Genomic DNA, 57671 nt, shown 5'->3' with positions numbered 1-57671 from the left:
GAATATAACTTTGAAACATTGGAACAACGTCTCCGTGAATTGGCATTTTTAAATAAAGGGTTAACGATAACAGTTGAGGATAAACGAACAGATAGTGAGCCAAAATCATACTTCTATGAAGGTGGGATAAGCTCTTACGTTGAATTTATTAATAAAAATAAAGAGGTACTGCACGAGCCATTCTATGCTGAGGGAGAAGAAGAAGGGATTTCGGTTGAGGTTTCCATTCAATACAACGATGGATTCGCGAGCAATCTTTATTCCTTTGCTAATAATATCCATACGTATGAGGGCGGAACACATGAGGTTGGATTCCGTACTGGTTTAACTCGTGTGATTAATGACTATGCGAGAAAGAGCAATTTGATTAAAGAGAATGACGCAAACCTTTCTGGAGACGATGTCCGTGAAGGAATGACGGCAATTGTTTCTGTAAAACATCCAGATCCGCAATTTGAAGGGCAGACGAAGACGAAGCTAGGAAATAGTGAGGTACGTACCATTACAGATTCTTTATTTAGTGAGGCGTTCTCAAAATTCCTATATGAAAATCCGACTACTGCCAAAATAATCGTAGATAAGGGTTTAATGGCTTCCCGTGCGCGCCTGGCAGCGAAAAAGGCACGTGAATTGACACGAAGAAAAGGTGCATTAGATGTTTCTAGTTTGCCGGGAAAACTAGCAGATTGTTCATCGAGAGACGCATCTATTAGTGAGCTCTATATTGTGGAGGGAGATTCTGCGGGTGGTTCAGCAAAATCCGGCAGGGATCGACATTTCCAAGCGATACTTCCATTACGAGGTAAAATTTTAAACGTCGAGAAGGCTCGTCTTGATCGCATTTTATCCAACAATGAAGTAAGAGCTATGATTACGGCACTTGGTACAGGTATCTCAGAGGATTTCGATATTTCGAAAGCCAGGTACCATAAAGTAGTTATTATGACAGATGCAGATGTAGATGGTGCACATATACGAACATTATTATTAACGTTTTTCTATCGTTATATGCGTCCATTAATTGAACATGGATATATTTATATTGCACAGCCTCCACTTTATCAAATAAAGCAAGGGAAAGCACAATACTATGCTTACGATGAGAAGGAATTAGACCGCATTTTATCAGAAATTCCACAGGCGCCAAAGCCGGGTATTCAACGGTATAAAGGTCTTGGTGAGATGAATGCAGAGCAATTATGGGATACAACAATGGATCCAGAAAAACGTACTCTGCTCCAAGTTGAATTATCCGATGCTATTGATGCAGACCAAGTATTCGACATGCTTATGGGAGACAAAGTCGAACCAAGAAGGATCTTTATCGAAGAAAATGCCCAATACGTTAAGAATTTGGATATCTAAACGAAATGCAAAGCATTCTTATTCGGGTGCAACTAGTCAGGAAAAGACACAGATGATTGTTTAGATATCGAAAGGCTATGACCGCCAAGCAGCTATAAAAAGGCGTTCAATCGATAAATAGAGTAGTAATTTACGGAAGGTAATCACTATTGATCGTAAATAGTGATAGGAGGTAAAGAAGGAATGGCAGAGGAAAAACGTCCAAACGTACAGGAAATTAATATTAGTAAGGAAATGCGTACATCTTTTCTTGATTACGCAATGAGTGTTATCGTATCACGCGCATTACCAGATGTACGTGATGGCATGAAGCCAGTGCATCGCCGGATATTATACGCGATGAATGATTTAGGAATGCATTCGGATAAGGCGCATAAGAAATCAGCCCGTATCGTCGGTGAAGTTATCGGTAAGTATCATCCACACGGGGACTCAGCAGTTTATGAAACAATGGTGCGGATGGCACAGGATTTCAGCTATCGCTATATGCTTGTAGATGGTCATGGAAACTTCGGATCGGTTGATGGAGATTCTGCAGCTGCGATGCGTTATACCGAGGCTAGAATGTCAAAGATTTCAATGGAGCTATTGCGTGATATCAATAAAGATACTATTGATTATCAAGATAACTACGATGGTTCTGAAAGAGAGCCTGTCGTATTCCCAGCTCGTTTCCCTAGTTTGCTTGTAAATGGAACCTCAGGAATTGCCGTGGGAATGGCAACAAATATTCCACCACATAACCTGGGAGAAACAATTGACGCTGTACTTGCGGTTAGTAAGGATCCAGAAATTACTGTAGATGAACTGATGGAAGAGTATATTCACGGTCCTGACTTCCCTACTGCAGGTCAAATATTAGGGCGCAGCGGTATTCGCAAAGCCTATGAAACTGGAAAAGGATCTGTTACAATCCGGGCAAAAGTGAATATTGAAGAGAGCTCAAATGGGAAAGAAACGATTATTGTTACAGAGTTACCTTATCAGGTAAACAAAGCGAAATTAATTGAAAAAATCGCTGAACTAGTTCGTGATAAGCGGATTGAAGGAATTACGGATCTGCGTGATGAGTCGGATCGAAATGGTATGCGTGTTGTGATGGAGCTTCGCCGTGATGCGAATGCCAATGTTATTTTAAACAACTTGTATAAACATACGTCACTTCAAACAACATTTGGTATTAATATGCTTGCATTGGTTGATGGTCAACCGAAAGTATTAACAATTAAGCAATGCTTAGTGTATTATCTAGAGCATCAGAAAGAAATTATTACACGTCGTACTGCATTTGAATTAAGAAAAGCAGAAGCACGTGCCCATATTTTAGAAGGTCTACGTATTGCGTTAGACCATTTAGACGAAGTGATTTCCTTAATTCGTAATTCTAAAACAGCAGACATTGCTAGAACTGGGCTAATGGAACGCTTTAAGCTTTCAGAAAAACAAGCACAAGCGATTCTTGATATGCGCCTGCAACGTCTAACAGGTTTAGAACGTGAGAAAATTGAAGAAGAATACAATGAATTGCAAAAACTAATCAGTGAGTTGAAAGCAATTTTGGCGGATGAAGAAAAAGTACTGGAAATTATTCGTGAAGAGCTTCTTGAAATAAAAGAACGTTATAATGATGACCGCCGTACAGAGATTGTAGCTGGTGGTGCTGGATTCTTTGAGGACGAAGACTTAATTCCGGTAGAAAATATTGTTATCACGCTTACACATCAAGGGTATATCAAGCGTTTGCCAGCTTCAACCTACAGAACGCAAAAACGCGGTGGCCGCGGAATCCAGGGAATGGGAACGAATGAAGATGATTTTGTAGAACATCTTGTATCGACATCCACGCACGATACGATTCTTTTCTTTACGAATAAAGGAAAGGTATATCGGGCTAAAGGGTATGAGATTCCTGAGTTCAATCGAACAGCTAAAGGAATTCCAATTATCAATCTGCTTCAGGTTGAAAAGGGAGAATGGGTCAATGCAGTTATTTCTGTTAACAGCTATGAAGAAGATGCCTTCCTATTCTTTACAACAAAACATGGAATTGCTAAGCGTACATCTTTAGCTAAATTTGCGAATATCCGAAAAGGCGGTTTAATTGCAGTTGGTTTGCGCGAAGAGGATGAACTGATTTCTGTACGATTAACGGACGGCAACAAAGATATTATGATAGCAACAAAAGAAGGTTATCTTATTCGATTTGAAGAAACACAGATTCGAGAAATGGGACGAACTGCTGCGGGTGTGAAGGGTATTTCACTGCGCGGTGAGGACGAAGTTGTCTCCATGGAAATCGTTGAGCCAGGTTCAAAAATTCTCCATGTCACAAATAAAGGATTCGGTAAACAGACACCGGAAGCAGAATACCGCAGAATAAACCGCGGTGGTAAAGGGGTTTTCACATGTAAACTTGATGAGAAAACTGGTCATGTTGTAGCGGTGAAAGACGTAACGGGTGAAGAGGAGCTTATGCTGATTACAATAGCTGGCGTCTTAATTCGTATCCCTGTAGCGGAGATTTCCACAACTGGACGTAATACAAAAGGTGTTCATTTAATTCGTTTACAAGATGGAGAAGAAGTAGCAACGGTTGCTAAGGTTGATAAAGAAGAAGAGGAAGCGATTGAAGAGGCAGAGGTAGTACAAGATGCAGTCCCAGAAATAGAAAACACAGATACAGATATGAACGAAGAATAATTTGACAGCCTGTCTATAGATGACTCAGAAAGTAGCATACTCCCTGAGTCATCTTCTTTATCAGGGGCCAACTGTAGCATGTATAGGAGGCGTCTCCGACGGAATGTAGTTTCACTTTTTTATCTGAATAAATGGGGGAAAATAATATGCGAGTAGAGCCTTCACAATTAATTCCAGGCTGTGTATTACTGAAGGAAGTAAGGGGTAAAACGAATCGTCCAATTATCCCGGAACATACTGTATTAACAGAAAAACATATTGTTATACTGGAAAAGTTCCTTGTTGAATCAGTAGATGTTGCATCCACCCTTTCGAACGGAGAAACTTTTCAAGGAAGACCAGTTCAGAAGAAGGAAAAGCAGCAGGTAAAAAGGAAAAATACGTATGATCGTCAAAAGACACTTCCATTTGCTGAGCACTATATAGATGTAGCGACTGCATATAAACAACAGTTCCAAAAATGGCAAAATGGAATGCCAATTGATATTTCGATTGTCCGTAAATTAATAATGCCACTATTGGAACGTACAGAAACAATGGATACCGAAAAAATTTATCGGCTGCATACATATAGTACGAAAGAAGATTATATATACTTCCATAGTGTTGCAGTTTCCCTCCTCTCAGCATTTATTGGAAGGAAAATGGGGCTTTCAAAAGGAGAATGGCTTCAAAGTGGTATTGCTGGATTATTAAGTAATTGCGGAATGGCACGGTTGGATTTCTCTACCCTGACTAAGAAGGGCACCTTAACACCAGGCGAATGGAAGGAATTCAAAAACCATCCTACGTATTCGTATCGAATGATCGAGCATTTACCGACAATCACAGCAGGAGTAAAATTAGGGGTCCTCCAGCATCATGAACGTCTGGATGGCACTGGTTATCCACTAGGTATAACAAATGAAAAAATCCACCTGTTTGCTAAACTTATTGCGGTGAGTGATACTTATGTTGCGTTAACAAGCGAGCGCATGCATGCAAAAAGAAAAAATCTGTTTCAGGCAATAGAAGTGGTCGAAAAAGACAAATATATGAAACTTGATGCACAGGTGTTAAACATATTGATTGATAATTTTGCTCATTTTTCCATTGGATTGGATGTAATCCTTTCCAATGGAAAGCATGGCGAAATTGTTTTTATGGAAACAACTAAACCAACAAAGCCAATGATTCGAATTACAGAAGATGATACGGTTATTTCATTGGAGCAAATGCCTGAGCTGTATATTAAAGAAATAGTAGGGAGCTAGCTGAAGCTAAGCTCCCTATTTGCCTGTTATGTATGCATAATTTAACGTAAGTCATTTTGCATTTTCATCGCGAGCAGTTCGGACCCGATTTGCTGTGGAATTTTCTGTGCAGTAATTTGCAAGAAATGATGGATTAGTGGATAATCCATATCTGCTTTGGATACGAATAAATCCCCCCACCATTCAGACTCGTAGCGACAGAGCATACTAAGGTTGAAAAGCAGCAAATAATGAATCATTACCTCTGAAATAGGCAGTAAAGCATCCCGGTATGCTGGAAAATAAAGCTGATCGGTCTCCAGATGCTTAAAAAATGGCCCATTCGAATAATCAACGTAATCTTCAAGCTGAATATCAATCATTAACTTTCCAGACTTAATCGCTTTTATAGTTGGGAGATAGTTTTGTATCCGTGCTATAAATGCCTTTTCCGTTAAATGATAGTTATCTAACAGTTTCGTTGGGAAATGCAGATGAACAGAGTTTGCTGAGCCGACTGCAGCTAATTTTTCCTGTTTTTGCAAGGCAAAGAAATCGTTCATTTCCGGCAGCAAGCTAAACAAAACCTCCATGCGAATTTTTTCAAAAGGCATCCTTTTTATAGAATACAAATGCTCTGAAAAATAAGGGAACATGCCATGCTGCTGTACTTTTACTTCATCATCTGTAAATGTATAGAATTTTTTCTTCCGTTTCCTTGCAGTTACGCCGTGAGCCAGCTGAGTGGTTGATTCTGGATAATCAGGACGTTTTGTAAGGAGGTATGCTTTTAATAAATGCACCAGCCCGTAAAAATATAAAACAGGCTGAACAAGCTCATCAGCTTTTCTCCCATTTTCATAAAAACGCTGACTGTGATCGAGCAAATACATGAAGGTGCTATAGTTCTGGTAACTTTTTGATTCGGCATCGTCCATTCCCAAATAACATTGATACAGGAAGTTTTGGGCATTTTGCTGTGCGTTTAAAAACGTATAAAACTCATCGACTTTTATCATGAAAATGACCTCTTAACTATTATAAAATTTTGAATCGATTTTCTTTTCGTTTCTTATCAAACTTTGTTGAAAAACTAAAGGTATTAGAGTAATGTATATAAAAATAGGTATTTATATATAATTTCTATATAGTTTGAACGTTAGACAGGCACACCATACATAACTTCATTAAGGAGGAATAAAAAATGAGAGAAGATAAGTTTGCAAAAGAGGGTTTAACATTTGATGATGTATTATTAATTCCAGGGAAATCAGAGGTTTTGCCTAATGCCGTTAATCTTAGTACACAGCTTACATCCAATTTGAAGTTAAAATCCCCATTCATTAGTGCTGGTATGGATACTGTTACAGAAGCAGAAATGGCAATTGCAATGGCACGACAAGGGGGATTTGGTGTCATTCATAAAAACATGTCGATGGAGGAGCAGGCAGAGCAGGTAGATCGTGTTAAACGTTCTGAAAGTGGCGTTATTACAAACCCATTTTTCCTTACACCTGATCACCAAGTGTATGATGCAGAGCATTTAATGGGCAAATACCGCATCTCTGGTGTACCAATTGTGAACAACATCGAGGAACAAAAGCTTGTAGGAATTTTAACAAACCGTGATTTGCGCTTTATTCAAGATTATTCAATTGCTATTTCAGATGTAATGACAAGTGAAAACCTTGTTACTTCTCCAGTTGGGACAACATTAGAAGAGGCGGAAAAACTTCTCCAGAAATATAAAATTGAAAAGCTGCCACTTGTTGACGAAAACAATATTTTAAAAGGTTTAATCACGATTAAAGATATTGAAAAGGTAATTGAGTTCCCGAATTCCGCAAAGGATGCACAAGGTCGCTTACTCGTTGCTGCTGCAGTTGGGGTAACAGGAGACGCAATGCTGCGGATTGAAAAGCTTGTTGAAGCAGGGGTCGATGCTATCGTAATTGATACCGCACATGGCCATTCAAAGGGAGTTCTTGATCAATTAAAAGCTGTACGTGCTGCGTATCCTGATTTGGATATTATTGCAGGAAATGTTGCCACTGCTGAAGGAACAAAGGCGTTAATTGAAGCTGGAGCATCTGTTGTAAAAGTTGGAATTGGACCTGGATCAATTTGTACAACTCGAGTGGTAGCTGGTGTTGGTATGCCACAAATTACTGCAGTGCATGATTGTGCTACAGCAGCAGCCGAATACGGAGTTCCGGTTATCGCAGATGGAGGAATTAAGTATTCTGGTGATATTGTAAAAGCATTGGCTGCTGGCGCACATGCAGTTATGATTGGCAGTATGTTTGCAGGGACAACGGAAAGCCCTGGAGAAACAGAAATCTATCAAGGCAGAAAATATAAAGTATATCGTGGCATGGGTTCTGTTGGAGCAATGAAAGCAGGCTCCAAAGACCGTTACTTCCAAAGTGACTCAGATAACAAAAAGCTTGTTCCAGAAGGTATTGAAGGGCGAGTTGCTTATAAAGGTGCACTTGCAGATACGTTCCATCAGTTAATTGGCGGATTACGCTCTGGTATGGGATATTGCGGAACAGGAACAATTGATGCGTTACGCAATGATGCACAGTTTGTACGCATAACAGGTGCTGGACTGCGTGAGAGCCATCCCCATGATGTACAAATTACAAAAGAAGCACCAAACTATTCGGTTAATTAAAGCTTTTATAATACGATGAATAAAAAAATAGATGCTGGGTCCTCCAGCATCTATTTTTTTAGTTTTTTATGTGGTAAAATAACAGATAGCTTATTCGAAAGAAAGAATGGCAAAATTAAAAAGATATACCGCAGGGTTGGAGGTACAGAAAGTTGAAACACAGCATGAAAAAGATATTCCCATTAGTACTTGCGATGCTTGTACTGATACAACTATTTATAACAGAGCCACTTACTGCACATGCTGCAAAGTCATTGGATTTAGGTGCTGAATCGGCAATTCTTGTTGATGCAGAAACAGGAAAGGTTTTATACGCAAAGAATCCTGATGTTGCGCTTCCACCGGCAAGTATGACTAAAATGATGACAGAATACCTTGTATGGGAAGCTGTTGAAAATGGTCAAATTACTTGGGAGACGACAACTCAGATTAGTGATTATGCTTACAGTATTTCTGCAAACACATCGTTTTCAGGTGTTGGATTGAAACAACAGCAGGAATATACAGTTCAAGAATTATATGAAGCAATGGCGATTAATTCAGATAATGCGACAACGATTGCGTTAGCGGAATTGATTGCTGGTTCAGAAGGCGAATTTGTTAAGTTGATGAATCAAAAAGCGGATGAATTAGGCTTATCCGAAGCTGAATTTGTTAATGCTTCTGGGTTAGATAATGAAGACTTAGGAGATAATCATCCAGAAGGAACAGATCCTCATGGGACAAACCTGTTATCAGCAAGATCTGCGGCACAGCTCGCTTATCACCTTGTTAATGATTACCCAGAGGCATTGGATATTTCAAAAATTCCAGAAACTGAGTTTGATGGACAAACTATCCGGAACTGGAACTATATGCTTCCACATGAAGGAGACAATCTAGGGCAATTTTTCTATGAAGGTGTAGACGGGTTAAAAACAGGATTTACAGACTTAGCTGGACATAGCTTCACAGGTACTGCAATCAGAGACGGTAATCGTTTAATTACAGTTGTTATGAGAACGAGTAGTGATACAGAGCGCTTCGTAGAAACAGCTAAATTATTGGATCATGGCTATTCAAAATTCCATGCTGAAGAGCTTTTCCCTGCTGGTTATCAGTCTGAGGATCAGGCAACAATTCCTGTAGCAAAAGGAAAAGAAGATGAAGTGAATGTATCATTAAGTGAATCAGTACGTATACCAATTCAAGAAGATGAAGCAGAATTATATCATATTGAATATCATATCGATGAAGATAAATTAAATAAAGACGGTGAGCTAGTAGCACCAATTGAAAAAGGAGAAGTAGTCGGAACTGCAGAGCTTGTCTATGATGGTGAGGTTGATTACGGTTATATTTTTGATGATTCAACCAGCCAAATTGACATTGTAACAGATGATGCAGTAGAGAAATCAAACTGGTTCATGCTTACACTCGGAGCTATTGGTGACTTCTTTGCAAACGTATTTACATCCGCTGTTGATTGGATTAAAGGGCTTTTTTAGTTAAATTCAATGTAGTGCAGACTTAGCAAAACGGATAGCTAGAAGTAAGATATAGCTGTTTACAGAGTTTAAGCAGCTATCGCCGTCCGGAATCGTTTCGGACGGATGCTTTCCGCGGGCACGGCTTCAGCCTCAAAGGAAGAAAACCACTTCCTTTGATTCTTCAGACACGTGCTGTTCCCGCAGGAGTCACCGTCCTACACTCATCCGGCCTGGTGAGAGGAATGACATTATCAATTGATTCCAATAATAATAGACAGTGGGAAAGTATTAGCGAAGTATGCTTCCCGATTGGATTATGTTTAAATCATAGTTGCACATTAAGTCGCATTTTGCTTCTAACACAATGATTTTAACTTGCATTCTGAATTAAAATTGCTTATGATAGCAATAATTATAATGACAATTAACTAAAAATGTATTGATAGGAAATAGTAATAGCATGTCTTCCTTAAGAGAGCCGGTGGCTGGTGAGAACCGGTGTTAGAATGCTGTGAATCCATCCTTGAACAGGTTTACGGAAAGGATTATGAATCCAAAGTAAGTAAACCCGGTGAAAAGCCGTTATGAACGATAAGCCGGAAGATTTTATCTTCAACAAGGGTGGCAACGCGGGAAATATACTCTCGTCCCTATATTTAGGGACGGGAGTTTTTTGATTTCTAAAGGATTTATCAATTTATATAAAGGAGGAATAATCATGTTAGACATGAAGTATTTAAGAAATAATTTCGAAGAGGTGCAAAACAGACTTGCTCATCGTGGAGAAGACTTATCTGATTTGGCTAAGTTTGGGACTCTAGATGAGAAACGCCGTGGATTGATTGCAGAAACAGAGGCATTAAAAGCAAAGCGCAATGAAGCAACGAAGCAAATTTCTGTTTTAAAAAGAGAGAAGAAGGATGCAGATCCTGCGATCAAAGAAATGCGCGAGCTAGGTGATCAAATTGCTTTACTTGATAAAGATCTGAAGGGTATCGAGGAAGAGCTGCAGCATATTATGCTGTCCATCCCGAATATCCCGCATGAATCTGTTCCAGTTGGAGAAGATGAGGACGATAATGTAAAAGTTCGTGATTGGGGTACTGTTCCAGCATTTGATTATGATGTGCAGGCCCATTGGGATATTGCAACAAATCTTGACATTATCGACTTTGAACGTGCAGCTAAAGTAACAGGAAGCCGTTTTGTTTTTTATAAAGGCCTTGGTGCTAGACTGGAACGTGCACTATTAAATTTCATGATGGATCTCCATGCAGATGAACACGGTTATGTAGAGATGCTTCCGCCACAAATTGTAAATCGTGCGAGCATGACAGGAACTGGCCAGCTTCCAAAATTTGAAGAGGATGCATTCAAATTGGAGGAGTGGGACTATTTTATGATTCCAACTGCAGAGGTGCCGGTAACGAATTACCATCGTGATGAAATTTTAACGGCAGGTGATCTGCCGAAGAAATATGTTGCTTTCAGCACAAACTTCCGTTCTGAAGCAGGGTCTGCTGGCCGGGATACACGTGGATTGATTCGACAGCATCAATTTAATAAAGTGGAGCTTGTTAATTTTGTGAAGCCTGAAGATTCCTATGAAGCATTAGAAACATTGACAGGAAATGCAGAAAAGGTGCTGCAGCTATTAAACTTACCATACCGTGTAATGAGCATGTGTACAGCTGATTTAGGTTTTACAGCAGCTAAAAAGTACGATATTGAAGTATGGATTCCAAGCCAGAAAACGTATCGGGAGATTTCTTCCTGCTCTAACTTTGAAGACTTCCAAGCACGCCGTGCAGGTATTCGTTTCCGCAGAGAAGCAAATGGCAAACCGGAATATGTGCATACGTTAAACGGCTCTGGGCTCGCAATTGGTCGTACAGTAGCAGCTATTTTGGAAAATTGCCAGCAAGCAGATGGATCTGTTGTTATTCCAGAGGCATTACGTCCGTATATGGGTGGAAAAGAAGTAATAAAGTAATTTGAGCTGTGCGGAGGCAACTCATGCCTCCGTTCTATCTTAAATAGGCTAAAAAAATTTGACATTCATTTTTGAGCATGATATATTATTTCTTGGCATTACGGAGGTATACCCAAGTCCGGCTGAAGGGATCGGTCTTGAAAACCGACAGGCGGGTCAAACCGCGCGGGGGTTCGAATCCCTCTACCTCCTCCATTTGAAAATAAAGCGCATAATAATTGGAGATAAAGAAAACCGCTGTTTTGCAGCGGTTTTTTCATATTATTTTTCCTTATGAAGGAAAGATTGTAAGAAGTTTAATGGAAGATGAACCTTCTCCTCTTCATTTAATTGTAAAAAATGAATATCATCATTTTCTATTGCCTGGTTTTTGATACTGTTCACTTCATTATTTAGATTTTCCATTTTAGAATCAAGTTTATTTGCTGCATTTGCCGCTTCCGTTAATTCTGCAATTAGATGGTGTGGGATTTCTCCATTATATTTATAGTAAATTTTATGTTCTAAGCTTGCCCAGAAGTCCATGGCAATTGAGCGGATTTGAATTTCAACAAAAACCTGTTCGGTTCGATCTGACATAAATACAGGAATCGACAAAATAAGATGCAGACTTTTATACCCGTTTGGTTTAGGATGTTTGATATAATCTTTGACTTCAGCAACGGTAATATCCTGCTGATTTTGAATCATTTCACTTACCTTATATATATCAGAAATAAAGGAACATACGATACGAATACCTACGATGTCTTTAATATTTTCGCGAATGGCATCCATCGACATATCTAAATTTTTACGATACACCTTTTTGAGAATACTTTCAGGCGATTTTATCCGTGATTTGATATGTTCAATAGGATTATAAGAATGCATATGCTGAAATTCCTCTTTCAGGATATTTAACTTCGTATTCATCTCATCTAAGCCAAATTTATAGGTTATCATGAAGCGTGTAAGCTCATTACGTATTTGTTTTAATTGCTGTAATTGATTCATGCTTTGATTCCTTTCAACTTTATTGATAAGCTTATTATATCAAATGCAGACGCATTCAGATAATATCTTGACAAATGAGCAAGAAGAGCTTATAGTCATAACAATCAAATCAAAAAAGATGAAGATTAGGCCAGTAGTACAATGACTGTCGGAGAGAGAATGGGATTCATAGGCTGGAAAATCCCTGCGCAGCAGCGTGTATGAACCTACCTAGGAGTCGTTAGCAATAAACTAACCGCAGGGAAAAACTGTGTTATCAATTTAGAGGTGGGCATAAATTCCAAATTAGGTGGTACCGCGGAACTGATTCCGTCCTTTGTTAAGGATGAAGAATCGGTTTTTTTATTTTTTAGGAGGTTGAGTCATGGATAAAAGGATTGCATTTTTAGGAGCCGGTTCTCTTGCAGAGGCAATGTTAGCAGGTATTATTAAAGCAGAAGTTGTAGCAAGGGGAAATATAATTGTAACCAATAAAAGTAATGAAGAGCGTCTTGCATACATTGAAAATCGCTATCGGGTACGTTGCTTGTCTGATAAGGAAGCAGTTTTTACGAATGCTGATATTATTATTTTGGCGAGCAAGCCAAAGGATGCAGAGGAATCAATTACGTCGATAAAACCTTATTTGAATGAGGAACAATTAATTATTTCAACAATTGCGGGACTATCGACCGAAAAGATTGAGAAGCTTATTTCGATGGAGATTCCAGTTGTCCGTACAATGCCGAATACATCAGCACTTATTGGACATTCCGCTACAGCACTTTCTGCAGGGAAGTATGTCGAACCGGAGCACCTTTTGCAAACGGATCAATTATTTCAAACAATTGGTATGACGAAGCTTGTCGATGAAAAGGACATGCACACTATTACAGCTATTTCTGGCAGTGGACCAGCTTTTATTTATTATTTTGTAGAGGCAATGGAAAAGGCTGCAATGGAATTTGGCCTTGATGGGCAAATTGCAAAGGAGCTTATTGCCCAAACGGTTATTGGAGCCGGGAACATGCTGCAGCAATCTGGTGAAACACCAGCAGTACTGCGGAAAAATATTACTAGTCCAGGTGGGACGACAGAGGCTGGTATTGCCGACTTAGATCGGCATAAATTTGAGGAAACGATTATTTCATGTATTCAGCATGCTCGTGATCGATCAGTTGAATTAGGCAGAAAGTAAAGGAGTGAAAAGGATGGAGACACCGGCTTGTGCATATTGCAAGAAGCAGTGGAGCTATTGGATGACATTAAAGAATCTGTTGCGAATAAAGATGAGTTGTCCACATTGTGGAAAAGAAAATTATTATGATTCAACGAAGAGCAACAGTTTCCTGACATTAATGCTTGCACCAGCGTTAATCATTATTGGCTCATTTCTAAACGTGCCATTGGGTTGGCTATTTGGGATTTCAATCCTGCTCATTTTATTTCATTTTTTGTTTTACCCTTTTCGTACGAAGGTAAGAAAAGCAGATTAAAAAAGGATGCACCGTATTATTCGGGCATCCTTTTGCTTTTTATTATCTAGCTAATTCTCTCCGAGTATATCGGCGTGAATGCTGCAGTGATCGACCAACCTTTTCAAGGATTTGTTCGATTGGATTATCATCCTGCATTAAATCATAGTCAGAAATATTAATGCGCAAAACGGGACAGGCATTAAAATTATCAATCCAGTTTGTATAGCGCTTATACATTTCTTCCCAGTAGCTGACTGGCGTACTTTTTTCCATTTCTCGACCGCGTTCCTGGATTCTGCTAATTATTTCGTCAAACGAGCCTTCCAAGTAAATAAGTAAATCCGGGTGCGGAAAATATGGTGTCATTACCATTGCATCAAATAAATTGGTATAAGTTTCATAATCGGTTGGTGACATTGTACCTTTATCAAAATGCATTTTGGCAAAAATTCCGGTATCCTCATAAATGGAACGGTCCTGTACAAAGCCGCCGCCATATTCAAAAATTTTCTTTTGCTCTTTAAAACGTTCTGCAAGGAAATAAACCTGCAGATGGAAGCTCCATCGTTCAAAGTCATCATAAAATTTTTCCAAATATGGATTTGTGTCCACCTTTTCAAAAGATGTCTTAAAGTCTAATGCTTGTGCTAATGCTTTCGTCATGGTTGATTTACCAACTCCAACCGTTCCTGCGATTGTAATCACACTATCGTTTGGAATATGGTACTTTTCTCTTAAATTCATCGCTGGTTCCCCTTCATTTTGATTCCGCCCGTAACAGCTAAATGGTTTGTTACTTTTTCGATAATGCAATCTAAATCCTGTTGATGCTGCACAAAATCTGTTGTATCACCATTTATCCGGATAACGGGAATATTAGGATGTAATCGTTCAAAAGCATTCATATAATCCTCGTAATCACTTCTTAGCTGCTCAAGGTAAGAAGCCTTTATATTTTGCTCTATATCTCTGCCACGTTTTCTGATTCGTTCCAGAATTGTATCTAGACTAGCATTTAAATAGATGAGCATATTAGGTGTCGGCATATCCTCTGTCAAAATTTGGTAGATCTGCTCGTACTTCTCTAACTTACTCTCTTGTAACGTACGTCTTGCAAAAATCATGTTCTTGGATATATGATAATCAGCTATTACAGCTTTATTTTCCTTCAGATATTTTTTATCGATATCTTCCAATTGCTTGAATCGATTGCATAAAAAAAACATCTCAGTTTGGAAACTCCATTCTTCAATATCATCGTAAAACTTGCCGAGAAATGGATTTTCCTCGACAATTTCCTTTAATAAATGATAATTAAAATGACTGGATAGTTTCTTCGCGAGCGATGTTTTACCAATACCAATCGGTCCTTCAATTGCAATGAAAGGCACTTCTGCCATTATTATTTCCTCCAATCATTGCTTTATAAGACAGATATTATTTATTTTATCATAGAATAGGACTATCTACCATGTGAAATATATGTCGCTTTTCAATTTGACAAAAGTTTTGTATAATGTATTCTATCTTGTCTTAATTACCTTTTGGCTCCGTAGCTCAGGGGATAGAGCATCGGTTTCCTAAACCGTGTGTCGCAGGTTCGAATCCTGCCGGGGCCGCCACTTCCAAGCATAGCATTTCAAAGCAATCTCACTTCTGCATTCTGCCCAAATGAAAAAGTACAGTCTAAAATTAAAGTAAGTCAAAATTAAATCTAAAAAGAGAGGACAAATTATATGAGTCTAACAAAAAAGATTATGATTGCCCTCATATTAGGGGTTTTTGCCGGCGTTATTTTAACCTTCGTTCCAGATAAAGCATTTTCAATAATAGATACGTATTTGCTGAATCCAGTTGGTCAGATTTTCCTGAATTTAATTATGATGCTTGTAGTTCCGCTTGTATTTGTCTCCATTACATTAGGTACAGCAGGATTAGGGGAACCATCAAAATTAGGAAAAATCGGAATCTATACGGTTACCTTTTTTCTAATAACAACAGCATGTGCACTAATCATTGGTATTGGACTTGGATATATCCTCCAACCCGGAAAAGAGGGTGTATTTAATACGGATCAATCCTATGAAGCAACAGAAGCACCACCAATTATGGAAACGATTATTAATATTATTCCGGAGAATCCAATCGCATCAATGGCGACTGGGGATATGCTGCAAATTATAGCATTTGCTATTTTCATAGGGGTTGCATTAGCTTTCCTTGGGGAAAAGACAGCAGGAATTCATCGTTTATTTGAACAAGCAAATGAAATATTAAATTGGTTAGTTATGTTAGTTATGAAGACTGCACCGTACGGAGCATTTGCGTTAGTTGCTTCTGCGATTGGTGACGCAGGCTTAGATGCAATTGGCTCAATGGCAATGTATATGATAACCGTTGTACTCAGCTTGATTGTTCATGGAGCAGTTGTATACAGTCTAGCAATCTGGTGGCTTGGCAAAGCAAATCCGCTTAAATTTTATAAGGGCTTCTTCCCTGCAATGTCTGTTGGATTTAGTACGTCTAGCTCAAACGCAACACTACCAATTTCAATGAAAACTGCGCAAGAAAACCTTGGAGTGAAAAAAGAGATTAGCAGTTTTGTTCAACCATTAGGTGCGACAATCAATATGGATGGAACAGGGATCATGCAGGCAGTAGCTACCGTGTTCATTTCCCAAGTATACGCACTACCATTAAGTGCAACAGACCTGCTTCTAGTTATACTGACAGCTACATTAGCAAGTGTCGGGACAGCAGGTGTACCTGGTGTTGGTATGATTATGCTGGCTATGGTATTAGGCCAAGTAGGTTTACCTGTAGAAGGGATTGCATTAATTATCGGTATTGACCGTATCCTTGATATGTTACGTACGTCTTTAAACATTACAGGAGATGCGGCATGTGCTTTTATTATCTCTGAAAAAGAGAGACGCAGGGAAGCGAAGGCTTAAATTTAGAAAATCACGTTGTTTTCTTTCAGGTAAAGCAGCGTGATTTTTTTTATTTTAATAATTATATTTGAATTTAAATAATATTGCGAATAATAGTAATTGGGATGAATTACTTTAAAATCGTCATAAAATGTTCTAAACTAGAAATTAGTTACCGAATGTTTTAATTATTTTCAATTAATTATTTAAGAAATAATGAAATCGATTACAAATAGGATGAGGTGATTGGATGGATATGCAAGTGATACCAGCTAGAAGTGAGAATTATAATTTAAAAGATTATCAAAAAGCCAGAGAAAACTTCAAATGGGAGGATGTAAACAAGCATTTTACCTGGAATGAGACTGGAAAGGTAAATATCGCATATGAAGCATTGGATCGCCATGCAGAGAATCCTGCTAAAAAAGATAAAGTAGCTTTATTATATTCTGCCCCAGGACGTGAAGAAAAGCTTACATTTTCTGATTTAAGCAAAACGAGCAACAGGTTTGCAAATGTATTAAAAAAGCATGCGGTAAACAAAGGAGATCGAGTTTTTCTTTTTATGCCAAGAAGTCCGGAATTCTATGCGGCGTTCTTTGGAATATTAAAAACCGGTGCGATTGCTGGACCTTTATTCGAAGCGTTTATGGAGCAGGCTGTCCGAGATCGGCTGCAGGATAGTGAAGCAAAAGTGCTTATTACAACACCAGATTTGATTGAGCGGATTCCGCAAGAGGAATTACCTCAATTAGAAACAATTATTCTTGTTGGTGAAGCAGGAGTAGCTCATACTTATATTGATTATCATAGTGAAATGGCTCAGGCCTCAGATGAATTTGATATCGAATGGGTTGATTTAGAAGATGGTATGCTGCTTCACTATACATCGGGATCTACTGGGAAGCCTAAGGGTGTTTATCATGTGCATAACGCTATGATTCAGCATTACGCTACGGGCGAATGGGTGCTTGATTTGAAGGAAGATGATGTTTACTGGTGCACTGCTGATCCAGGCTGGGTAACAGGAACGAGCTATGGTATCTTTGCACCTTGGCTGCACGGTGTTACAAATGTTATTCGTGGCGGTCGTTTTACACCAGATGATTGGTATGAAACGCTAGAGAAAAACAAGGTAACTGTATGGTATACTGCGCCAACAGCATTGCGGATGCTTGTCAGTCATGGTGAAGATGCACTCAAGAAATATGATCTTTCATCATTACGTCATATTATGAGTGTTGGGGAACCGTTGAATCCAGAAGTCGTGACATGGGGGCTCTCAGCATTTAATTTGCGCATTCATGATACATGGTGGATGACCGAAACAGGTGCACAGCTTATCGTCAATCTACCTGCATTGGAAATTCGCCCTGGTTCGATGGGTAAACCGATTCCGGGTATTGAAGCATCGATTGTCGATAATGAAGGAAATGAATTGCCGCCAAATCAAATGGGAAATCTTGCTATAAAGGCGGGATGGCCATCAATGATGCGGCAAATCTGGAATAATCCAGGTAAATATGAAAGCTATTTTATTAATGGCTGGTATGTCTCCGGTGATAGTGCATACCGTGATGAGGACGGCTATTTCTGGTTCCAGGGCCGTCTCGATGATGTGATCAACACATCTGGCGAGCGTGTTGGTCCATTTGAAGTTGAGAGTAAATTAATTGAGCATCCAGCAGTTGCAGAAGCGGGTGTTATTGGAAAACCACATCCAGAACGTGGGGAAATCATTAAAGCATTTATTTCCTTGAATGAAGGCTATGAAAAGTCGGATGAACTATTAGAAGAAATTCGTCAATTTGTTAAGACGGGTCTCAGTGCCCATGCTGCACCAAGAGAAATAGAGATTCGTGACAGCATTCCCAAAACGCGAAGTGGCAAAATTATGCGTCGACTGTTGAAGTCTTGGGAGCTTGGTCTTCCAACTGGAGATACATCAACATTAGAGGAGTAAAATTGAAAAGCTTTGATTGTCGCTTTAGTGGTGATGATCAAAGTTTTTCTTTAAGCTATAAGTATAGCGATAGGATAGGAGCGTTTAAAATGCGTAATAGATACATATCAGACGATCCAGTTCATATTTATCCTGAAACATCGATACATATGCTTCCAGGTGATGTGCTTTATTCTCATAAGACAGCATTATCTTCCATTGTCGTCGGACATGCTGCAATTATTGGCGAAGATTTCCGCATTTATCATGTAAACAGGTGGCCAGATTATGGACATGGTGATAGTATGCCAATTTATTTAAGCAGACATAAAAAGGGCGAGAAGCTGACGATATTACGTCATCCAAACAGGGAAGAGGCCAGAAATGCAGCAAAGTGGGCAAAACAGCATAAGGATCAGATAATATCCTATCACTATACAAGAGACCTGCGCGATATTCAGAAAAACTATTGCTCCAAATTTGTCTGGCAAGCTTTTTACTTTGGAAATGAAGGAAAGGTCGACCTTATAGCAATGAAAGGATTAACATCGTTTACTCGTCTTAGAAGGTATAGTATGCCAGCACAAATTTATTGGAAACTAAAACGAATAGGGGCTTTCAGAAACGTGCTTTATGTTAAAAGGGGTTAGTATTCGATTAGGTAAGAATTGAGTGAAGTATTACTATTTCATCCATAGTTGTTTCCATCCGCAACTGAATCACTATTGCTTATGTTGTCGGGATGACGAAAGTCTTTGCACGGATGAGTGGTAATAAAAATCTCCATCGCACCAGACGGAGTTAATACGCCTTTATTAAGAGGAGTACCGGGAGAAGCCTGGCAAATAAGGAAAAATTGCTACACAGATATGTTTACTAGGAAATTTGGCCGGCGACTATTGAATTTTCTGAGGCAACTCTAGCATTAGCTTCAATTAATTATTACAGTTAATAGATACAGTAATAATAAAACATGCTGATCATACGGCTCGATAATATATGAGCATTCATCTTATGAGAAATGGAAGCGTGGGGATGGTTCTCATGCTTCTTGGGAGGAAGCAAAAGAGCCTCTCCCCTATGCTGATAGCCAAAATAACATGCTTAAATTGTAATCAAGATTACATTTGTTCCTCAGATAATTGGCAATAATCGATTTCAAAACCAAGATCCTCAATCATTTTATGGTCAGCCGTGGTCTCTTGGCCGACCGTCGTTAAGTAATCGCCAACAAAGATGGAATTTGCCGGATAAAGTCCAAATGGCTGCATACTTCTCAAGTTTACTTCTCGACCACCTGAAATACGAATTTCTTTTGTTGGATTAATATATCGAAACAAAGCCAGTACTTTCAAGCAATAATTTGGATATAATTCATTAGTTCCTTCTAATGGTGTCCCGTCAATTGCATGTAGAAAATTTACCGGGATAGAATCAGCATCAAGAACCTTAAGTGTTCTGGCCATATTAATCACATCTTCCTTTGTCTCCTTCATACCGACGATTACACCAGAGCATGGTGATATAGCTGCTTCTTTTACCGTATTAACGGTTGAAACACGGTCATCATAGGTGTGCGATGTTGTAATGTTCGAATGATGGGTTTTAGAAGTATTGATATTATGGTTATAACGATCAACACCAGCGTCCTTTAATTGCAGAGCCTGCTTCGGCTTCAAAATACCCATACAAGCACATACTTTCAAATTGTATTTATCTTTAATTTCTTTAACAGCAGAACTAACCGTATCTACTTCCCGTTTGCTAGGACCTCTGCCGCTTGCTACAATGCAATAGGTACCGGCATTTAGCTTGTCTGCTTGCTCAGCACCTCGTAATAGAGACATTCTATTTATGAATGTGTACTTATCTACAGGTGCGGTTGACAGTGAGGACTGGGCACAATATCCGCAGTTTTCTGGACAAAGGCCAGATTTCGCATTAATAATCATATTTAATTTCACTTTATTACCGTAATAATGTCGCCTAATATTATAGGATCCATGTAGCAACAATAATAATTCGTCAGCTGGACAATTTAGGATTGCAAGTGCCTCATCATCACTGATTTCCTCTCCTGCTAAAACTCGATCTGCCATGAGAAACCAATCATTCGTCATTTTTTATTCTCCTCGTAGTATATTTTTCAAATACAAAACTATTTACTCTTTGGTAATTTTGAGTGTGTTACTCCTTTTTAAACTTTCAAGATACAGACAAAGACCAGTTCAAGGGTGATGGACAACCATTTTGTGATTGTTATCAATACCTTTAGCTTAGATTGACTCTGGAAATAGAATTGGCATAAATCCAGCGAGCATGATGCCAAATTTTGCTTTATAATCATTTGCAAATGATATACATCGGACAAATGTTGAGCCTTAGTTTGCTTTTAGACGGAGATTTTTCATTGAAATTTCCAAAACAGTGTTTCGTCTCTTAAGCGATTGTTTTACGCTCGGTATTTTGGGATTTGTAAATTTTCCCGTGAAGTCGGAATGCCAGTATACCAGCTAGACAAGAGAAAATAATATCTTTAGGAAAGGGAGCAGCCATCCATAACCAAGCAATAGCATAACTAAATCCTTCTGGGGAACCAAACCATAGCTTATAGGCAAAGTACATCCATGTTGTTCCAAAAACATAGTTAATAGCCATTCCTGTTAATGCTGCGATAATAAAGTTCTTTTTCAAAGTTTTTTTCTCTATCATTTTTCCTGCAACATAGGCAACAATAATGTTAGATAAAATAAAACCGAAAGTTGGTCTGATTATGGATGATGGTCCGCCTGAGAATTGAGAAAAAATCGGTGCTCCGGCTAGTCCAATAAGGGCATATACTGTCATAGAAATAGCACCTAATCTGCCTCCAAGCAGAAGACCAGATAAAATACTGAAGAATGTAGTTAAAGTGATTGTCACCCCTCCAACAACAAGAAATGCTGTTAAATTCGCTCCAATCGCCATTAACGAAGCAAATAAGCCCGCCATTGTAATGTCAAGTGTTTTCAGCTTCATTGTTTTCCTCCTTTCAGCTGCAAGCTGGCTTCGGTTGCCTTAAATAATTGGTGTTAAAAATGAGAATATTTCATTTTTGGTTTATTGTCAACCTATTTATTTTTTAGCTAACAATAAAGGTGCTTTTACTTCTTATATATATTTAATTTATACTAGTTTGTTTATGGAGAAGATTTTCCTGTGGATAACTGTTAATCGGAGATTTTTAGTTGGTTTTCTATGGGTATCCGTACTTAAATGAAAGTGCAACCCTTAGAAGATGCACTTTCATCTAATGTGAATGATTATAAAGAGAAAAAGACAGCCTCACTTAGCTGTCTATATTTCATCTTATTTTATTTCGTAATATCATCAGAAGGTCCAAAAATTTCAAAGTGGATATCTGTGTCCGCTACTTGATACTCCTTCAATTGTTGATATACCGCGCTCATAAATCCTTTAGGTCCGCAGAAGTAAAAGGCTGCATCGTTAGTAGGCAGGACTGTTGAAAGATATTCAAAATCAATATGTCCTGCTTTATCAAATTCGTCACCTTCATTTGGACTGGCATAAATGGTGAAACCTTTCACATGATTATTTTGATTAGTAATCTCGTTTACACGATCTTTCATTGCATGGAAATTGCCAGATCTTGCTGCATGAATATAAATAATCTCACGTTCAGGCTGTTCTTGAATTGCTGTTTCAAGCATACTCATCATTGGTGTTAATCCCACACCACCACTGATCAGAACGAGTGGTCTAGTGTCTTTCAAATCAAGAACGAAATCGCCTGCTGGCGCACTGATTGGCAGGATATCCCCCTCATGAACATGCTCATGAAGGAAGCTTGATACCACACCTTTTGGCTGATCTCCTACTCCGTCTTCGCGTTTGACACTAATCCGGTAAAATTCCCCGCCAGGTGCACATGATAAGCTGTATTGACGTAAATGGTGATAGTTTTCTCCGTCAATAACCGCCTTTACAGTAATATACTGACCGGGTTGATACGCTGGAAAAGCTTTTCCATCCTCTGGCTGGAGATAGAAGGATGTAATGACATCACTTTCCACTTCTTTTTTAATAACTTTAAAATTGCGATAATCGACCCATCCACCAGGAACTTCTTTCACTTCATCATACATTGCAGCTTCAACGGATATAAATACATCTGCAATCACGCCATAGGCTTTTGCCCAAGCATCTATAATCTCATCTGTTGCTGCATCCCCTAAAACATCTTTAATTGCCAGCAATAAATTTTCCCCGACAATTGGATAATGCTCAGGCTTAATATTTAAGCTGCGGTGCTTTTGGGCAATTTGCTTTACAACCGGCAAAATAGCTTCTAAATTGTCGATATTAACAGCTGCTGCATACACCGTATTCGCAAGCGCCTTCGGTTGATCGCCTTTTCGTTGATTGGTTTGGTTAAAAATATTCTTTAATTCTGGGTGGTTTTCAAACATCATTTGATAGAAACGTTTTGTTATTGCAGTTCCGTGTTCCTCTAAAACTGGTACAGTAGCTTTTATAATGTCCCTTGTTTTTTGGTCCAATCCAGTAGCAGTTTCTGTTGTCATTTCAAAGCACTCCTTACCGTTTTTTAATTAAAAATATAAAATTGGCTGAAGGAATTTTTTTTACTGGAACAGCCACGTCCAGCCTCAGCGCCCAACGACTAGCGAGATTCCCCATACCTCTATACGTCGTCTCGTATTTAGCCAATAGGGGATGCTTCCGTTTTTATTTTTAAAGATGTATTTATAATACATGTTTAATTATATATGTTTTATTTGCACTGTATCAATAGTGAAAAGTCATTTTGTGTTACAATATTGTGAAGAAGTAAACGAGGTGAGCCATTCATGCAATTAAAGAAGTATACAGATTACGCATTGCGCGTATTAATTTATACAGGAACGAAACCGAATGATGAGCTTGCTAGTATTAAAGAAATCTCAGAGGTTTTCAACATCTCGCAGCATCATTTGGGGAAGATTGTTTTTGAATTGAATAAAATGGGTCTATTGGAAACAATTAGAGGCAGAAATGGTGGGATTCGGCTGGCAAAGTCTGCATCGGAAATCAACGTTGGGCTGCTTGTTCGCAGTCTTGAAAGTGATTTTAACTTACTCGAATGCTTTGACAAGGGAACAAACCATTGTGTAATTACCCCTGCATGCACCCTGAAACACGCACTGAATAAAGCGCTCCATGCCTTTTTCAAAGTGCTTGATGAATATACCGTTCAAGATTTAATTTCGAATGAAGAGGAATTGCGAGCATTAATGGGCATGAATCAATGATGTTTCAATTTCCTATAAAAGGGAAGACTCCTTATGAATCTTATTAGAAGGAGCGGATAAATAATGGGTAAAAAAATCGCAACTGTCATAACCGATATGTTTGAGGATGTTGAATATACAAGCCCAGCAGAGGCTTTTAAAGAAGCAGGACATGAAGTAATCACCATTGAAAAAGAAAAAGGCAACCAAGTAACAGGGAAAAACAAAGAAACTACGTTAACAATTGATAATGGGATTGATGATGTCAATCCAGATGATTTTGATGCGTTGTTCATCCCTGGCGGTTTTTCTCCCGACTTATTACGGGCAGATGATCGCTTTGTGAAGTTTGCTAAACAATTTATGGATGCGAAAAAGCCTGTATTTGCGATTTGCCATGGACCACAACTATTAATTACAGCAAGATCGCTGGAAGGACGCGATGCGACAGGATACAAATCAATCCAAGTTGATATGGATTACGCAGGCGCAAAGGTTGTTGATAAAGAAGTAGTTGTTTGCCAAAACCAGCTCGTTACAAGCAGACAACCAGATGACTTGCCAGCATTTAATCGGGAATCCATTAATTTATTGAAATAGGCGGAAGTATTTAAATTACTGTAATAAATGACAAGAAAAAAGACCGTCCTCCATCAAAAGGGGGGGCGGTCTTTTGAATCGACTGAAAAAGGCTGGACGACATTCTATTCTATTTTTGTTATTGTAAATTGGTCATTTAACAGAAGCCAATTTTGTGGGAAGGCAAGTCCGAGCTTCCAATAGGCGATACCTAGTAAATCCAGCTCACGAATCATGTCGAATTTTGCCTGTATGGATCGGGCATCTTCAAACCATACTTCATGCTCATTTCCCTCAGCATCAGTATAAGTGAAAAATGGTGCCTGTGCTACAGGGTCAAATTGAATAGCAGCATTATGTTCCCGGGCAATTGCGATTGCTTGCTGTGGACTTACAGCACGGGCAGCCTCTCCACCTTCTGCAAATGGTAATGTCCAATCGTAGCCATATAAATTTTGACCTAATAATATTTTATTTGCAGGAATAACGGTTAACGCATATTCAACGACATTTCGAACTTGGTCAATTGGTGAAACAGCCATTGGAGGTCCGTAGCTATAGCCCCATTCATATGTCATCAATACAACAAAATCAACTATTTCGCCATGAGCAGCGTAATCATGTGCCTCATACCATTGACCTGTTTGAGCAGCACTTGTTTTTGGCGCGAGAGCTGTAGATAAGAGTAAGCCTTCCTGGGAAAATCTCTCCTTAGCTTTACGTAAAAATGTATTATATGCTTCTCTGTCGCCAGCTGGCAGAAATTCAAAATCAAAGTGGATATCAGTAAATCCTTCTGAATGAGCTGTGTTTACGATATTATCCAATAATGTATTTTGAACCGCTTGTACGGTTAAAATGATATGACCAAGCTCATCACTGAAACCAGGACCTTCCAAGTTTGTTACAACCATTGCCATTGCTGTATTTGTGTTTTCAGCAATTTCCCTAAGATTCCCCATTGGTGGTGCGTTCAATGAGCCGTCTCGATTTACCCGATAGCTGAATAACGCAAGGTAAGTTAAATAAGGGGAATTTTTGGCGGCGGCATTTTCTAAGGTTTCAGAAACCGTGTCGCCAAATGGCTCAATGTATGCATATGATGTGATTTCACGCTTATCTCCAGGTGGAATATAAAGCCGTAAGCCGACAGGAAGTGTCATCTCAGGTGATATATTATTAATTGATGCCAGTTCTTGATAGCTCATCCCAAATCGATTTGCAATGGAATAGAGGCTATCTCCTGACTGAACAAAGTAAAACTGACCAATGATTGGGATAACAAGCGCTTGCCCGATGACGAGATCATCAGGAGCGTCCAGCTCATTGGCATTCGTAATGGCGACAGCAGTTGTATTGTATGTATTAGCGATTGAAGCCAGCGTATCTCCTTCTGCTACAACATGAATTTGCAAGAAAACTTCCTCCTTCAAAACAATTTCTCATTTCAACTTATGTGAAGGAGGACGTCGATATGACTTAAAGTGGGTCGATATTCGCTTTCATCACAGAACGGATCAAATATAATGCGTAGTCATTATTCTCCTTTGTTTCGGATGCCATACAATTTGCTGGAACATGCATCCCAAGCTGGTACATATATGCATCCTTTGCAGTAAAAAGAATGCAAATATCTCCCGCAATTCCGGCCATTAAAAGGTGACTTCGATTTAAATCTGTAAGCAAGGATTGGAGGGGGGTCTGGAAAAAGGCAGAATGCTGTGGTTTAATCAGGAAGTAATCATCTTCCTCGGGAGCGAGTGCCTCGATAATACCCCTGCTCCGATCATTCTTACAGTTTTCGATAATTTTATGAAAGTCTGCTTGCCATAAACCGTAATGATCATTAACATAAATAGTAGGCAGGCCATTTTCTTTAGCAAATTTCTTCAGCTTAATGAGGTTTGGCAGAATTGCCTTCGTATTTCGATATAAATCATCACCGCCATCAAAGTCAAAATCGTTGATAATATCGATAAATAATACGGCAGTGTTATTAAGTGATGTATCCATTTATAGGTCTCCTTATATTCGGTATAGACTACTTAATAGTATTTCCCCGTTTCGGATTGTTTCAAACTTTAAAACAAGGCGTTGTGATAATATGAATGATGTAAAATTTATGGAAGCGGCAATTGAAGAGGCAAAAAAAGCATCTGTATTAAATGAGGTTCCAATTGGTGCGGTTATTGTATATAACGATGAAATTATTGCAAGAGGTCATAACTTGCGGGAAACCTCACAAACGACATTATCCCACGCTGAACTCGTTATTATACAGGAAGCAAATGGAAAAATAGGCAGCTGGCGACTGGAGGATTGCACCCTTTACGTTACATTAGAGCCATGCCCGATGTGTGCAGGCGCTATTGTCCAGTCACGAATTAAGCGTGTTGTGTACGGAGCAGCAGATCCCAAGGCTGGCTGTGCAGGTACATTAATGAATTTATTGAATGAACCCCGTTTTAATCATCAGGTTGAATTAACGTCAGGTGTTTTACAAACAGAGTGTGCTGCATTGCTTAAAGATTTCTTTCGTGCACTTCGCAAAAGGAAAAAATAGTCGGTAACCTTGGTGTTGCATTTTGTCGTTTTAGTCGTTATAATGGTAACTACCGTGCTAAGCGGGGAGGTAGCGGTGCCCTGTACTCGCAATCCGCTATAGCGAGGCTGAATTCCCACTCTAGGTGTGGCGATTTTATGGTCTGCCTTAAGGGATTGGTGTTGACGTCCGGGTCCTACGCAACAGGAACCCACGAACCCTGTCAGGTCCGGAAGGAAGCAGCAGTAAGTGGAACCTTCTGTGTGCCGTGGGGAAGCCTAGGCCGAGCCATGAACTTAAGTAACGCATAGGGTCGTCACATCGAAAGTGGGTGCACGGCTACATAATTCAATCAAACACCCTTCAAACGTTTTGAAGGGTGTTTTTTAATGCGATGAAACACATTTCATGTAAATAGTTTTACTTTTATGAAAAAATGAAATAAGATAGAATCAGAATAAATAAAAATCCACTAGGGGTGCCATTTGGCTGAGATAAGATACATTTCTTTATCCCTTTGAACCTGAACTGGTTAGTACCAGCGTAGGGAAGTGGAGCTGGTGACTTATACATATTCTGTAGCTGTATATAAAACCACTCCATTTCGGGGTGGTTTTTTAGTGTTCATACAAAGGTAAATACAGGGAGGAGTAATTATTATGCGTTTTTCAGAATCATTGCGAGAGGCAACAAAACAGAGTTGGGAACTAAGTCTAAATCATCCATTCGTACAAGGGATTGTACGTGGCGATTTGCCATTGGAAATATTCAAAAATTATATTTTGCAGGATATTTATTATCTGAAGCATTACGGTAAGGTGCACGCATTTGCCGCTGCACATTCAGATGACTTTCATGTTGCTGCCAAACTGGCTGAAAAAGCAAAGAAGACAGCTGAAGCAGAATTAACCGTGCATAAGGAGCATGCAGAAATTTTACAGATTACAGATGCGGAAATAGAGAATTTTAAGCCTGCACCGACTGCATATGCGTATACATCGCATTTATACCGAGCATCACTGTCTGGAAGCCTGTCTCAAATTATAGCTGCAATGCTGCCATGTTACTGGTTATATGCAGATATTGGCTTTACTTATAAGGAAGCAAAACCGAAAGAGGAAATTTACCAAAATTGGCTAAACACATATGCGAGTGAGTGGTTCCAGGAATCCACACAAGAGATGATTGACCTGCTTGATGAATTAGCAGAAAAAGCAAGCGAAACAGAAAAACGGAAAATCAAAAAGCAATTTATTATTGCGAAAGAATATGAGCTCGCATTCTGGGAGATGTCCTATACGTTTGAAACATGGCTTTCGGAAAAGCAAGAGACTCGGCGTCTGTTTAAATAAAAAATCAGGGTGGTATATAAAATCCACCCTGATTTTTTATTCCGCAAAACTTTCTAATCAACCTACTTATAAACGAAATGTGACAGTAATACCAGATGACTTTTTAAAAAAATATATTTCGTCTGCTTATGGTTCACATTCACCCCTAAAATCGGGTATAATTAGAAATAGATCATAGAGGGGAATCTGTATTATGAGCTATCAAGCTTTATATCGCGTTTGGCGTCCAAGAACCTTTGAGGACGTCGTAGGACAAACACATATTACAAGAACACTGCAGAATGCGATTGTACAAGATAAATTTTCGCATGCCTATTTATTCTCTGGACCAAGAGGGACAGGGAAGACAAGTGCTGCCAAAATTTTTGCCCAGACAATCAACTGTGAGCATGCACCAGTCAAGGAACCATGTAATGAATGTGATGCATGTCGTGGTATTTTGGATGGATCGATTTCAGACGTTATTGAGATTGATGCAGCATCCAACACGAGTGTTGATGATATTCGTGAGATCCGTGACAAAGTGAAGTATGCCTCAAGTGCAGTACCATATAAAGTGTACATCATTGATGAGGTGCATATGATTTCCATTAATGCATTCAACGCATTACTGAAAACATTGGAAGAACCACCAAAGCATGTTGTCTTTATTTTGGCAACAACCGAGCCACATAAAATTCCATTAACGATCATTTCGAGATGTCAGCGATTCGACTTCAAACCAATATCCAATAAGGCAATTGTAGATCGTATGCAAACGATTATGGAGGCAGAGAACATTTCTGTTTCTGAAGAGGCTTTGGAGACTGTTGCATTAGCAGCAGAAGGTGGAATGCGTGATGCATTGAGTATTCTTGATCAAGCAATCTCCTATAGTGAGAATCAAGTAGAGCTTGATGATGTTTTGGCTGTTACAGGTGGGGTTTCCCAGAAAGTGCTCACTGATATTGTGAAATCCATGCACGAAAAAGATGTAGAACAGGCATTACAGCTGCTGAATGATTTGATCCAGCGTGGAAAAGATCCTGGACGATTTGTATACGATCTTATTTATTTTATGCGCGACTTATTACTGTTCAAAAGTGCTCCAACCTTGGAAGGTTTATTGGAGCGTGCCAGAGTAGATGACAACTTTCTAGCACTTTCTGATTCTGTATCAGCTGGTTGGATTCAGGATGCTATCATCCAACTGAATCAATGTCAGCAGGAAATCAAATGGACGAATAGTCCAAAGGTTTTCATCGAAATTGCGATACTGACAATTACCAACCGTTATCATGTTCAAGAATCTACTGGAGCTGATGTTGATTCGGAAGCAGTATCAAAATTAATGAACAAAATGACGCAATTGGAAAAAGAGCTTACAACCTTGAAACAGCAGCCAGCCCAGATGAATCAAGCTCCTGCTGCATCGGAAAAGAGAAGGCAGCCTGCGAGAGGATCAAAAAACAGCTATAAAATACCGTTTGAGCGGATTCGTGATGTGCTGGGCAAAGCAGAAAAGCCTGCATTAAAACAAGTCCAATCACAATGGGCCAACTTTTTAAGTAAGCTGAAGCAGATGAATGCACCTGCACATGCAACAATACAGGATAGTAAACCTGCAGCAGCATCAGCAGATTCACTTGTTGTCGCATTTAAATATGAAATCCACTGCTCCTTATTTTTAGATAATCGGGAGACAGTTGAATCCGTACTTGCAAGTGTGCTGGATAAGCAATTAACGATTATCCCGATTCCAGATAACGATTGGACACAGCTGCGTACGGAATATATAAGCAAACAAGATAAGCCAAAGGATGAGGAACAAGGAGATCCATTAGTGGATGAAGCAAGGAAACTCTTCGGAGATGACTTGCTGGAAATACACGATTAGAAGCAAAAAGCGGAAGCCCCGGTTAGCGACGTATGGTGAGGGAAGTCTTGCTGGTAGCTGGAGCTGGATGTGATTAGGAAAAATAATTTATTTATAATTTAAAGGAGGTATTTTCCATGAAGGGAAATATGAACAATATGATGAAGCAAATGCAAAAAATGCAAAAGAAAATGATGCAGGCTCAGGATGAACTGCATGAGATGTCCTTCGAAGCATCAGCTGGCGGCGGAATGGTTACCATTACTGCAAACGGAAAAAAGGAAATCACTGATATTGCAATTAAAGAAGAAGTTGTAGATCCAGATGATATCGAAATGCTTCAGGATCTTATCATTGCTGCAACAAATGATGTATTGAAGCAAATTGATGATAAGACGAATCAGCAAATGGGGCAATTTACTAAGGGCTTAAATATGCCTGGAATGTTTTAATTAAAGGAAAAAAGCGGCAGGGAGTGCGACCACTCATGCCAAGTATAAGCACCCGGTTTGAAGCGGGTGCTTATGTTTTCATGTAGGAGGCAACCTTGATGTATTATCCAGAACCAATATCGAAGTTAATTGACAGTTTTACAAAATTGCCCGGCATTGGCCCCAAAACAGCTGTCCGTCTGGCATTTTTTGTATTGAATATGAAAGATGATGATGTGCTGAACTTTGCAAATGCATTAGTGAATGCAAAAAGAGAACTGTCTCATTGCAGTATTTGTGGACACATTACCGATCAGGACCCGTGTGCGATATGCTCCGATACGTCACGGGATAATTCAGTTATTTGTGTTGTCCAAGATCCAAAGGATGTCATTGCAATGGAGAAAATGAAGGAATTTCACGGAAAGTACCATGTTCTTCATGGTGCAATTTCACCAATGGATGGAATTGGACCAGAAGATATAAACGTCCCTGATTTAATCAATCGACTAAAGGATGAGGAAGTAAAAGAAATTATCCTGGCAACGAACCCTAACATCGAAGGGGAAGCAACCGCAATGTATATTTCGCGCCTTGTTAAACCATCGGGTATCCGCACGACTCGAATTGCACACGGTTTACCGGTTGGCGGCGATTTGGAATATGCAGATGAAGTAACACTATCAAAAGCATTAGAGGGCAGAAGAGATTTGTAGAAGTTAGGTGAAGTGCATGGGGAAAAAGCGAAAAAGAAAAGATGTCGACAATGAGCTGCTTGATACAATTCTTCGGGTGGAACAGGATTGGAAGGATATTCAGTCCATTGTACAGCAAAGCATGGAGCCATCCCTCAATGGAATGCAGCAGGAAGCAATTGCACGGGCGAAGTATTTATTTCTGTTGCGTGAAGCAAGACTTCGCAATGTCAGTGCAGTGCGAGTATACTAGATTTATAGATTAAAGGAGACAAGGTTTTGCGAGTTTTGACGGCCTTGTCTTTTTTATATCATTTTTTCCCGGCTTCTTTGGTTCTTTTTTACGAAATACCAGCATAAATTTACTAAAAAAGAGGTCGAGGAAGAGGGTTGATTTCAATTGAGTTCTGCAATCGTTATTTCGGTCATTGTTGGACTGATTATCATTTTATTATTCGTTGGGGCTCCTGTTAAACCAATGAAATTTATTGGACAGGCTACGGTAAAGCTTGGAATCGGAATTCTGTTTTTATTTTTCTTTAATGTATTCGGAGGGATGGTTGGGCTGCACATTCCAATTAATTTATTTACAGCTGTCGTATCTGGCTTTTTAGGGCTATTTGGATTAGCATCTTTGGTGGCAATTCATTTGTTTATTGTTTAGTTTGTTTTTATCCTAAACATAAAAGTTTCAAAGTTTCCCCGTATAGTTTTCGTTAGATTGGGAGATACTAGTTTCTAACGGAGGTGGGGAAGGTGGAACAAGCAAATTCACTAAGACTTTCACATTGCGGCATCTGTGAGGAACAAAAGGAAAAGGGAATTCATTTATACACGATGTTCATTTGTACGGAATGCGAGTATAATATGATCCACACGGAGCCGAGGGAAGAAAAGTATAACTATTATTTACGAAAATTAAAGAATATCAGTCAACCAAAATTATATTCATAGCTATTCAGGGAGTCTTTGCTTGCAAAGGCTTCTTTTGTTTGTTCGGGAATGATAAAATTGCTATGCGATATTTTGAATGATAACGAAAGAGTACTATAAGACTAGAAAGGCAGAGAAATTTTTAGCATTGATACATAATCCGACAACGAAGCTATAATTCCCGTTTTGTGATTACTATTATAGAAATTAAGAGGAGGGACAATGATGAAACAGAATCATAAGCGAATTCCGATTTTTGACAAATTACAGCAATTTACATACACAAACCCGATATCCTTCCATGTCCCTGGTCATAAAAATGGTGAAATTTTCCCTGGACAGGCAAGGACTTATTTTGATTCGATCTTAAAATTAGATATGACAGAGCTGCACGGTTTAGACGACCTACATGCGCCCACGGAAGTGATTGCAGAAGCGGAGGAATTAGCTGCGGATTTTTTTGACTCCGACCATACGTTTTTTCTTGTTGGCGGAAGTACAGCAGGTAATTTAGCAATGGTGTTGGCAGCCTGTTCACCAGGGGAAAAAATTATTGTTCAACGTAATTGCCATAAATCCGTTATGAATGGATTGGAATTAAGTGGTGCAAAGCCAGTATTTATTGCGCCAGAATATGATGAAGCAGTCGATCGCTATACAAGTCCAAGTTATTCCATATTAAAAGAAGCTCTGCAAAAGCATTCAGACGCAAAGGCAATTGTGCTTACCTATCCTGATTATTTTGGCAGAACATACCCAATTAAAGCTATGATAGATTTGGCCCATTCATATAACATTCCAGTTTTTGTCGATGAAGCACATGGAGTTCACTTTACTTTAGGAAAGCCCTTTCCAGCTTCAGCATTAAGTTTAGGGGCAGATGCTGTTGTGCAATCGGCTCATAAGATGGCGCCTGCCATGACAATGGCTTCTTATTTACATTTAAAATCCAAGTTTATATCTAAAGAACGTATTGCGCACTATTTACAAATCATTCAGTCAAGCAGTCCTTCGTATCCACTTATGGCTTCGTTGGATATAGCGCGTTTCTTTTTAGCAAAAATGCAGACAAATGAACTGGAACATATTTTACAAAGCGTAAACGGTGTCAGAGACATACTTGATAGCTGTGATGCATGGAATGTATTGCCAATTGAACCAGAGGACGATCCGCTTAAAATAACGTTACACGTGAAACAATTTTATTCCGTTCAAGATGTGGCAAGGCTTTTTGAAAAAGAAAATTTGTATCCAGAGCTTATAACACATAATCAGTTATTGTTTATTCAAGGGCTTAAGCCGTTTCATAAGCAGGACCAGCTTCAAAAAATAGTAAAAAGAGTTGGGGAACAATTAAAAATCAAATCAAATCATGATACAATAGAAATAGCAAAGTTATTTCCAGAAGCCATTCAGGAATTGGCTTTGTCTTATCAAGAAATGCATGCAAGATCTTACAGACGCGTACCTTTTGATGAAGGTATCGAACATATAGCAGCAGAGGCAGTCATCGCCTATCCGCCGGGAATTCCGATCATTCTAAAGGGTGAGCGCATTACAGCGGCACATCTTGCTGCCACCCGACAGCTTCGAAATCAGGGTGTTCGTATTCAGCAACGGGAATCAGGCATCAAGATCTACAGGAAATGATGAAGGAGATTTATACATGAGTGGTTTTTTTATAACATTTGAAGGTGGCGAGGGTGCAGGAAAAACGACAATCCTTCAACTGATCGCAATAAGACTAACGGATATGGGGTATGACGTCATAACGACCCGTGAACCAGGTGGCATTAACATTTCTGAAAAAATCCGTGACATTATTCATGACCCGGATCATACAGAAATGGAAGAACGAACGGAAGCACTTCTTTACGCAGCAGCGCGCAGGCAGCATCTGGTAGAAAAGGTACTTCCGGCACTCGAAAAAGGGAAGATTGTTCTCTGTGATCGTTTTATCGACAGTAGTTTAGCATATCAAGGGTATGCTCGCGGATTAGGAATTGATGAAGTGTTTTCCATCAATCAATTTGTCATTGGGGATTGTATGCCAGATCTAACTTTATTTTTTGATATTACGCCAAAAAAGGGATTAGAGCGTATTGCAGCGAATAAAGATAGAGAAAGGAATCGACTTGATCTTGAAAACCTCGAATTCCATGAAATGGTTTATGAAGGCTATCAAATTCTGAAAGACAAATTTCCTGACCGGATTCAAACGATTGATGCAGATCAATCCATGGACGTAGTTGAACAGGCTGTGCTCGATCGTATTATGAAGCATATAAAATAAGGGGGCTTATGCAGATGAAACTAATCATGGCTGTTATCCAAGACAAGGATTCCAATCGTTTAGTAAATGCTTTGGGAGAAAAGGATTTTAAGACAACAAAACTTGCTTCAACCGGTGGTTTCCTGAAAGAAGGTAATACCACCTTGATGATTGGATGTGAGGACCAGGAAGTAGATAATGCCTTAGATATTATTAAGGATAATTGCTCGCATCGTGAACAAATGGTTGCACCAATCTCACCAATGGGTGGAAATGCAGATTCCTATATTCCAAAGCCAGTCAAAGTCGAGGTTGGAGGAGCAACGGTATTTGTACTTCCAGTTGAATCATTTTTACAGTTTTAATAAACAAATGTATTACCTCTAAGAAAGGGGCTGGACCAAATGAAAATTACAAACGAAATGCAAGCCAATTTGGAGCCGAAATATGCACGCAAGGCGAGTGCAGATAAGCAGGCTTTCCATAAAATGGTTCAGTCCCAAACACAAAACTTAAAGCATCAGGAATTACAGCAACTTGTTAATAATATTGCGAAGCAAGGAAATAAGCTTGCTCGTTATCGGTCATTTCGTGAATTGGCCGCATTCAAACGAATGGTGAAAGGATTTCTGCAGAAGACGGTTTATGCTGGATATACCTTAGATAAATCACATCATTTTGGCTTTGATAGACAAACTCGAAAATTAGCAATCGTCAAGCAAGTCGATGAAAAACTAATCAAGCTTACAGAGGAAATTATGAATCAGGAAAAGAAGACAGTAGATATCCTAGCACTTATCGGAGAAATTAAAGGATTACTGATTAATATATATACGTAAGAACAAAAACGGAGGAGCCCGTTTAGCGAGGTACGGACTGCGCCCTGAACTTTGGGGTGGTTCGCCGAGTTGAACAATCCTTCGGAGAAGATAAAGGAAACATGGCGATCGAAGAGCGATGCCTGATTTCACCGCAAGGGTATAGGAGTGACTAAGCCTCATGTCTTGACGGTCGGCAAGTCCCGCTAGTCGTTGGGAGCTGGACGTGGCTGTTCCAGTACAAGTAATTATTGAGTCAAATCATTATATTTAATAAAGAAGTTAAAGCTTAAGGACGGATACATATGAAAACATGGTCTCAAGTGGCTGATGTGCAGCCGCTAGCAACACGTATTATAACAAATAGCATTAAAAAAGATCGGATTTCTCATGCGTATTTGCTCCAAGGCGAACGAGGGACAGGAAAAGGCGCAATTGCCTTACTCATTGCCAAAGGTCTGTTCTGTCAAAATAAATCAGGTATAGAACCGTGTAATGAATGTAATAACTGCAAACGAATTGAGTCTCATAATCATCCTGACGTACATTGGATTGAACCGGAAGGACAATCAATTAAAATTGAACAAGTGCGTAATTTGCAGAAGGAATTTACGTACTCGGGTCTCGAATCCAATCAAAAAGTATATGTCATTAAGGATGCAGACACATTGACTGTCAATGCCGCAAACAGGATTTTAAAGTTTTTAGAAGAGCCAAGTAAAGAAACGACAGCGATAATGCTGACGGAGAATAGTCAATCGATTATTCCAACAATCCGTTCGCGCTGCCAGGTTATTGATTTAAAACCGCTCCATGCTGCTTCTTTTCAAAACCAATTAATCGAGCAAGGAATGGAAAAGAATCAAGCTGTGCTTATTAGTGCTCTCACGAATAACTTCGATGAGGCCTTTAGATGGAGCGAGGATGCCGGGTTTGCAGAAGCTAGAAAACTAATGGTACAATTAATAGAAATATTTATCACAAAGCCTGAAGACGTTTATCTCTTTATTCACAGTCGCTGGGTAGACCATTTTAAGGAGCGACAAGAGCAGGAGCAAGGATTGGATTTATTACTTCTGGCTTTTAAGGATATTCTTTATTATCATATTGGAAATGAGGATATGATGGTATTTTTCACCTCCAATGATTCGCTTCTTGAAAAGGCAGTAATGTCCTTCTCCCAGGAACATCTTGTGAATAGCTTGAATTTCGTACTGCAGGCAAAGAGGAAATTGAAGCAAAATGTTCAACCCACCTTGGTGATTGAACAACTAGCACTTCAAATAAAGAGGTGAAAAGGAATGATTGAGGTTATAGGTGTCCGTTTTAAAAAGGCGGGTAAAATATATTATTTTGATCCAGGGGCAGAAAATATTTCCTTGGACAGTTATGTTATAGTAGAGACGATACGAGGGATTGAATTTGGGAAGGTTGTTATCACGAATAAACATGTTGATGAAGAAGATGTTGTCCTTCCATTGAAAAAGGTAATCCGTGTCGCTGACGAGAAAGATAAGCTGTCCGTTTTAGAAAATCAGGAACAAGCGGATAAAGCATTTCATATATGTTCAGATAAGATTGAGCAGCATAAGCTCGATATGAATCTGGTTGAAGTAGAATACACATTTGATCGCAATAAAATTATTTTTTATTTCACAGCAGATGGTAGGGTCGACTTCCGAAATTTAGTGAAGGATTTGGCCTCTATGTTTAAAACGAGAATTGAACTGCGCCAAATTGGTGTGCGTGATGAAGCGAAAATGCTTGGTGGTATTGGCCCATGCGGCAGAATGCTTTGTTGTTCAACGTTTTTAGGGGATTTCGAGCCAGTATCAATAAAAATGGCGAAGGATCAAAATCTTTCCCTTAACCCAGCGAAAATATCTGGGTTATGTGGTAGACTGATGTGCTGTTTAAAATATGAAAATGATACGTATGAAACTGCAAAGCGTGACTTGCCGGATATTGGCGAAGCAATCGTAACGCCATATGGAAAAGGGAAAGTTGTTGGTCTGAATATACTTGAACGACTCATCCAGATTGAAATTCCGGAGAAGGAACGCGTTGTTGAATATACTTTAGATGAATTAATAAATGAAGGAATTTTAGCGCAAGCCACAGAATGATGAGGTGAGTGGGCGTGAGGAACAGAGAAATTTTTGACCAGGTTTCAGATATGGAAAAACAAATTGGCGAGCTGTATGAACAGCTTGGTGATTTAAAGGGGCGTTTAAGTGAGCTGCTCGAAGAAAATCACCGACTTGCTGTTGAAAACCATAATTTGCGTAACCATCTTGATCACCAAAAAGAAGCTGCGGATGAAACTTCGGATAAGAAAACTTCCAAAGGAAGCTTCCCTGGTGAAGGATATGATAATCTCGCTAGATTATATGAAGAAGGTTTTCATATATGTAATCTGGAATTTGGAAGCCCAAGGAGAGATGAAGACTGCATTTTCTGCCTTGACTTTTTTGAGAAAACAAAATAAAAGCTTTTTTGCATACGTGCAATGAAGGCATTTGCTTAAGGTAAAAACCAAACTTAAAGGTATAAGGAATTTAAGAAAGTGAAGAACTATCTTTTAAGAATCCCTTTAATGAATTCCAGGTTTTCTAATGAGGACTATTACTGCTGTCTCGATATATGTACGAGGCAGCTTTCTTTTCATTAGGCAGCTTTTAATAGTAAGGAGTTAACGATGGTACAGGTACAATTATATAATGATGAACGAATGGATTATTTATTAAACGATGAGCGGATGCAAATTATCCAAAGCCCGACAGCTTTTGCCTTTTCCTTGGATGCCGTACTACTTGCTCACTTTGCTTACGTGCCTATAAAGCGGGGAAAAGTATTGGATTTATGCACCGGAAATGGTGTCATACCCTTGCTTTTATCAAAAAGAACAAATGCTGAGATAACGGGTGTAGAAATTCAGGAACGCATTTTCCATATGGCAGAAAGAAATGTGAAGTTAAATACACTTTCCGACCAGCTAACGATGCTGCATGGCGATTTAAAGGAAATGCAGCCGGTACTCGGACAAAGCAGCTTTGATGTCGTTACGTGCAACCCTCCATATTTTAAAACACCTTCAAGAACTGAACATAATCATAATGAATTTTTGACGATCGCCCGGCATGAAGTATATTGTACGCTGGAAGATGTTGTAAAGGCCTGTAAATTACATGTGCGACCAGGCGGAAAAGTCGCAATGGTTCATCGACCAGGGAGACTCGTTGATATTATGGAGCTTTTTAGAAAGTATAAATTAGAGCCGAAGCGTATGCAGCTTGTATATCCAAAGCGAGGAAGAGAAGCAAACATGCTTTTAATAGAAGGTATCCGGGATGGGAAAGCCGACTTGAAAATCCTGCCCCCCTTATATATTTATGAAGCAGACGGCACGTATACGAAGGAAGCAGAGGAAATTATTTATGGTATGTGAACATGTCGTCTACATCCTTTGTTGCAAGGATGGTTCGCTTTATACTGGATATACAAATAATTTAGATAGGCGCTTAAGTATGCATGAATCTGGTAAGGGTGCGAAATATACTCGAGGGAGAGGACCATTTCAAGTTGTATTTGTTGAACAATTTACGACGAAGGAAGCGGCGATGCAGCAAGAATACCGAATTAAGCAGCTTTCTCGTACTGAAAAAATGCTGCTGATTCAGAAGTGGCAGAAGGAGACGTTGCAAAATGAACATTCAAAAGAGCTTTGACGACGAGACGGCAGGTGTTTTATACGTTGTTCCAACACCAATTGGCAACCTGGAGGATATTACATTTCGTGCGTTAAAAATTCTGAAATCTGTAAGCTTAATTGCAGCAGAGGATACGAGAAATACAAAAAAGCTTCTCAATCATTTTGAGCTTTCAACGCCTTTGATAAGCTATCATGAGCATAATAAAACAGCTCGGGAAGAACAGCTTTTGGAAAGAATCAAGCGAGGCGAATCAATTGCTATTGTAAGTGATGCCGGTATGCCGACGATTTCGGATCCCGGGTTTGAAATTGTACAAGCTGTAATTGAAGAAGATCAGAGGGTCGTCGTCCTTCCGGGTGCAAATGCTGCATTATGTGGCTTAATTGGGTCTGGCTTGCCAACAGATGAATTTTACTTTTATGGTTTCTTGCCAAGAAAAAAAAAGGATAAAGCACTTGAACTGGATCGTTTGAAACGTTTGAAGGCAACCTTGCTATTTTATGAGTCTCCATATCGGATAAAGGATACATTGAAAGTAATACAAGAACAGCTGGGAAATCGGAACATCGCGATTGCTCGTGAATTGACAAAACGATTTGAGGAATTTGTTCGTGGTACTGCGGAGGAATTGCTGAATTGGGCGGAAAACGTGGAGATGCGCGGGGAATTTGTACTTGTCGTTGAAGGAACAAGCCATGCAACAGAGGAAGATAAGGGCGACGCATGGTGGGAATCCTTATCTGTTGTTGCCCATGTTAATCATTATATCGAAGAAAAGGGACTATCTAGTAAGGATGCAATCAAGCAAGCAGCGGTTGATCGAAATATTCCGAAGCGGGATATTTACCAGACATATCATATTGAATAGGCAAGCTGAAAGTGGAAGGTTATTTCAAGATTATATATGAAATGAATGAATTTTTATTTCATCCATTAAAAAAGAGAGTTGACGTGCAAGCAGCAAGCGTCAGCTCTCTTTGTGATTGTAATGTTCATTTTATGCCTTGTTTGGAGATTCTGCGCCAACTATTTTAAGCGCGATTGAATCTCTTCTAAAAGAGCCTGTGCGCCTTCTGGGCTTACGACAAGCTTTCCATGGGCCAGTGACAGATTATCATCGGAAGTTTCGCCAGTAATTTGACAAGTCATGTTTGGCTTATATTTCTTAAGGACAATTCTATCGTTATCAACATAGATTTCCATTGTATCTTTTTCATGGATATCTAATGTGCGTCGAAGTTCAATAGGTATGACTATCCGCCCTAGTTCATCAACTTTACGTACAATACCAGTAGATTTCATTATTTTCCTCCCCCAAGGTTGGGAAAAAACACGAAAAAATTCTTCTTAGAAAGAAGATATTTGTGCTTTTTGCCTTAAATTTTTTCTTTGGAACAAAAAAACGTCATATTTCGACACCTATATTAGCATAAGAATACCAACTATTGATTATTCTGTCAACAAATTTTAGTATTAGTGGGAAAATTTATTTATCTAAATAATTCGTTTAATCATTACGTGAACAAGAATAATAAACAGGTATGAAATGTTCTTATCACAGCATTTGGCAAATTGCGTTATAATAGCTACAATAGATTTTATATAATAATTTGAATTGGACCTAGGAGGTAAATGCATGTCACAAGATAGAAAGACTTTTTATATAACGACCCCAATTTATTATCCGAGCGGAAAGTTACATATTGGGAATGCCTATTCAACCATTGCTTGCGATGTTATGGCACGTTATAAAAGAATGACAGGTTTTGACGTTTTCTACTTAACTGGTAGTGACGAACATGGACAGAAAATTGAGAATAAGGCAAATGAGTTAGGAATTACGCCTCAAGAATATGTCGATGGCATGGCTGAAAGCATGCAGGAGTTATGGGAAACGCTGGAAATAAGCAATGATAAATTTATCCGTACAACAGATCCGACACATAAAAAGGTTGTTGCTGATATCTTTGAACGCTTTTTAGAGCAAGGAGATATCTATTTGGATGAATATGAAGGCTGGTATTCAATCCCGGATGAAACGTTCTATACGGAAACACAATTGGTCGATGTAGAGCGTGATGAAGACGGCAATGTTATTGCAGGTAAATCACCAGATAGCGGGCATCCAGTAGAATTGATTAAAGAGGAATCGTATTTCTTCAGAATGAGTAAGTATGCGGATCGTCTGTTGGATTACTACAATACACATGCAGACTTTATTCAACCGGAATCCCGTAAAAATGAAATGATTAACAATTTCATTAAACCGGGTTTGGAGGATTTAGCGGTATCACGTACTGTTTTCTCATGGGGCGTGAATGTACCGAGCAATCCGAAGCACGTTGTATATGTATGGATTGATGCATTGTCTAATTACATTACAGCATTAGGCTATGGAACAGATGATCAAAGCCTGTTTAATAAATATTGGCCGGCGGATGTTCATATGGTTGGGAAGGAAATTGTTCGTTTCCACACGATTTATTGGCCTATTATGTTAATGGCACTTGATCTACCATTACCGAAGAAGATTTTTGGCCATGGCTGGCTGCTAATGAAAGACGGAAAAATGTCAAAATCAAAAGGGAATGTCGTTTATCCAGAAATGCTAGTGGAGCGCTATGGTTTAGATGCTTTACGCTATTACCTAATGCGCGAAGTAGCATTTGGCAGCGATGGTATTTTTACACCGGAGGATTTTGTTTCGCGAGTTAATTATGATCTAGCAAATGATTTAGGGAACCTATTGAACCGTACAGTGGCCATGATTAATAAATACTTTACGGGAGAGGTTCCAGCACTTTCTGGAAATGTCACAGCTTTTGATGAAGACTTAAAGGCTACTGCAGAAAAAACAATCGATGATTACCAAAAAGAAATGGAAAACATGCAGTTCAGTAGTGCACTTAGCCATGTTTGGACATTGATTTCACGCGCAAATAAATATATTGATGAAACAGAGCCTTGGAAGCTTGCTAAGGAAACAGATAAGCAATCAGAACTTGCTAGTGTAATGGCTCACTTAGCTGAATGTTTGCGTGTTTCTGCAATTCTTTTACAGCCATTCCTGACGCATGCACCGAAGAGGATTTTTGATCAGCTTGGTATCCATGATGATAATGCAGGTGATTTTGCAAATGTTCATTTCGGTCATTTCCCAGGAAATACAAAGGTGATAACAAAAGGTACACCAATCTTCCCTCGTTTGGATATTGATGAGGAAGTTGCCTATATTCGCGCGCAAATGGCTGGCGGGGCTCCTGCGGTGGAAGAGGAAACAGCAGGTGATTGGGATCCGGCAGAAACAGAGCTTGTTTCAACAAAAGATAAGCAAATCAAATATGATGATTTTGATAAAGTGGAATTAAAAGTAGCTGAAGTAATCAACTGCAGTAAAGTGGAAGGTGCGGATAAGCTGCTTAAATTCCGCCTAGATGCTGGTGACAAAGCACATCGACAAATTTTATCAGGAATTGCTGAATTCTATCCAAATCCAGAAGAATTGATTGGGAAGAAGGTAGTGATTGTAGCGAACTTGAAAGCTCGTAAAATGCGCGGAGAAATTAGTCAAGGTATGATTCTTTCTGCAGAGCATGATGGTCAATTACAAGTGATTGAAGCACCAGCTAACGCGCCTAATGGATCTGAAATTGCATAATAAATAATAAATACCCTGCATATTTTAGCAGGGTATTTGTTTCGTAAAGCCTTTACCGAGCATAATGAGAAATACGATACATTTCTTAGTGGGAAGCTCATAAAAGGGTTGCATATGAAAGTGCTGAAGTTCACAGGAAAAAGAATAATCTATAGTTGGAAAATGCTGATGTTTATAATTAGCCGAGGAACCAGCACATTAACTTAAACTTGTGTGTAAGTTCAGTGTTCGCGTCAGAAGAATTCTATGGAAACTTAATTAACAGATGTAAAGGATGAATAATATGCTATTTGATACACATGTCCACTTAAATGCTAGACAATTTGCAGAGGATTTGCCAGAAACGATCAGCCGTGCAGTGGATGCAGGTGTAACCCGAATGGTTGTTGTTGGATTTGACCGTGAAACCATTCCACTCGCAATTGAAATCGCAGAACAGAACGAAAACATTTATGCAGCAGTTGGCTGGCATCCGGTTGATGCGATTGATATGACAGATGGAGATCTAGCTTGGATTGAGGAATTATCATCACATCCTAAAGTTGTAGCGATAGGTGAAATGGGATTGGACTATCATTGGGATAAATCACCAAAAGATGTGCAAAAGGAAGTATTCCGCAAGCAAATCCATTTAGCAAAAAGGGTAAACATGCCAATCATAATTCATAATCGAGAGGCGACAGCAGATATTATTGAAATTTTACAGGAAGAGAATGCAAAGGAAGTAGGGGGAATCATGCATTGCTATAACGATTCCGTAGACTATGTCCAAGCATGTCTGGACATGAATTTTTATATATCACTTGGCGGCCCTGTAACGTTTAAAAACGCCCCATTACCGAAAGAGGTTGCAAAGCAGGTACCATTAGACAAATTACTAATTGAGACAGATGCACCTTATCTTGCACCACACCCAAATCGCGGAAAGCGTAATGAACCGGCGTATGTAAAATTAGTGGCAGAAAAAATTGCTGAATTACGGGAGATGAGCCTTGAAGAGCTTGGTGAAGCTACTACTCAAAATGCATGTGAATTATTTGGCGTGAAGTAAAAAAGGTAATTTTATGTAACAATACAGCCTAAATATGGAAATAAAAGGAGACTGATAGCGCTAGCAGTCTCCTTTTATTTCAATTATGTAACAGTATAAAAGGGCTGTATAACAGGGTTTTTTGATACATTTAAAGGGTTAATTATAAGAAAGGCAAAAAGTGCGTAATACAACTGTAAATGAATCGTAACCCTAGTGGCTTTGACTTTGCTACCCCCTGTTTATATAATCGATTGGGAATAAGGGGGCAGGCACATGGGATTAGTTCATAAGCTTTTGCCGGCATCGAAAAAGAAGCTGGTTATTTCAAGTATTGGTGTTTTAGCACTTGTTTTATTTTCAGTGTTTGTACTAGTGGAAGCAACGAAAGCGGAAGTAGTAATAACAGACAACGGAGAAATACAAACAATCAGCACAAACTCAAATACAGTTGGAGACTTGCTTCACGAATTAGAAATAACGGTTGGAGCATACGATTTCTTATCACATGATGAAACAGAATTGATTGAAGATGGGATGGAAATAACGTATAAAACCGCAAAGCAAATTACAGTAAGTATTGATGGGAAAGAACAGGATTATTACACAACTGCAAATACCATTGGGGATTTCTTTAAAGAACAGAATTTGTCTTTCAAAGAGCGCGATGAAATATCACATCAGCTAACAGAAGAAACGGAAGCTGGCTTACATATCGAGGTTGCTAAGGCATATCAGGTAACGATTAATGACGGTGGGAATAAGAAAAAATTCTGGACAACAGGTGGAACGGTAAATGATTTGCTTAAGGAAGCAGATATTGATTATAAAAAAAGCTCTCATGATCGAATCACTCCAGCGCTCGATAAAAAAGTAAACAAAGGAAAGACTATTGATATTGTTCGTGTAGCTATCGATGAAGAGGAAGTTACAGAAAAAATCGCATTTGACGTAGAGGAACGTCAAGATAGCTCGCTTTTAAAAGGAGAAGAACAGGTCATTTCTGAAGGTGAAGAAGGAACGGTTACAAAGCGTTTTAAAGTAACAAAGGAAAACGGTGAGGAAGTAAGCCGGGAACTAGTCAGCGAAGACGTGAGAGAAAAAAGTGTTAATCGTGTTGTAGCAATTGGAACGAAAGAAGAAGTTCAGGAGTCCAATCTTGTTACACTTGCTAATGAAACACCAAAGGACAGTAGCCAAGGTGGTAAAACAATTACAGTGACAGCAAGTGCATTCACGTCAGAATGTGGTGGCTGTTCAGGTGTAACAGCTACTGGAATTAACCTGGGAGCTAATCCGAATATGAAAGTAATTGCTGTAGACCCGAATGTGATTCCACTTGGAGCGAAGGTATGGGTTGAAGGATATGGAGAAGCAATTGCTGGTGATACAGGCGGGAATATAAAAGGAAATCGCATTGATGTCCATGTACCATCAAAATCTGATGCCTATTCATGGGGAGTGAAAACCGTCCAGGTTAAGGTGTTAGATTAAAACAATGTTTTCGATAAACGATAGAATAAAATGCTCTTATCATGCTAAAATGGTAAGAGCATTATTTTATATACGAATCGTATAAGCAGTGGAGGAAATCGATTGAAAATAAAAGAAATCATTGTTGTTGAGGGAAGAGATGACACAACGAAAGTTCAACTGGCAGTTGATGCAGATACGATAGAAACGAATGGGTCAGCTATTAATAAAGAGACATTAGCTCGAATCAGGCATGCGAAAGAAAAACGAGGTGTCATTATTTTTACAGATCCAGATTATCCTGGTGAGCGTATCCGTCATATTGTCGATCAGGCAGTGCCGGGTTGTAAGCATGCTTTTCTAACAAGAGATCAAGCAAAGGCAAAGAATCCAAAAAATAAAAGCCTCGGTATTGAACATGCTAGTATCGAAACGATTCGACATGCGCTCAAAGAGGTATATGAGTTAGCAGATATACGTGAAAGTGAAATTCAGAAGGCGGATTTAATTGAGCATGGGCTGATTGGTGGGCCTGAAGCAAGTGTACGTCGCGAAAAGCTTGGAGAGCTCTTGCAAATCGGGCATACAAATGGAAAACAGCTGCTGAAACGGCTAACACAATTTCAAATTACGAAGACGCAATTTGAGCAGGCTATAAAAGCGATACAACAGGAGGAAAACGATGCCTAAAAAATATATAGCAACTCCTTCAAGAACGAAAGAGATTTTAAATAAATACAAGTTCTCTTTTAAAAAGAGTCTTGGACAAAATTTTTTGGTAGATGTGAATGTATTAGAGAATATTATTAAGCATGCAGGGATTGATGAGGAAGCTGGTGCGATTGAAATTGGGCCAGGTATGGGTGCATTAACGGAACAGCTGGCAATCCACTCAGACAAGGTTGTAGCATTTGAAATTGATCAGCGTCTCTTACCAATCTTGAAGGACACGCTTCAGGATTATTCCAACGTGGAAATTATCCATCAGGATATTTTAGAAGCGGATGTAGAATCGGTTATTCGAACACAATTCAAACCAAATCAGCCGATTCATGTCGTTGCAAATCTGCCTTATTACATTACCACACCGATTTTGATGAAGCTTGTTCGTGATAGATTGCCGGTAACAAGCTTGACTGTCATGATTCAAAAAGAGGTTGCAGAACGAATGGCGGCAAAACCGAATAGTAAGAGCTACGGATCACTGACCATTGCTGTCCAATATTATACAGAGGCAAGCGTTGTAATGACCGTACCGAAAAGCGTATTTATGCCACAGCCAAATGTGGACTCGAGTATTTTACAGCTTGTTATAAGGGATAAACCTCCGGTTGAAGTAGCAGATGAAGATTTCTTTTTTGAGCTCGTGCAAGCAAGCTTTGCGCAAAGAAGAAAAACACTGCGTAATAACCTGTCTAGCTTTTTTAAAGAGCAACATACGAAGGATGAAATTACGGCGATTCTGGATACAGCTGGAATCGATGGTGCAAGACGTGGCGAGTCTCTTGATATGGAGGAGTTTGCTTTGCTTGCAAATACCTTTTATAAAAATAAATAATGCCAAAAAAGCTATTGTCGTGCTACCGCGACAATAGCTTTTTTGGCAACTACCCATCTTTCAGACTGCCCACCATTGTTTTTTGCCGTTAACTTGACTCCCCAGATTTCCCTTAACCTTTACGAATTATATTCTTGAGACAGCTATTTCCTTTTTGACAACTCCATGAAGAGCTTATGCTTAAACATTTCTAGGCACAGGGTTCTAGGCTATCACATAGTCTATAGAATAACTGAAGGCTAAGAGGTGGATATATGGGCATAACTATTGGAGAACTTGTTACACGTAGTTCCTATCAGCATGATCTGCTATTTCGTGTAGCTGAACTAAATAAAGACATTGCTATTCTGCATGGGGCAGAAATGCGACTTGAGGTAGATGCTCCACTTCATGATCTTGTTGTAGCAAAGCGTCAGGATGTAGAAAGGCGGAAACAGAAGGAAAAGGAGAAAGAAGAATTCTCTTATCGTTTATTCCGTCAGGATTATCAGTTGATGAAGGAAAAAAGGATGTATCAATCAACAGATGGTTATTTGAATAATGCGAAGTTTTTCCAACTCCCTGCAAAGGTTCTTCACTTAGATGGAGATCCGATGTACTTAAGAAAATGTATTTCCCTATACCAGCGCATTGGATTGCAGGTTCATGGGGTTCATTTAAATGAAAAGGAAATGCCGAGTGAGATTGGTGGGTTAGTAGAGCGAATTGGTCCCGATATTATCGTTATTACGGGGCATGATGCTTATTCAAAGAATAAAGGATTCAAAAATGACTTGCGTGCCTATCGACATTCTAAATACTTTGCTGAGGCCGTAAGAGAGGCAAGAAGGAAGAGTTCTAATCTAGATCAGCTTGTGATCTTTGCTGGCGCCTGTCAATCCCATTTTGAGTCGCTTATACGTGCTGGAGCAAATTATGCCAGCTCACCATTAAGGATAAATATTCACGCGTTAGATCCTGTCTATATTGCAGCTAAAATTGCCTATACCCCATTTATGGAAAGTGTCAGTGTATGGGATGCTTTACGCAATACGATGACTGGGGAAAAGGGAATGGGCGGAGTGGAGACGAGAGGTTTACTTCGTACAGGTTTGCCATATTTAGAAGAAGATGATGATGAGGAAGAAGAATAAAAAAAGAATGCTGTCCTTTTTTTAAAGGATCAAGCATTCTGGATAATAGTTGGACAAGTGCAGGGCATATGTTTCTTGTATAGCTAAAATTCGATAAAAGTTTTCGGCAAAATTATACATAAATTGTTAACATATGCAAATAATATAAGAAATAGACAAAAATTATTGTTGACAGGTAAAAAGACTTATTGATATAATATTAAGTTTTGTTTGACTGTCGGACGAGTTTGTGTTACACTATTATTAGTGAGGTGGAGTGTAGTGGCTAAAACATTAATCGAAATTAAGCAAGGTCTTGAATGCCATGTTGGAAAGCGGTTGAAATTAAAAGCCAACGGAGGGAGAAGGAAAACGGTGATACGATCGGGAGTACTTGCAGAGACGTATCCTTCAGTCTTCATTGTTGAGCTTGACCAAGACGAAAATGCATTCGAACGTGTTTCATACAGCTATGCAGACATATTGACAGAGACGGTAGAATTAAAATTTTTAGATGAACGGAATAAAGCATTATTAATGGAACAGTAGACCCGAATGTCTGCTGTTTTTTATTGTAAAAAACATATAAATTTGAGCGCTGCAGCTAATTTTACTGGAATAGCTACGTCTACCAAGCGCTAAAATGGCGAGGTTTACTTCATTCCTGGCAATCTAAAAAAGACTTGCCAACTGGCTAAGACTTGAGGCCTGGTCGAACTTATACCCTCCCTGTACGAAAAGGTTTATCTTTCCATTGTTTCATACTTCTTACTCGTTTTTATTTAGCATATAGACATAAACTAAGCATGTCGTAAGGGTAAACTAACTTAAAATGGAAAGGGGCTGTTCTTTCATGGGACGACGCAGAGGAATGATGTCAGACCAGTTGAAAGAAGAAATTGCTAAGGAGTTAGGGTTTTACGACACTGTTCAGCAAGAAGGCTGGGGCGGTATCAAAGCGCGGGATGCAGGTAATATGGTAAAACGTGCAATTGAAATAGCCGAACAGCAAATGCAAAGAGGCAAATCCTAATGGGTTTGCCTTTTTGTCTGTATAGTGACAAAAAGGCAAATGCAGAAAGTGAAAACCAATCCATACTTCCCATCCCACGCTTTCACTCAATCTGATCCAACTACAATCTGGTCGCCTATGTTTTTTTAATATGGTACAATTATTTATATTTTTTAGTACGTGGCAAAGTAGGTGATGATAGTGACGATTATATTGGAAAAGGCCCCTGCAAAAATTAATTTATCCCTTGATGTATTAAGAAAACGAATCGATGGGTATCATGATGTAGAAATGATAATGACAACAATTGATTTAGCTGATCGCATTGAATTGTATGCATTGGAAGAGGATAAAATTGAGATCTCGCTTGAGAGCAGGTATGTGCCAAATGATGAACGGAACCTGGCATATAAAGCTGCACGTGCTTTTAAAGATACCTATGGGATTAAGAAAGGCGTCCATATCAATATGGAAAAACATATACCGGTGTCAGCGGGTCTTGGAGGAGGGAGTACGGATGCGGCAGCGGTACTAAGAGGGCTCAATCGATTATGGTCATTAAACATCTCACTTGATGAACTGGCAGAGCTTGGGTCTGCAATAGGCGCGGATGTAGCGTTTTGTGTCTATGGCAACACTGCAATTGCCCGGGGCTATGGTGAAAAGATTGAAAAACTGGCCTCGCCGCCTCCATGCTGGGTAGTTTTAGCAAAGCCAGATATCGGTGTATCGACCAGAACAATTTTTGGACAAGTGAACGTGGAGAAACTTAGCCACCCTAATACAAATCAGATACTGCAAGCTATCGAAGGCCAGGATTTCAATAAACTTTGCCGTCATATTGGCAACTCGCTGGAATCTATTACGTTTGCACTTCACCCAGAAGTGGAACGTATTAAAGAAGCGATGATCCAAGCAGGAGCAACGGGTGTTTTAATGAGCGGGAGTGGCCCAACAATTTATGGATTGGTTGAGCATCAAAGTAAAGCAAAGCGAATTTATAACGGAATGCGCGGATTTTGTGATGAGGTTTATCTTGTCCGGTTATTAGGGTAAATATTGCCAAAACACGTATGAAAATGATATATTATTAATTAAATATACGGTTTTGAGGTGTGAAAATGAAAAGAAGCAACCGGTTAGTTGTTTTGACTGATTTCTTTCTGGAGAACCCACGAAAACATATACAATTACCTTATTTTGTGGAATTATGTGATACAACAAAGTCTTCTATCAGTGAAGACCTTGATATAATACATGCTGTTTTTCAAAGTCAGGGCATGGGATTTTTGCAACGATCCACTGGGGCTGGTGGAGGTGTGAAATACATCCCTGAATATTCACAGGAAAAAAATATGCAATTTATTGAGGAACTGCGCAGAAAATTGGAAGACCCAGGCAGGATATTACCAGGTGGGTATCTTTACATGAGTGATTTACTTGGCGATCCGAAAACCGTCAGAGAAATTGGACGTGTATTTGCATCGAAGTTTTCCAAAATGGATATAGATGTAATTGTTACAGTTGCCACAAAGGGAATTCCTTTGGCATATGCTGTGGCCTCTTTCCTCAATGTGCCAGTAGTCATCGCCAGGAGGGACCCGAAAGTAACAGAAGGGTCATCCGTAAGCATTAACTATGTCTCTGGTTCGTCCAGGAAAATACAGACAATGGTATTACCAAAACGCAGCCTGGAAGAGGGAGCGAATGTGTGCATCATTGATGACTTCATGAAAGCAGGCGGTACAATTACTGGAATGATTAATCTGTTATCTGAATTCGATGCCCGTGTTCAAGCGATTGGTGTTCTCGCTGAAGCAGACGACGACGAAGAAGAACGAATCGTTGATAATTACACATCACTTGTCAAAATATCGAATGTAGACATAAGACATCATACGATTGAGATACAAGCAGGTAATTTTGTAGACCTTGCCAGTTTTTAAATGCCCCCCAATTGATATAGAACGAGTTCTGAAAGGCCAACCACCTTTTTCTAAAAAATATCCTTTTTTAAAATATTTAACTTTTTTTATATTTTAAGCAGGAATTTTATTTCTTTTGTTGAACTAGTTACAGTAAGTTCAAATGGGAAAAGGTGGTGAAACATCATGGAAGTAACAGACGTTAGATTACGCCGCGTTAATACAGAGGGCAGAATGCGAGCAATTGCATCTATTACGTTAGATCAGGAATTTGTAGTCCACGACATCCGTGTCATTGATGGAAATAACGGACTGTTTGTGGCAATGCCATCTAAAAGAACTCCTGATGGCGAATTTCGCGATATTGCACACCCGATAAACTCAGGTACTCGTTCTAAAATTCAGGATGCGGTGCTGGAAGAATATCGCCGGGCAGGAGAAAGTGAAGTTAAATACGAAGAGGCGGGAGCTTCCTAAATCGTCATGATTATATTAAAAAGGGGTCTAATCTGTTTAAGGGTTAGCCTTTTTTCTTTTGGTAAATGTTGACACATAAATAGAAAGTATGCATCCACCACTTATTAAGATGCTTCCCTAGTATCCAACTAACCTCATTTTGACAAATGCCATTGGTTCATTCGCTCCGCTCAAAGTGATTTCCTCCCCCTAACCTGTTGAAATCAAACGTTTTTTACGATATATTTTAAAATGGATAATTAGAAAACCTGGAGGTTACCTTATGAATAATCGTTATGCTGTTATTTTGGCGGCGGGTCAAGGGACGAGAATGAAATCAAAGCTTTATAAAGTGTTACACCCAGTCGCTGGACGTCCGATGGTAAAGCATGTAATAGATCAATTAAATACCGTTAATTTAGATAAAATGATAACTATAGTTGGCTTTGGCGCCGAAAAGGTAAAAGAGCATATTGGGCACGTCAGTGAATTTGCAATACAGGAAAAACAGCTGGGCACAGGCCATGCGGTATTGCAAGCAGAGGACTTACTGAAAGATAAACAAGGTACAACTATTGTTGCTTGTGGTGATACGCCTTTAATCACTGGAGAGACCTATCAAGCATTATTTGCCTATCATGAACAGCAAGGTGCAAGTGCTACAATCTTGACAGCAAAGACAGAGAATCCAGCAGGCTATGGCAGAGTTATTCGGAATGAATCGAACGAAGTAGAGCGTATTGTTGAGCACAAAGATGCAAATGAGTCAGAGCTGCTTGTTAACGAAATCAATACGGGAACCTATTGTTTTGATAATGAGGCACTTTTTGCTGCATTGCAGGAGGTATCGAATGATAACGCACAAGGCGAGTATTATTTGCCGGATGTCATCGAAATTTTGCGAAACAAAGGCAAGAAAATAAGTGCATATTTAACACCTGATTTTGATGAAACATTAGGGGTTAATGATCGAGTTGCACTTGCACAGGCAGAAAAGACAATGAAAAAGCGTATTAATGAAATGCATATGCGAAACGGTGTTGCGATTATCGACCCAGATAATACATACATTGAGCCAGATGTTGTGATTGAGTCTGATGTTATTATACATCCAGGAACAGTTTTAAAAGGAACGACGACAATTAAAACAAATGCAGAAATTGGTCCCAATAGCGAGATTAACAGCTGTTATATTGGCGAAAGCACAGTTGTGAAGCATAGCGTGGCAAATGACAGTAAGATTGGGGACCGTGTTAATATTGGTCCATTCGCGCATGTCAGACCAGACTCAACAATTGGAAATGACGCAAAACTAGGTAACTTCGTTGAAATAAAAAAGACATCACTTGGTGATCACAGCAAGGTATCACACCTAAGTTATATTGGTGATGCACATGTAGGAAGCAATGTGAATGTTGGTTGTGGTACAATAACAGTAAACTATGATGGAACAAAGAAGTTTTTGACAACAATTGAGGACGATGCATTTATTGGCTGTAACTCCAATCTCATCGCACCTGTAACGATCGGAAAAGGATCTTATGTTGCCGCAGGATCTACAATCACAAACGATGTCCCTGAAGATGCCTTATCCATCGCAAGAGCAAGACAAACGAATAAAGACGGCTACGCAGCAAATTTTAAAAATAGAAAAAAAGATTAACGGAGGTTATATTTCATGGCATCTAGCTATAAGGATTCATCGTTGAAGGTATTGTCGCTGAATTCCAACCCTAAATTAGCAGCTGATATTGCTGCTCATATTGGAACGACACTAGGAAAATGTACCGTATCCACATTCAGCGATGGTGAAGTGCAAATCAATATTGAAGAAAGTGTTCGTGGTTGTGACGTTTATGTCATCCAATCTACTTGTGCTCCCGTTAATCAGCATATTATGGAATTGCTTATTATGATTGATGCTTTAAAGCGTGCTTCAGCAAAATCAATCAATATTGTCATGCCTTATTATGGGTATGCAAGGCAGGACCGTAAGGCAAGATCACGTGAACCGATTGCAGCTAAACTGGTTGCAGATTTAATCGAAACCGCGGGTGCAAATCGCGTGATTACACTAGACTTACATGCACCACAAATTCAAGGCTTCTTTGATATTCCAATCGACCATTTACAGGGTGTCCCAATTCTATCCGATTACTTTGAAGAAAAACAGCTTGATGATTTGATCATTGTTTCTCCAGATCATGGAGGAGTTACACGTGCGCGTAAAATGGCAGATCGCCTAAAAGCTCCAATTGGAATTATTGATAAAAGACGACCACGTCCAAACGTTGCTGAAATCATGAATATCATTGGCAATATTGAAGGAAAGACGGCTATTTTAATTGATGACATTATCGATACTGCAGGAACAATTACACTTGCTGCGAACGCTTTAGTAGAAAATGGAGCGAAAGAAGTGTATGCTTGTTGTACACACCCTGTATTATCTGGTCCAGCAATTGAGCGGATTAACAATTCACAGATTAAAGAACTTGTCATTACGAATAGTATTCCACTTCCGGAAGAAAAGCATAGTGATAAAATTAGTGCTTTATCTGTAGCACCACTCTTAGCAGAAGCTATCGTGCGTGTGCATGAATTACAATCTGTAAGTATCTTATTTGATTAATGGTTTAGATCGACCGATTTTCGGGAATTAATTATATTGACAGTTTTTTTTAACTCCGTGATTTACACATATTTGTTTTTATGTTTTAGAAATAAAGTATGAACGAAGGCAAAGCACAACGGTTAGCATAATTTTGCTACGGATTCAGTGACTGCGCTTGATTAAAAATTTTGGAGGATGATGAACATGGCAGTAAAATTAAAAGCAGCGAAACGGGAAAGTCTTAAAAAATCAGCAAATAAAGTAGTTAGACTAAGTGGACAAGTTCCCGCAGTAGTCTACGGGAAAAATAAAGAATCAAAGAATGTAGCAGTCGATAGTGTCGAGTTATTAAAGACAGTTCGTGACGAGGGGAGAAACGCAATTATTTCACTCGATATCGAAAATGATAGCTCGGTTGATGTTATGTTACATGAATATCAAATGGATCCAATTAAAGATGAGTTAATTCATGTCGATTTCTATGTAGTAAATATGTCACAGGAAATGGACGTAGCTGTAGCTATTCGGTTAGATGGGGAAGCACCAGGCTCTAAAGAAGGTGGAGTCTTGCAGCAGCCATTATATGAAATCCAGGTTCGCGCAAAACCAGGTGATATTCCTGAAGAAATCGCAGTTGATGTTTCCTCGCTTGGTTTAGGGGAAGGCCTAACAGTCGGCGATTTAAAAGTTACAGGAAACTTTGAAATTTTAGAAGACCCGGAAACAACAGTTGTTACAATTGTAGCACCTGACACGGTAGAAGATATTGAACAGGCTTCAGATGAAGATGCTGAACCAGAGGTAGTTGGTTCTGAGAAGAAGGAATCAGAAGAAGCATAACAACGATATGAAATAACAACATGTACCCTCCTTTAAGATGCTGGTAGTATATTCTTAGTAGGAGGGGTTGTTGTATTGAATCCTTCTTTAGGAGGAAGTTACGATGAAATGTATTGTAGGATTAGGGAATCCTGGTAAAAAATATGAGAAAACACGTCATAATATTGGTTTTATGGTGATTGATGAATTATTAAATCGCCATAATTGGAAATTGGATAAAACAAAATTTAAAGGGGATTATGCGCTGGAGAACTACACAGGTGAAAAGCTTATACTTCTTCAACCGCAGACATATATGAATCTTTCTGGTGAGTCCATTCGTCCATTAATGGATTATTATGATGTTGATTTAGAAGATGTTCTGGTAATTTATGATGATTTAGATCTTCCAACAGGGAAAATTCGTCTTCGCCAAAAAGGAGGACATGGTGGACATAATGGTGTAAGATCAACGATAGCTCATTTAGGGACAAAGGAATTTAAACGAATTCGCCTTGGAGTTGGCAGACCAGTATCACCAATCCCCGTGGTGGACTACGTGCTTGGCTCTTTTCCGAAAGAGGAAAAGGCAGATGTTGAGCATAGTATCGGGCAGGCGGCAGATGCTTGTGAATCATGGTTAGCAGGGAAAGCATTTATTGAAGTAATGAATGATTATAATAATTGATACATAAGCTTATAGAGATTAGCTTTCTAAGTAAATGTATAAAATAAGCCCAGCAGGATAAACTTTTACTAGCAGTTGAATGTTTATTCGGGGTGATAAATTTATGACAATTATATATCGGTGCAGGCATTGCGGGCAAACCATTGGAAAGCTGGAGCAGAAGGTTATCGATACAGCAATGCTGGGTTTAAATCAATTAAACAAGAAAGAACAAGAAGAAATGATCCATTATGATGGAGATGGAAATATGCAAATAAAAACGATTTGTGAAGACTGTGAGCATGCTCTAGGACAGCATCCCAATTATCATGAATTGGATTATTTTATACAATAACATAAGCAGCAAAAGCTTTGGTTGGATAAACCAAGGCATTTTTGCGCTTATTATGCGATGCCAAAAGGAAGATGAAAGGGACCATAATTTCGACGAAGAAATTTCGATATGTCATTTTCAGCGAGCTTTTTGAACAATCGTTTATATACATGTTTAAGAGGAGTTTGACGATGAAGGGTATTAATCAATATTTACAATCAAAGGAAGATATCCAGTCGATTATTGATGGAATTAACAGCGGGATGCGTGAGCAGTTAATTGCGGGCCTATCAGGTTCTGCAAGGAGCATGCTTGTATCCGTAATCAATGAATCGATTAACAGGCCTGTGCTTTTGGTAACGCACCAACTGGTACAGGCCCAGCAGCTATATGATGACCTATCGGAGTTTATGGGGGAAGATGATGTACATTTATATCCCGTCAATGAATTGATAGCTTCTGAGATATCGATATCCAGTCCAGAACTTCGCAGTCAGCGGATTGAAGCACTGACAGCGTGGTCTGGCAAGAAATCAGGTATTCTTATTACGCCGGTAGCGGCATTAAAACGAATTTTGCCTCCTAAAAACTATTGGAGTAAATATCAGCTCAAATTTGAAACCGGGAAGGAAATAGCCATTGATGCTTATTTGTCTTCACTTGTAGATATGGGGTATGAACGGACTTCCATGGTTGCTACGCCTGGTGAATTCAGTCTTCGTGGTGGAATTATTGATATTTACCCAATTACCGAACAGCATCCATTTCGTATTGAACTATTTGATGAGGAAATTGATTCCATTCGCTATTTCGACGCAGAAACACAACGGTCGCTTGATCGGGTCGAGAATGTTACGATTGGCCCCGCTACAGAATTATTGCTGACGGACGAAGATGTCCTGGCAGCATCGAATAAACTTGAGGAAGCATATGCTGCAACACTAAAAAAAATGAAAGCATCAAATGCGAAAGAAAAGCTGATGGAAGTTATTGAACAGGATATAAGTCGGTTAAAGAATTTAGAACGCTTTCATGAAATGTATAAATACATCGGTTTTCTTTATGAAAACCCTGCTAGTTTATTAGATTACCTCGATCAGGATGGTCTTATCATACTGGATGAGATGAGCAGGATTCAAGAAACTGCAACACATTTGGATATGGAAGAGGCAGAATGGTATAGCAGTATGCTTGAATCTGGCCAAATGGTACAAAAAAGCAGGTTTTCTCTTGATTGGGATACAGTTGTGGATATGATCAGACAGCAGCGAATCTATATGTCTGTATTTTTACGTCATATACCAAATACGCAGCCACAGAATATTATTAATTTATCATCACGAGCGATGCAGGAATTTCATGGACAAATGCATTTATTTAAAACAGAGCTGCAAAGATGGGAAAAGAGTGACTTCTCAGTTGTGATTCTGGCTCCGAATGAAGAGCGAGCAGAGAAAATCCATTCCATATTAGCAGATTATGATATTGAAGCAGGTATTGCCTCAGACTTAAGGCTGCCAGTAGATCAGCCGACAATAGCGATTGGAAATATTACGAGCGGGATCGAACTCCCTATGCACAAGCTTTCCATTATTACAGAAAATGAACTATTCAAGAAACGTGTTAAGCGTACACGCAAGCAACAAAAGATTTCCAATGCAGAACGAATTAAAAGCTATCAGGAACTGAAAGTCGGTGACTATGTCGTCCATGCAAATCACGGTGTGGGAAAATACCTTGGAATCGAAACGCTTGAGGTAAATAATCTGCA

At 39.2% G+C, this 57671-nt stretch carries 58 protein-coding genes, 2 tRNA genes, 1 other RNA gene, 1 riboswitch and 1 other annotated feature (2 of these 63 running past the window's edge); of the genes, 51 read left to right on the top strand and 10 right to left on the bottom strand.

Annotated elements, in window-relative coordinates; all coding sequences use genetic code 11:
• The 3 genes from gyrB to NSQ77_RS10315 all read left to right on the top strand — a co-directional run.
• On the top strand, window positions 1-1365 hold the 3' portion of the coding sequence (gene gyrB / locus NSQ77_RS10325) for a DNA topoisomerase (ATP-hydrolyzing) subunit B (protein WP_339230801.1). Its footprint begins 561 nt before the window's first position; the window shows 1365 of its 1926 coding nt (coding positions 562-1926); its start codon lies off the left edge, out of view; its stop codon occupies window positions 1363-1365.
• Window positions 1366-1548: 183 nt separating this feature from the next.
• Window positions 1549-4065, top strand: coding sequence for a DNA gyrase subunit A (gene gyrA / locus NSQ77_RS10320; protein WP_339230800.1), 2517 nt, complete (start codon window positions 1549-1551; stop codon window positions 4063-4065).
• A gap of 146 nt (window positions 4066-4211) precedes the next feature.
• Window positions 4212-5318: an HD-GYP domain-containing protein gene (locus tag NSQ77_RS10315; protein WP_339230799.1), complete on the top strand. Its 1107-nt coding sequence runs from the start codon at window positions 4212-4214 to the stop codon at window positions 5316-5318.
• A 41-nt stretch (window positions 5319-5359) separates the two neighbouring features.
• Here the strand turns inward: NSQ77_RS10315 and NSQ77_RS10310 are convergent, their stop codons facing one another.
• Window positions 5360-6316 (bottom strand): YaaC family protein, encoded by a 957-nt coding sequence (locus NSQ77_RS10310; protein ID WP_339230798.1) that lies wholly within the window; start codon window positions 6314-6316, stop codon window positions 5360-5362.
• A 185-nt stretch (window positions 6317-6501) separates the two neighbouring features.
• Between NSQ77_RS10310 and guaB the strand changes: the two genes are divergently transcribed.
• The 4 genes from guaB (at window position 6502) to NSQ77_RS10290 (ending at window position 11631) form a co-directional block, all read left to right on the top strand.
• The gene (gene guaB, locus NSQ77_RS10305) at window positions 6502-7974 is read left to right on the top strand and encodes an IMP dehydrogenase (protein ID WP_339230797.1); all 1473 of its coding nucleotides are present in this window, start codon (window positions 6502-6504) and stop codon (window positions 7972-7974) included.
• Window positions 7975-8126: 152 nt separating this feature from the next.
• Complete coding sequence (locus NSQ77_RS10300; protein WP_339230796.1) at window positions 8127-9461, top strand: serine hydrolase; 1335 nt, start codon at window positions 8127-8129, stop codon at window positions 9459-9461.
• A gap of 412 nt (window positions 9462-9873) precedes the next feature.
• Window positions 9874-10098 (top strand) — a binding site (T-box leader).
• Window positions 10099-10161: 63 nt separating this feature from the next.
• Window positions 10162-11436, top strand: a complete 1275-nt coding sequence (serS, locus tag NSQ77_RS10295; RefSeq protein WP_339230795.1) for a serine--tRNA ligase — start codon at window positions 10162-10164, stop codon at window positions 11434-11436.
• 102 nt (window positions 11437-11538) lie between these two features.
• Window positions 11539-11631 (top strand) — tRNA-Ser (locus tag NSQ77_RS10290).
• A 66-nt stretch (window positions 11632-11697) separates the two neighbouring features.
• Here NSQ77_RS10290 and NSQ77_RS10285 read toward each other — a convergent pair.
• Window positions 11698-12432: a GTP pyrophosphokinase family protein gene (locus NSQ77_RS10285; RefSeq protein WP_339230794.1), complete on the bottom strand. Its 735-nt coding sequence runs from the start codon at window positions 12430-12432 to the stop codon at window positions 11698-11700.
• Between the two features lie 364 nt (window positions 12433-12796).
• Here NSQ77_RS10285 and proC point away from each other — a divergent pair, with 364 nt between their 5' ends.
• Window positions 12797-13609 (top strand): pyrroline-5-carboxylate reductase, encoded by an 813-nt coding sequence (proC, locus tag NSQ77_RS10280; RefSeq protein WP_339230793.1) that lies wholly within the window; start codon window positions 12797-12799, stop codon window positions 13607-13609.
• A gap of 13 nt (window positions 13610-13622) precedes the next feature.
• Window positions 13623-13907, top strand: coding sequence for a TIGR04104 family putative zinc finger protein (locus NSQ77_RS10275; RefSeq protein ID WP_339230792.1), 285 nt, complete (start codon window positions 13623-13625; stop codon window positions 13905-13907).
• Between the two features lie 42 nt (window positions 13908-13949).
• Here the strand turns inward: NSQ77_RS10275 and NSQ77_RS10270 are convergent, their stop codons facing one another.
• The gene (locus tag NSQ77_RS10270; protein ID WP_339230791.1) at window positions 13950-14633 is read right to left on the bottom strand and encodes a deoxynucleoside kinase; all 684 of its coding nucleotides are present in this window, start codon (window positions 14631-14633) and stop codon (window positions 13950-13952) included.
• Entirely contained in the window at window positions 14630-15289 is a 660-nt protein-coding gene (locus NSQ77_RS10265) for a deoxynucleoside kinase (protein ID WP_339230790.1), read from the bottom strand. The genes NSQ77_RS10270 and NSQ77_RS10265 overlap by 4 nt, the downstream gene beginning before the upstream one ends.
• A 146-nt stretch (window positions 15290-15435) precedes the next feature.
• On the opposite strand from NSQ77_RS10265, the gene NSQ77_RS10260 reads away from it, so the two are divergent.
• The 4 genes from NSQ77_RS10260 to NSQ77_RS10245 all read left to right on the top strand — a co-directional run bounded on the left by NSQ77_RS10260 (window position 15436) and on the right by NSQ77_RS10245 (window position 19414).
• Window positions 15436-15511, top strand: a tRNA-Arg gene (locus NSQ77_RS10260).
• 114 nt (window positions 15512-15625) lie between these two features.
• Entirely contained in the window at window positions 15626-16843 is a 1218-nt protein-coding gene (locus NSQ77_RS10255) for a dicarboxylate/amino acid:cation symporter (protein WP_339230789.1), read from the top strand.
• 229 nt (window positions 16844-17072) lie between these two features.
• Window positions 17073-18785, top strand: a complete 1713-nt coding sequence (gene acsA / locus NSQ77_RS10250; protein WP_339230788.1) for an acetate--CoA ligase — start codon at window positions 17073-17075, stop codon at window positions 18783-18785.
• Between the two features lie 89 nt (window positions 18786-18874).
• A complete protein-coding gene (locus tag NSQ77_RS10245; protein WP_339230787.1) occupies window positions 18875-19414 on the top strand; it encodes a hypothetical protein in 540 nt (179 codons plus the stop codon).
• 471 nt (window positions 19415-19885) lie between these two features.
• On the opposite strand, the gene bioB is transcribed toward NSQ77_RS10245, so the two are convergent.
• From bioB to hmpA, 3 genes are all read right to left on the bottom strand, one after another.
• Complete coding sequence (bioB, locus tag NSQ77_RS10240; protein ID WP_339230786.1) at window positions 19886-20884, bottom strand: biotin synthase BioB; 999 nt, start codon at window positions 20882-20884, stop codon at window positions 19886-19888.
• A 319-nt stretch (window positions 20885-21203) separates the two neighbouring features.
• Complete coding sequence (locus NSQ77_RS10235; RefSeq protein WP_339230785.1) at window positions 21204-21782, bottom strand: biotin transporter BioY; 579 nt, start codon at window positions 21780-21782, stop codon at window positions 21204-21206.
• A gap of 335 nt (window positions 21783-22117) precedes the next feature.
• The gene (hmpA, locus tag NSQ77_RS10230) at window positions 22118-23347 is read right to left on the bottom strand and encodes an NO-inducible flavohemoprotein (RefSeq protein ID WP_339230784.1); all 1230 of its coding nucleotides are present in this window, start codon (window positions 23345-23347) and stop codon (window positions 22118-22120) included.
• 285 nt (window positions 23348-23632) lie between these two features.
• Between hmpA and NSQ77_RS10225 the strand changes: the two genes are divergently transcribed.
• Complete coding sequence (locus NSQ77_RS10225) at window positions 23633-24073, top strand: Rrf2 family transcriptional regulator (protein WP_339230783.1); 441 nt, start codon at window positions 23633-23635, stop codon at window positions 24071-24073.
• A gap of 63 nt (window positions 24074-24136) precedes the next feature.
• Window positions 24137-24652, top strand: a complete 516-nt coding sequence (locus tag NSQ77_RS10220) for a type 1 glutamine amidotransferase domain-containing protein (RefSeq protein ID WP_339230782.1) — start codon at window positions 24137-24139, stop codon at window positions 24650-24652.
• 104 nt (window positions 24653-24756) lie between these two features.
• Here the strand turns inward: NSQ77_RS10220 and NSQ77_RS10215 are convergent, their stop codons facing one another.
• A complete protein-coding gene (locus tag NSQ77_RS10215) occupies window positions 24757-26046 on the bottom strand; it encodes a glycoside hydrolase family 18 protein (RefSeq protein WP_339230781.1) in 1290 nt (429 codons plus the stop codon).
• Window positions 26047-26110: 64 nt separating this feature from the next.
• The gene (locus tag NSQ77_RS10210) at window positions 26111-26644 is read right to left on the bottom strand and encodes an isochorismatase family cysteine hydrolase (RefSeq protein WP_339230780.1); all 534 of its coding nucleotides are present in this window, start codon (window positions 26642-26644) and stop codon (window positions 26111-26113) included.
• A 91-nt stretch (window positions 26645-26735) separates the two neighbouring features.
• Between NSQ77_RS10210 and tadA the strand changes: the two genes are divergently transcribed.
• The 19 genes from tadA (at window position 26736) to rsmI (ending at window position 40110) form a co-directional block, all read left to right on the top strand.
• A complete protein-coding gene (gene tadA, locus NSQ77_RS10205; protein ID WP_339230779.1) occupies window positions 26736-27194 on the top strand; it encodes a tRNA adenosine(34) deaminase TadA in 459 nt (152 codons plus the stop codon).
• A gap of 52 nt (window positions 27195-27246) precedes the next feature.
• An RNA gene (gene ffs / locus NSQ77_RS10200) (signal recognition particle sRNA large type) lies at window positions 27247-27512 on the top strand.
• Window positions 27513-27637: 125 nt separating this feature from the next.
• Window positions 27638-27740, top strand: a riboswitch (TPP riboswitch).
• 92 nt (window positions 27741-27832) lie between these two features.
• Window positions 27833-28525 (top strand): thiaminase II, encoded by a 693-nt coding sequence (tenA, locus tag NSQ77_RS10195; protein ID WP_339230778.1) that lies wholly within the window; start codon window positions 27833-27835, stop codon window positions 28523-28525.
• Between the two features lie 193 nt (window positions 28526-28718).
• Window positions 28719-30401: a DNA polymerase III subunit gamma/tau gene (gene dnaX / locus NSQ77_RS10190; protein ID WP_339230777.1), complete on the top strand. Its 1683-nt coding sequence runs from the start codon at window positions 28719-28721 to the stop codon at window positions 30399-30401.
• Between the two features lie 116 nt (window positions 30402-30517).
• Window positions 30518-30832: a YbaB/EbfC family nucleoid-associated protein gene (locus NSQ77_RS10185; RefSeq protein WP_095313943.1), complete on the top strand. Its 315-nt coding sequence runs from the start codon at window positions 30518-30520 to the stop codon at window positions 30830-30832.
• 98 nt (window positions 30833-30930) lie between these two features.
• Window positions 30931-31527, top strand: coding sequence for a recombination mediator RecR (gene recR, locus NSQ77_RS10180; RefSeq protein WP_118889300.1), 597 nt, complete (start codon window positions 30931-30933; stop codon window positions 31525-31527).
• Between the two features lie 16 nt (window positions 31528-31543).
• Window positions 31544-31759 (top strand): YaaL family protein, encoded by a 216-nt coding sequence (locus tag NSQ77_RS10175; RefSeq protein ID WP_339230776.1) that lies wholly within the window; start codon window positions 31544-31546, stop codon window positions 31757-31759.
• Between the two features lie 147 nt (window positions 31760-31906).
• Entirely contained in the window at window positions 31907-32170 is a 264-nt protein-coding gene (locus tag NSQ77_RS10170) for a pro-sigmaK processing inhibitor BofA family protein (RefSeq protein WP_339230775.1), read from the top strand.
• Window positions 32171-32262: 92 nt separating this feature from the next.
• Window positions 32263-32460 (top strand): sigma factor G inhibitor Gin, encoded by a 198-nt coding sequence (locus NSQ77_RS10165; RefSeq protein WP_339230774.1) that lies wholly within the window; start codon window positions 32263-32265, stop codon window positions 32458-32460.
• 204 nt (window positions 32461-32664) lie between these two features.
• Entirely contained in the window at window positions 32665-34089 is a 1425-nt protein-coding gene (locus NSQ77_RS10160) for an aminotransferase class I/II-fold pyridoxal phosphate-dependent enzyme (protein ID WP_339230773.1), read from the top strand.
• A gap of 16 nt (window positions 34090-34105) precedes the next feature.
• Entirely contained in the window at window positions 34106-34732 is a 627-nt protein-coding gene (gene tmk / locus NSQ77_RS10155; protein WP_339230772.1) for a dTMP kinase, read from the top strand.
• A gap of 14 nt (window positions 34733-34746) precedes the next feature.
• Window positions 34747-35076 (top strand): cyclic-di-AMP receptor, encoded by a 330-nt coding sequence (locus NSQ77_RS10150; protein WP_095313931.1) that lies wholly within the window; start codon window positions 34747-34749, stop codon window positions 35074-35076.
• Window positions 35077-35115: 39 nt separating this feature from the next.
• Window positions 35116-35550, top strand: coding sequence for a YaaR family protein (locus tag NSQ77_RS10145; RefSeq protein ID WP_339230771.1), 435 nt, complete (start codon window positions 35116-35118; stop codon window positions 35548-35550).
• 284 nt (window positions 35551-35834) lie between these two features.
• Window positions 35835-36824 carry a DNA polymerase III subunit delta' gene (gene holB / locus NSQ77_RS10140; protein ID WP_339230770.1) on the top strand — a complete coding sequence of 330 codons (990 nt, stop codon included), beginning with the start codon at window positions 35835-35837 and terminating at the stop codon, window positions 36822-36824.
• Between the two features lie 6 nt (window positions 36825-36830).
• Window positions 36831-37655, top strand: coding sequence for a stage 0 sporulation family protein (locus tag NSQ77_RS10135; protein WP_339230769.1), 825 nt, complete (start codon window positions 36831-36833; stop codon window positions 37653-37655).
• A 14-nt stretch (window positions 37656-37669) separates the two neighbouring features.
• Window positions 37670-38017 (top strand): DNA replication initiation control protein YabA, encoded by a 348-nt coding sequence (gene yabA, locus NSQ77_RS10130; protein WP_339230767.1) that lies wholly within the window; start codon window positions 37670-37672, stop codon window positions 38015-38017.
• A gap of 210 nt (window positions 38018-38227) precedes the next feature.
• Window positions 38228-38977 carry a tRNA1(Val) (adenine(37)-N6)-methyltransferase gene (locus NSQ77_RS10125; protein ID WP_339230765.1) on the top strand — a complete coding sequence of 250 codons (750 nt, stop codon included), beginning with the start codon at window positions 38228-38230 and terminating at the stop codon, window positions 38975-38977.
• Window positions 38967-39257 carry a GIY-YIG nuclease family protein gene (locus NSQ77_RS10120; protein WP_339230763.1) on the top strand — a complete coding sequence of 97 codons (291 nt, stop codon included), beginning with the start codon at window positions 38967-38969 and terminating at the stop codon, window positions 39255-39257. Before NSQ77_RS10125 ends, NSQ77_RS10120 begins: the two co-directional genes overlap by 11 nt.
• A complete protein-coding gene (gene rsmI, locus NSQ77_RS10115; RefSeq protein ID WP_339230761.1) occupies window positions 39235-40110 on the top strand; it encodes a 16S rRNA (cytidine(1402)-2'-O)-methyltransferase in 876 nt (291 codons plus the stop codon). The genes NSQ77_RS10120 and rsmI overlap by 23 nt, the downstream gene beginning before the upstream one ends.
• Window positions 40111-40268: 158 nt before the next feature.
• On the opposite strand, the gene NSQ77_RS10110 is transcribed toward rsmI, so the two are convergent.
• Entirely contained in the window at window positions 40269-40544 is a 276-nt protein-coding gene (locus NSQ77_RS10110; protein ID WP_339230759.1) for an AbrB/MazE/SpoVT family DNA-binding domain-containing protein, read from the bottom strand.
• Between the two features lie 334 nt (window positions 40545-40878).
• Between NSQ77_RS10110 and metG the strand changes: the two genes are divergently transcribed.
• From metG to mfd, 17 genes are all read left to right on the top strand, one after another.
• Window positions 40879-42900, top strand: coding sequence for a methionine--tRNA ligase (metG, locus tag NSQ77_RS10105; protein ID WP_339230758.1), 2022 nt, complete (start codon window positions 40879-40881; stop codon window positions 42898-42900).
• A gap of 283 nt (window positions 42901-43183) precedes the next feature.
• Window positions 43184-43951 carry a TatD family hydrolase gene (locus NSQ77_RS10100; RefSeq protein ID WP_339230756.1) on the top strand — a complete coding sequence of 256 codons (768 nt, stop codon included), beginning with the start codon at window positions 43184-43186 and terminating at the stop codon, window positions 43949-43951.
• A 255-nt stretch (window positions 43952-44206) separates the two neighbouring features.
• Complete coding sequence (locus NSQ77_RS10095) at window positions 44207-45424, top strand: ubiquitin-like domain-containing protein (protein WP_339230754.1); 1218 nt, start codon at window positions 44207-44209, stop codon at window positions 45422-45424.
• 102 nt (window positions 45425-45526) lie between these two features.
• A complete protein-coding gene (gene rnmV / locus NSQ77_RS10090) occupies window positions 45527-46093 on the top strand; it encodes a ribonuclease M5 (RefSeq protein ID WP_339230752.1) in 567 nt (188 codons plus the stop codon).
• Window positions 46086-46961: a 16S rRNA (adenine(1518)-N(6)/adenine(1519)-N(6))-dimethyltransferase RsmA gene (gene rsmA / locus NSQ77_RS10085; RefSeq protein ID WP_339230750.1), complete on the top strand. Its 876-nt coding sequence runs from the start codon at window positions 46086-46088 to the stop codon at window positions 46959-46961. Before rnmV ends, rsmA begins: the two co-directional genes overlap by 8 nt.
• Window positions 46962-47215: 254 nt before the next feature.
• On the top strand, window positions 47216-48094 hold the full coding sequence (gene yabG, locus NSQ77_RS10080) for a sporulation peptidase YabG (protein WP_339230749.1): 879 nt from the start codon (window positions 47216-47218) through the stop codon (window positions 48092-48094).
• Between the two features lie 261 nt (window positions 48095-48355).
• Complete coding sequence (locus NSQ77_RS10075) at window positions 48356-48622, top strand: Veg family protein (protein WP_095313908.1); 267 nt, start codon at window positions 48356-48358, stop codon at window positions 48620-48622.
• Window positions 48623-48926: 304 nt separating this feature from the next.
• A complete protein-coding gene (locus tag NSQ77_RS10070; protein ID WP_095314433.1) occupies window positions 48927-49106 on the top strand; it encodes a small, acid-soluble spore protein, alpha/beta type in 180 nt (59 codons plus the stop codon).
• A 174-nt stretch (window positions 49107-49280) separates the two neighbouring features.
• Window positions 49281-50141, top strand: coding sequence for a 4-(cytidine 5'-diphospho)-2-C-methyl-D-erythritol kinase (gene ispE / locus NSQ77_RS10065; RefSeq protein WP_339230746.1), 861 nt, complete (start codon window positions 49281-49283; stop codon window positions 50139-50141).
• 65 nt (window positions 50142-50206) lie between these two features.
• Complete coding sequence (gene purR, locus NSQ77_RS10060) at window positions 50207-51031, top strand: pur operon repressor (RefSeq protein ID WP_339230744.1); 825 nt, start codon at window positions 50207-50209, stop codon at window positions 51029-51031.
• Between the two features lie 165 nt (window positions 51032-51196).
• Window positions 51197-51487 carry a septation regulator SpoVG gene (gene spoVG / locus NSQ77_RS10055; RefSeq protein ID WP_010648994.1) on the top strand — a complete coding sequence of 97 codons (291 nt, stop codon included), beginning with the start codon at window positions 51197-51199 and terminating at the stop codon, window positions 51485-51487.
• A gap of 262 nt (window positions 51488-51749) precedes the next feature.
• On the top strand, window positions 51750-53129 hold the full coding sequence (gene glmU / locus NSQ77_RS10050) for a bifunctional UDP-N-acetylglucosamine diphosphorylase/glucosamine-1-phosphate N-acetyltransferase GlmU (RefSeq protein ID WP_339230741.1): 1380 nt from the start codon (window positions 51750-51752) through the stop codon (window positions 53127-53129).
• Window positions 53130-53144: 15 nt separating this feature from the next.
• Window positions 53145-54098, top strand: a complete 954-nt coding sequence (locus NSQ77_RS10045; protein WP_339230739.1) for a ribose-phosphate diphosphokinase — start codon at window positions 53145-53147, stop codon at window positions 54096-54098.
• Between the two features lie 186 nt (window positions 54099-54284).
• Complete coding sequence (locus tag NSQ77_RS10040; RefSeq protein WP_339230737.1) at window positions 54285-54920, top strand: 50S ribosomal protein L25/general stress protein Ctc; 636 nt, start codon at window positions 54285-54287, stop codon at window positions 54918-54920.
• Between the two features lie 103 nt (window positions 54921-55023).
• Window positions 55024-55587 (top strand): aminoacyl-tRNA hydrolase, encoded by a 564-nt coding sequence (gene pth / locus NSQ77_RS10035; RefSeq protein WP_339230735.1) that lies wholly within the window; start codon window positions 55024-55026, stop codon window positions 55585-55587.
• 103 nt (window positions 55588-55690) lie between these two features.
• Window positions 55691-55921, top strand: coding sequence for an anti-sigma-F factor Fin family protein (locus NSQ77_RS10030; protein ID WP_339230733.1), 231 nt, complete (start codon window positions 55691-55693; stop codon window positions 55919-55921).
• Between the two features lie 170 nt (window positions 55922-56091).
• Window positions 56092-57671, top strand: the start of a protein-coding gene (mfd, locus tag NSQ77_RS10025; protein ID WP_339230731.1) for a transcription-repair coupling factor. The gene runs 1945 nt beyond the window's last position; 1580 of the gene's 3525 nt are visible here — the first part of the coding sequence; its start codon is at window positions 56092-56094; its stop codon lies off the right edge, out of view.

Source organism: Oceanobacillus sp. FSL K6-2867 (assembly GCF_037963145.1).
Lineage (GTDB): Bacteria > Bacillota > Bacilli > Bacillales > Amphibacillaceae > Oceanobacillus.
This window is presented reverse-complemented; position numbering and strand designations above follow the sequence as displayed.

Excerpts from the sequence above, each read along its gene's own strand:
- gyrA (WP_339230800.1), top strand. The coding sequence starts at position 1,549 with ATGGCAGAGGAAAAACGTCCAAACGTACAGGAAATTAATATTAGTAAG.
- NSQ77_RS10315 (WP_339230799.1), top strand. The coding sequence starts at position 4,212 with ATGCGAGTAGAGCCTTCACAATTAATTCCAGGCTGTGTATTACTGAAG.
- NSQ77_RS10310 (WP_339230798.1), bottom strand. The coding sequence starts at position 6,316 with ATGATAAAAGTCGATGAGTTTTATACGTTTTTAAACGCACAGCAAAAT.
- guaB (WP_339230797.1), top strand. The coding sequence starts at position 6,502 with ATGAGAGAAGATAAGTTTGCAAAAGAGGGTTTAACATTTGATGATGTA.
- serS (WP_339230795.1), top strand. The coding sequence starts at position 10,162 with ATGTTAGACATGAAGTATTTAAGAAATAATTTCGAAGAGGTGCAAAAC.
- NSQ77_RS10285 (WP_339230794.1), bottom strand. The coding sequence starts at position 12,432 with ATGAATCAATTACAGCAATTAAAACAAATACGTAATGAGCTTACACGC.
- proC (WP_339230793.1), top strand. The coding sequence starts at position 12,797 with ATGGATAAAAGGATTGCATTTTTAGGAGCCGGTTCTCTTGCAGAGGCA.
- NSQ77_RS10275 (WP_339230792.1), top strand. The coding sequence starts at position 13,623 with ATGGAGACACCGGCTTGTGCATATTGCAAGAAGCAGTGGAGCTATTGG.
- NSQ77_RS10270 (WP_339230791.1), bottom strand. The coding sequence starts at position 14,633 with ATGAATTTAAGAGAAAAGTACCATATTCCAAACGATAGTGTGATTACA.
- NSQ77_RS10265 (WP_339230790.1), bottom strand. The coding sequence starts at position 15,289 with ATGGCAGAAGTGCCTTTCATTGCAATTGAAGGACCGATTGGTATTGGT.
- NSQ77_RS10255 (WP_339230789.1), top strand. The coding sequence starts at position 15,626 with ATGAGTCTAACAAAAAAGATTATGATTGCCCTCATATTAGGGGTTTTT.
- acsA (WP_339230788.1), top strand. The coding sequence starts at position 17,073 with ATGGATATGCAAGTGATACCAGCTAGAAGTGAGAATTATAATTTAAAA.
- NSQ77_RS10245 (WP_339230787.1), top strand. The coding sequence starts at position 18,875 with ATGCGTAATAGATACATATCAGACGATCCAGTTCATATTTATCCTGAA.
- bioB (WP_339230786.1), bottom strand. The coding sequence starts at position 20,884 with ATGACGAATGATTGGTTTCTCATGGCAGATCGAGTTTTAGCAGGAGAG.
- NSQ77_RS10235 (WP_339230785.1), bottom strand. The coding sequence starts at position 21,782 with ATGAAGCTGAAAACACTTGACATTACAATGGCGGGCTTATTTGCTTCG.
- hmpA (WP_339230784.1), bottom strand. The coding sequence starts at position 23,347 with ATGACAACAGAAACTGCTACTGGATTGGACCAAAAAACAAGGGACATT.
- NSQ77_RS10225 (WP_339230783.1), top strand. The coding sequence starts at position 23,633 with ATGCAATTAAAGAAGTATACAGATTACGCATTGCGCGTATTAATTTAT.
- NSQ77_RS10220 (WP_339230782.1), top strand. The coding sequence starts at position 24,137 with ATGGGTAAAAAAATCGCAACTGTCATAACCGATATGTTTGAGGATGTT.
- NSQ77_RS10210 (WP_339230780.1), bottom strand. The coding sequence starts at position 26,644 with ATGGATACATCACTTAATAACACTGCCGTATTATTTATCGATATTATC.
- tadA (WP_339230779.1), top strand. The coding sequence starts at position 26,736 with ATGAATGATGTAAAATTTATGGAAGCGGCAATTGAAGAGGCAAAAAAA.
- tenA (WP_339230778.1), top strand. The coding sequence starts at position 27,833 with ATGCGTTTTTCAGAATCATTGCGAGAGGCAACAAAACAGAGTTGGGAA.
- dnaX (WP_339230777.1), top strand. The coding sequence starts at position 28,719 with ATGAGCTATCAAGCTTTATATCGCGTTTGGCGTCCAAGAACCTTTGAG.
- NSQ77_RS10185 (WP_095313943.1), top strand. The coding sequence starts at position 30,518 with ATGAAGGGAAATATGAACAATATGATGAAGCAAATGCAAAAAATGCAA.
- recR (WP_118889300.1), top strand. The coding sequence starts at position 30,931 with ATGTATTATCCAGAACCAATATCGAAGTTAATTGACAGTTTTACAAAA.
- NSQ77_RS10175 (WP_339230776.1), top strand. The coding sequence starts at position 31,544 with ATGGGGAAAAAGCGAAAAAGAAAAGATGTCGACAATGAGCTGCTTGAT.
- NSQ77_RS10160 (WP_339230773.1), top strand. The coding sequence starts at position 32,665 with ATGAAACAGAATCATAAGCGAATTCCGATTTTTGACAAATTACAGCAA.
- tmk (WP_339230772.1), top strand. The coding sequence starts at position 34,106 with ATGAGTGGTTTTTTTATAACATTTGAAGGTGGCGAGGGTGCAGGAAAA.
- NSQ77_RS10150 (WP_095313931.1), top strand. The coding sequence starts at position 34,747 with ATGAAACTAATCATGGCTGTTATCCAAGACAAGGATTCCAATCGTTTA.
- NSQ77_RS10145 (WP_339230771.1), top strand. The coding sequence starts at position 35,116 with ATGAAAATTACAAACGAAATGCAAGCCAATTTGGAGCCGAAATATGCA.
- holB (WP_339230770.1), top strand. The coding sequence starts at position 35,835 with ATGAAAACATGGTCTCAAGTGGCTGATGTGCAGCCGCTAGCAACACGT.
- NSQ77_RS10135 (WP_339230769.1), top strand. The coding sequence starts at position 36,831 with ATGATTGAGGTTATAGGTGTCCGTTTTAAAAAGGCGGGTAAAATATAT.
- NSQ77_RS10125 (WP_339230765.1), top strand. The coding sequence starts at position 38,228 with ATGGTACAGGTACAATTATATAATGATGAACGAATGGATTATTTATTA.
- NSQ77_RS10120 (WP_339230763.1), top strand. The coding sequence starts at position 38,967 with ATGGTATGTGAACATGTCGTCTACATCCTTTGTTGCAAGGATGGTTCG.
- rsmI (WP_339230761.1), top strand. The coding sequence starts at position 39,235 with ATGAACATTCAAAAGAGCTTTGACGACGAGACGGCAGGTGTTTTATAC.
- NSQ77_RS10110 (WP_339230759.1), bottom strand. The coding sequence starts at position 40,544 with ATGAAATCTACTGGTATTGTACGTAAAGTTGATGAACTAGGGCGGATA.
- metG (WP_339230758.1), top strand. The coding sequence starts at position 40,879 with ATGTCACAAGATAGAAAGACTTTTTATATAACGACCCCAATTTATTAT.
- NSQ77_RS10100 (WP_339230756.1), top strand. The coding sequence starts at position 43,184 with ATGCTATTTGATACACATGTCCACTTAAATGCTAGACAATTTGCAGAG.
- NSQ77_RS10095 (WP_339230754.1), top strand. The coding sequence starts at position 44,207 with ATGGGATTAGTTCATAAGCTTTTGCCGGCATCGAAAAAGAAGCTGGTT.
- rsmA (WP_339230750.1), top strand. The coding sequence starts at position 46,086 with ATGCCTAAAAAATATATAGCAACTCCTTCAAGAACGAAAGAGATTTTA.
- yabG (WP_339230749.1), top strand. The coding sequence starts at position 47,216 with ATGGGCATAACTATTGGAGAACTTGTTACACGTAGTTCCTATCAGCAT.
- NSQ77_RS10070 (WP_095314433.1), top strand. The coding sequence starts at position 48,927 with ATGGGACGACGCAGAGGAATGATGTCAGACCAGTTGAAAGAAGAAATT.
- ispE (WP_339230746.1), top strand. The coding sequence starts at position 49,281 with ATGATAGTGACGATTATATTGGAAAAGGCCCCTGCAAAAATTAATTTA.
- purR (WP_339230744.1), top strand. The coding sequence starts at position 50,207 with ATGAAAAGAAGCAACCGGTTAGTTGTTTTGACTGATTTCTTTCTGGAG.
- spoVG (WP_010648994.1), top strand. The coding sequence starts at position 51,197 with ATGGAAGTAACAGACGTTAGATTACGCCGCGTTAATACAGAGGGCAGA.
- glmU (WP_339230741.1), top strand. The coding sequence starts at position 51,750 with ATGAATAATCGTTATGCTGTTATTTTGGCGGCGGGTCAAGGGACGAGA.
- NSQ77_RS10045 (WP_339230739.1), top strand. The coding sequence starts at position 53,145 with ATGGCATCTAGCTATAAGGATTCATCGTTGAAGGTATTGTCGCTGAAT.
- NSQ77_RS10040 (WP_339230737.1), top strand. The coding sequence starts at position 54,285 with ATGGCAGTAAAATTAAAAGCAGCGAAACGGGAAAGTCTTAAAAAATCA.
- pth (WP_339230735.1), top strand. The coding sequence starts at position 55,024 with ATGAAATGTATTGTAGGATTAGGGAATCCTGGTAAAAAATATGAGAAA.
- NSQ77_RS10030 (WP_339230733.1), top strand. The coding sequence starts at position 55,691 with ATGACAATTATATATCGGTGCAGGCATTGCGGGCAAACCATTGGAAAG.